This window comes from Glycomyces mayteni, from assembly GCF_042428885.1.
GTDB lineage: Bacteria > Actinomycetota > Actinomycetes > Mycobacteriales > Micromonosporaceae > Glycomyces > Glycomyces mayteni.
Genome location: NZ_JBHMBP010000003.1, coordinates 169,544 through 225,351 on the forward strand (window position 1 = coordinate 169,544; position 55,808 = coordinate 225,351).

General features: G+C 72.6%; 51 protein-coding genes (2 of these 51 running past the window's edge). 17 read left to right on the plus strand and 34 right to left on the minus strand.

Features of this window, described 5'->3' with window-relative positions; genetic code table 11:
- Both ACFFXY_RS13335 and ACFFXY_RS13340 read right to left on the minus strand, forming a co-directional pair.
- A protein-coding gene (locus ACFFXY_RS13335) for an MFS transporter (RefSeq protein WP_382351055.1) crosses the window boundary here: on the minus strand, nt 1-871 show its 5' portion. The gene continues 401 nt to the left of window position 1, outside the view; only the first 871 of its 1,272 coding nucleotides appear in the window; its start codon is at nt 869-871; its stop codon lies off the left edge, out of view.
- Nucleotides 872-946: 75 nt separating this feature from the next.
- Complete coding sequence (locus tag ACFFXY_RS13340; protein WP_382351057.1) at nt 947-2,257, minus strand: aminotransferase class I/II-fold pyridoxal phosphate-dependent enzyme; 1,311 nt, start codon at nt 2,255-2,257, stop codon at nt 947-949.
- 49 nt (nt 2,258-2,306) lie between these two features.
- On the opposite strand from ACFFXY_RS13340, the gene ACFFXY_RS13345 reads away from it, so the two are divergent.
- Nucleotides 2,307-2,924 (plus strand): pyridoxamine 5'-phosphate oxidase family protein, encoded by a 618-nt coding sequence (locus tag ACFFXY_RS13345; RefSeq protein WP_382351060.1) that lies wholly within the window; start codon nt 2,307-2,309, stop codon nt 2,922-2,924.
- Between the two features lie 164 nt (nt 2,925-3,088).
- Here ACFFXY_RS13345 and ACFFXY_RS13350 read toward each other — a convergent pair whose 3' ends face one another.
- From ACFFXY_RS13350 to ACFFXY_RS13370, 5 genes are all read right to left on the minus strand, one after another.
- Nucleotides 3,089-3,958, minus strand: coding sequence for a ThuA domain-containing protein (locus ACFFXY_RS13350; RefSeq protein ID WP_382351062.1), 870 nt, complete (start codon nt 3,956-3,958; stop codon nt 3,089-3,091).
- A gap of 67 nt (nt 3,959-4,025) precedes the next feature.
- Nucleotides 4,026-4,919, minus strand: coding sequence for a M23 family metallopeptidase (locus ACFFXY_RS13355; protein ID WP_382351065.1), 894 nt, complete (start codon nt 4,917-4,919; stop codon nt 4,026-4,028).
- A gap of 117 nt (nt 4,920-5,036) precedes the next feature.
- A complete protein-coding gene (locus ACFFXY_RS13360) occupies nt 5,037-5,834 on the minus strand; it encodes an ABC transporter permease (protein ID WP_382351068.1) in 798 nt (265 codons plus the stop codon).
- 9 nt (nt 5,835-5,843) lie between these two features.
- Nucleotides 5,844-6,671 carry an ABC transporter permease gene (locus ACFFXY_RS13365; RefSeq protein ID WP_382351071.1) on the minus strand — a complete coding sequence of 276 codons (828 nt, stop codon included), beginning with the start codon at nt 6,669-6,671 and terminating at the stop codon, nt 5,844-5,846.
- Nucleotides 6,668-7,621 carry an ABC transporter ATP-binding protein gene (locus ACFFXY_RS13370; protein ID WP_382351074.1) on the minus strand — a complete coding sequence of 318 codons (954 nt, stop codon included), beginning with the start codon at nt 7,619-7,621 and terminating at the stop codon, nt 6,668-6,670. The genes ACFFXY_RS13365 and ACFFXY_RS13370 overlap by 4 nt, the downstream gene beginning before the upstream one ends.
- A 228-nt stretch (nt 7,622-7,849) precedes the next feature.
- Between ACFFXY_RS13370 and ACFFXY_RS13375 the strand changes: the two genes are divergently transcribed.
- Nucleotides 7,850-8,899 carry a fatty acid desaturase family protein gene (locus ACFFXY_RS13375; protein WP_382351077.1) on the plus strand — a complete coding sequence of 350 codons (1,050 nt, stop codon included), beginning with the start codon at nt 7,850-7,852 and terminating at the stop codon, nt 8,897-8,899.
- Nucleotides 8,900-8,950: 51 nt separating this feature from the next.
- Here ACFFXY_RS13375 and dnaG read toward each other — a convergent pair whose 3' ends face one another.
- Complete coding sequence (dnaG, locus tag ACFFXY_RS13380) at nt 8,951-10,816, minus strand: DNA primase (protein WP_382351080.1); 1,866 nt, start codon at nt 10,814-10,816, stop codon at nt 8,951-8,953.
- A 342-nt stretch (nt 10,817-11,158) separates the two neighbouring features.
- Between dnaG and ACFFXY_RS13385 the strand changes: the two genes are divergently transcribed.
- Together ACFFXY_RS13385 and dusB are read left to right on the plus strand one after the other, a co-directional pair.
- Nucleotides 11,159-13,786 carry a hypothetical protein gene (locus ACFFXY_RS13385; protein ID WP_382351082.1) on the plus strand — a complete coding sequence of 876 codons (2,628 nt, stop codon included), beginning with the start codon at nt 11,159-11,161 and terminating at the stop codon, nt 13,784-13,786.
- Between the two features lie 180 nt (nt 13,787-13,966).
- Nucleotides 13,967-15,130, plus strand: coding sequence for a tRNA dihydrouridine synthase DusB (gene dusB, locus ACFFXY_RS13390; protein ID WP_382351084.1), 1,164 nt, complete (start codon nt 13,967-13,969; stop codon nt 15,128-15,130).
- A gap of 94 nt (nt 15,131-15,224) precedes the next feature.
- On the opposite strand, the gene ACFFXY_RS13395 is transcribed toward dusB, so the two are convergent.
- The gene (locus tag ACFFXY_RS13395) at nt 15,225-15,476 is read right to left on the minus strand and encodes a type B 50S ribosomal protein L31 (RefSeq protein ID WP_106361994.1); all 252 of its coding nucleotides are present in this window, start codon (nt 15,474-15,476) and stop codon (nt 15,225-15,227) included.
- Nucleotides 15,473-16,777, minus strand: coding sequence for a CobW family GTP-binding protein (locus ACFFXY_RS13400; RefSeq protein WP_382351087.1), 1,305 nt, complete (start codon nt 16,775-16,777; stop codon nt 15,473-15,475). The genes ACFFXY_RS13395 and ACFFXY_RS13400 overlap by 4 nt, the downstream gene beginning before the upstream one ends.
- Nucleotides 16,778-16,840: 63 nt before the next feature.
- On the opposite strand from ACFFXY_RS13400, the gene rpmB reads away from it, so the two are divergent.
- The 3 genes from rpmB (at nt 16,841) to ACFFXY_RS13415 (ending at nt 17,780) form a co-directional block, all read left to right on the plus strand.
- Complete coding sequence (gene rpmB / locus ACFFXY_RS13405) at nt 16,841-17,077, plus strand: 50S ribosomal protein L28 (RefSeq protein ID WP_382351090.1); 237 nt, start codon at nt 16,841-16,843, stop codon at nt 17,075-17,077.
- Nucleotide 17,078: 1 nt separating this feature from the next.
- Nucleotides 17,079-17,384: a 30S ribosomal protein S14 gene (gene rpsN, locus ACFFXY_RS13410; protein WP_382351093.1), complete on the plus strand. Its 306-nt coding sequence runs from the start codon at nt 17,079-17,081 to the stop codon at nt 17,382-17,384.
- 189 nt (nt 17,385-17,573) lie between these two features.
- The gene (locus tag ACFFXY_RS13415; protein ID WP_382351096.1) at nt 17,574-17,780 is read left to right on the plus strand and encodes a hypothetical protein; all 207 of its coding nucleotides are present in this window, start codon (nt 17,574-17,576) and stop codon (nt 17,778-17,780) included.
- Nucleotides 17,781-17,835: 55 nt separating this feature from the next.
- Here ACFFXY_RS13415 and ACFFXY_RS13420 read toward each other — a convergent pair whose 3' ends face one another.
- Complete coding sequence (locus tag ACFFXY_RS13420; RefSeq protein ID WP_382351099.1) at nt 17,836-19,002, minus strand: hypothetical protein; 1,167 nt, start codon at nt 19,000-19,002, stop codon at nt 17,836-17,838.
- A gap of 60 nt (nt 19,003-19,062) precedes the next feature.
- On the opposite strand from ACFFXY_RS13420, the gene ACFFXY_RS13425 reads away from it, so the two are divergent.
- The gene (locus tag ACFFXY_RS13425; RefSeq protein ID WP_382351102.1) at nt 19,063-19,959 is read left to right on the plus strand and encodes a hypothetical protein; all 897 of its coding nucleotides are present in this window, start codon (nt 19,063-19,065) and stop codon (nt 19,957-19,959) included.
- On the opposite strand, the gene ACFFXY_RS13430 is transcribed toward ACFFXY_RS13425, so the two are convergent.
- From ACFFXY_RS13430 to ACFFXY_RS13440, 3 genes are all read right to left on the minus strand, one after another.
- Nucleotides 19,956-21,332, minus strand: coding sequence for a glycine--tRNA ligase (locus ACFFXY_RS13430; protein ID WP_382351105.1), 1,377 nt, complete (start codon nt 21,330-21,332; stop codon nt 19,956-19,958). The two genes, ACFFXY_RS13425 and ACFFXY_RS13430, sit on opposite strands and share 4 nt — an antisense overlap.
- A 196-nt stretch (nt 21,333-21,528) precedes the next feature.
- Nucleotides 21,529-24,420 carry a tetratricopeptide repeat protein gene (locus ACFFXY_RS13435; RefSeq protein WP_382351108.1) on the minus strand — a complete coding sequence of 964 codons (2,892 nt, stop codon included), beginning with the start codon at nt 24,418-24,420 and terminating at the stop codon, nt 21,529-21,531.
- Nucleotides 24,421-24,454: 34 nt separating this feature from the next.
- Complete coding sequence (locus ACFFXY_RS13440) at nt 24,455-26,326, minus strand: HSP90 family protein (protein ID WP_382351111.1); 1,872 nt, start codon at nt 26,324-26,326, stop codon at nt 24,455-24,457.
- A 142-nt stretch (nt 26,327-26,468) separates the two neighbouring features.
- Between ACFFXY_RS13440 and ACFFXY_RS13445 the strand changes: the two genes are divergently transcribed.
- Nucleotides 26,469-27,710 (plus strand): hypothetical protein, encoded by a 1,242-nt coding sequence (locus tag ACFFXY_RS13445; RefSeq protein ID WP_382351114.1) that lies wholly within the window; start codon nt 26,469-26,471, stop codon nt 27,708-27,710.
- Nucleotides 27,711-27,719: 9 nt separating this feature from the next.
- Here ACFFXY_RS13445 and ACFFXY_RS13450 read toward each other — a convergent pair whose 3' ends face one another.
- The 9 genes from ACFFXY_RS13450 to ACFFXY_RS13490 all read right to left on the minus strand — a co-directional run bounded on the left by ACFFXY_RS13450 (nt 27,720) and on the right by ACFFXY_RS13490 (nt 34,441).
- Nucleotides 27,720-28,727, minus strand: a complete 1,008-nt coding sequence (locus ACFFXY_RS13450; RefSeq protein WP_382351116.1) for a hypothetical protein — start codon at nt 28,725-28,727, stop codon at nt 27,720-27,722.
- Complete coding sequence (locus tag ACFFXY_RS13455; RefSeq protein WP_382351119.1) at nt 28,724-29,095, minus strand: antibiotic biosynthesis monooxygenase; 372 nt, start codon at nt 29,093-29,095, stop codon at nt 28,724-28,726. Before ACFFXY_RS13455 ends, ACFFXY_RS13450 begins: the two co-directional genes overlap by 4 nt.
- A gap of 10 nt (nt 29,096-29,105) precedes the next feature.
- Nucleotides 29,106-29,504, minus strand: a complete 399-nt coding sequence (locus ACFFXY_RS13460) for a Fur family transcriptional regulator (protein ID WP_359953489.1) — start codon at nt 29,502-29,504, stop codon at nt 29,106-29,108.
- A 23-nt stretch (nt 29,505-29,527) separates the two neighbouring features.
- Nucleotides 29,528-29,848 carry an ArsR/SmtB family transcription factor gene (locus ACFFXY_RS13465; protein ID WP_382351121.1) on the minus strand — a complete coding sequence of 107 codons (321 nt, stop codon included), beginning with the start codon at nt 29,846-29,848 and terminating at the stop codon, nt 29,528-29,530.
- A gap of 53 nt (nt 29,849-29,901) precedes the next feature.
- Entirely contained in the window at nt 29,902-30,756 is an 855-nt protein-coding gene (locus ACFFXY_RS13470; protein ID WP_382352000.1) for a metal ABC transporter permease, read from the minus strand.
- A gap of 26 nt (nt 30,757-30,782) precedes the next feature.
- On the minus strand, nt 30,783-31,556 hold the full coding sequence (locus ACFFXY_RS13475) for a metal ABC transporter ATP-binding protein (protein WP_382351124.1): 774 nt from the start codon (nt 31,554-31,556) through the stop codon (nt 30,783-30,785).
- A gap of 15 nt (nt 31,557-31,571) precedes the next feature.
- Entirely contained in the window at nt 31,572-32,558 is a 987-nt protein-coding gene (locus ACFFXY_RS13480) for a metal ABC transporter solute-binding protein, Zn/Mn family (protein WP_382351127.1), read from the minus strand.
- 150 nt (nt 32,559-32,708) lie between these two features.
- Nucleotides 32,709-33,422 (minus strand): TIGR03943 family putative permease subunit, encoded by a 714-nt coding sequence (locus tag ACFFXY_RS13485; protein ID WP_382351130.1) that lies wholly within the window; start codon nt 33,420-33,422, stop codon nt 32,709-32,711.
- Nucleotides 33,419-34,441: a permease gene (locus ACFFXY_RS13490; protein WP_382351133.1), complete on the minus strand. Its 1,023-nt coding sequence runs from the start codon at nt 34,439-34,441 to the stop codon at nt 33,419-33,421. Before ACFFXY_RS13490 ends, ACFFXY_RS13485 begins: the two co-directional genes overlap by 4 nt.
- Nucleotides 34,442-34,515: 74 nt before the next feature.
- On the opposite strand from ACFFXY_RS13490, the gene ACFFXY_RS13495 reads away from it, so the two are divergent.
- Nucleotides 34,516-35,367, plus strand: a complete 852-nt coding sequence (locus tag ACFFXY_RS13495) for an ion transporter (protein ID WP_382351136.1) — start codon at nt 34,516-34,518, stop codon at nt 35,365-35,367.
- On the opposite strand, the gene ACFFXY_RS13500 is transcribed toward ACFFXY_RS13495, so the two are convergent.
- Together ACFFXY_RS13500 and recO are read right to left on the minus strand one after the other, a co-directional pair.
- On the minus strand, nt 35,360-36,148 hold the full coding sequence (locus ACFFXY_RS13500; protein WP_382351139.1) for an isoprenyl transferase: 789 nt from the start codon (nt 36,146-36,148) through the stop codon (nt 35,360-35,362). The genes ACFFXY_RS13495 and ACFFXY_RS13500 overlap by 8 nt on opposite strands.
- 281 nt (nt 36,149-36,429) lie before the next feature.
- A complete protein-coding gene (recO, locus tag ACFFXY_RS13505) occupies nt 36,430-37,185 on the minus strand; it encodes a DNA repair protein RecO (RefSeq protein ID WP_382351142.1) in 756 nt (251 codons plus the stop codon).
- Nucleotides 37,186-37,267: 82 nt separating this feature from the next.
- On the opposite strand from recO, the gene ACFFXY_RS13510 reads away from it, so the two are divergent.
- Entirely contained in the window at nt 37,268-37,909 is a 642-nt protein-coding gene (locus ACFFXY_RS13510; protein ID WP_382351145.1) for an MOSC domain-containing protein, read from the plus strand.
- On the opposite strand, the gene ACFFXY_RS13515 is transcribed toward ACFFXY_RS13510, so the two are convergent.
- From ACFFXY_RS13515 to ACFFXY_RS13525, 3 genes are all read right to left on the minus strand, one after another.
- On the minus strand, nt 37,906-38,367 hold the full coding sequence (locus ACFFXY_RS13515) for a PH domain-containing protein (RefSeq protein ID WP_382351148.1): 462 nt from the start codon (nt 38,365-38,367) through the stop codon (nt 37,906-37,908). The two genes, ACFFXY_RS13510 and ACFFXY_RS13515, sit on opposite strands and share 4 nt — an antisense overlap.
- A 71-nt stretch (nt 38,368-38,438) precedes the next feature.
- A complete protein-coding gene (locus ACFFXY_RS13520; protein WP_382351151.1) occupies nt 38,439-39,116 on the minus strand; it encodes an endonuclease V in 678 nt (225 codons plus the stop codon).
- Nucleotides 39,117-39,393: 277 nt separating this feature from the next.
- Nucleotides 39,394-39,723 carry a hypothetical protein gene (locus ACFFXY_RS13525; protein WP_382351154.1) on the minus strand — a complete coding sequence of 110 codons (330 nt, stop codon included), beginning with the start codon at nt 39,721-39,723 and terminating at the stop codon, nt 39,394-39,396.
- A gap of 168 nt (nt 39,724-39,891) precedes the next feature.
- Here ACFFXY_RS13525 and ACFFXY_RS13530 point away from each other — a divergent pair, with 168 nt between their 5' ends.
- On the plus strand, nt 39,892-40,974 hold the full coding sequence (locus tag ACFFXY_RS13530; RefSeq protein WP_382351157.1) for an NAD-dependent epimerase/dehydratase family protein: 1,083 nt from the start codon (nt 39,892-39,894) through the stop codon (nt 40,972-40,974).
- Nucleotides 40,975-41,049: 75 nt separating this feature from the next.
- Here the strand turns inward: ACFFXY_RS13530 and ACFFXY_RS13535 are convergent, their stop codons facing one another.
- The 5 genes from ACFFXY_RS13535 to ACFFXY_RS13555 form a co-directional block, all read right to left on the minus strand.
- Nucleotides 41,050-41,799, minus strand: a complete 750-nt coding sequence (locus ACFFXY_RS13535) for a hypothetical protein (protein ID WP_382351160.1) — start codon at nt 41,797-41,799, stop codon at nt 41,050-41,052.
- A 78-nt stretch (nt 41,800-41,877) separates the two neighbouring features.
- Nucleotides 41,878-43,026, minus strand: a complete 1,149-nt coding sequence (locus ACFFXY_RS13540) for a uroporphyrinogen-III synthase (RefSeq protein ID WP_382351163.1) — start codon at nt 43,024-43,026, stop codon at nt 41,878-41,880.
- Nucleotides 43,026-43,367: a nitrite reductase small subunit NirD gene (nirD, locus tag ACFFXY_RS13545; protein ID WP_382351166.1), complete on the minus strand. Its 342-nt coding sequence runs from the start codon at nt 43,365-43,367 to the stop codon at nt 43,026-43,028. Before nirD ends, ACFFXY_RS13540 begins: the two co-directional genes overlap by 1 nt.
- Before the next feature lie 5 nt (nt 43,368-43,372).
- Nucleotides 43,373-45,856: a nitrite reductase large subunit NirB gene (gene nirB, locus ACFFXY_RS13550; RefSeq protein ID WP_382351169.1), complete on the minus strand. Its 2,484-nt coding sequence runs from the start codon at nt 45,854-45,856 to the stop codon at nt 43,373-43,375.
- Nucleotides 45,853-47,274, minus strand: a complete 1,422-nt coding sequence (locus tag ACFFXY_RS13555) for an FAD-dependent oxidoreductase (RefSeq protein WP_382351172.1) — start codon at nt 47,272-47,274, stop codon at nt 45,853-45,855. Before ACFFXY_RS13555 ends, nirB begins: the two co-directional genes overlap by 4 nt.
- Before the next feature lie 294 nt (nt 47,275-47,568).
- Between ACFFXY_RS13555 and ACFFXY_RS13560 the strand changes: the two genes are divergently transcribed.
- The 5 genes from ACFFXY_RS13560 (at nt 47,569) to ispH (ending at nt 54,850) form a co-directional block, all read left to right on the plus strand.
- On the plus strand, nt 47,569-50,271 hold the full coding sequence (locus ACFFXY_RS13560; protein WP_382351175.1) for a terpene synthase family protein: 2,703 nt from the start codon (nt 47,569-47,571) through the stop codon (nt 50,269-50,271).
- 247 nt (nt 50,272-50,518) lie between these two features.
- Nucleotides 50,519-51,313 carry a bestrophin-like domain gene (locus ACFFXY_RS13565; RefSeq protein ID WP_382351178.1) on the plus strand — a complete coding sequence of 265 codons (795 nt, stop codon included), beginning with the start codon at nt 50,519-50,521 and terminating at the stop codon, nt 51,311-51,313.
- 96 nt (nt 51,314-51,409) lie between these two features.
- Complete coding sequence (locus ACFFXY_RS13570) at nt 51,410-52,831, plus strand: family 2B encapsulin nanocompartment shell protein (RefSeq protein WP_382351181.1); 1,422 nt, start codon at nt 51,410-51,412, stop codon at nt 52,829-52,831.
- A gap of 73 nt (nt 52,832-52,904) precedes the next feature.
- Nucleotides 52,905-53,918: a polyprenyl synthetase family protein gene (locus ACFFXY_RS13575; protein ID WP_382351184.1), complete on the plus strand. Its 1,014-nt coding sequence runs from the start codon at nt 52,905-52,907 to the stop codon at nt 53,916-53,918.
- Complete coding sequence (gene ispH / locus ACFFXY_RS13580) at nt 53,915-54,850, plus strand: 4-hydroxy-3-methylbut-2-enyl diphosphate reductase (protein WP_382351186.1); 936 nt, start codon at nt 53,915-53,917, stop codon at nt 54,848-54,850. Before ACFFXY_RS13575 ends, ispH begins: the two co-directional genes overlap by 4 nt.
- Nucleotides 54,851-54,921: 71 nt before the next feature.
- Here the strand turns inward: ispH and ACFFXY_RS13585 are convergent, their stop codons facing one another.
- On the minus strand, nt 54,922-55,808 hold the 3' portion of the coding sequence (locus ACFFXY_RS13585; RefSeq protein ID WP_382351189.1) for an alpha/beta hydrolase family protein. The gene runs 220 nt beyond the window's last position; only the last 887 of its 1,107 coding nucleotides appear in the window; its start codon lies off the right edge, out of view; the stop codon is at nt 54,922-54,924.

The window sequence follows — 55,808 nt, forward strand, 5'->3', positions numbered from 1 at the left end:
CGACCGGCGCGAGGGCGTACATGCCGCCGATGTGGAGGCCGAGGATCACGCCGACGACGGTGAGGGCCTGGTCGGGGTCGGCCATGCCGTGCCTGATGTGCAGGGCCGTCATCGCCATGACGCCGACCATGACGAAGTGTCCGAGGGCCGCGGCGACGACGCCGGTGCGCACGGCCGGGTTGGCCTTCGCGGTGCGGTACCCGTCGGCGATGGAGCGGCGCGGCGCGTCGGTCTCGCCGCTGATCCGGCGGGCGGTGAGCAGCGGGTCGGGGCGCAGGAACACGCCGATGACGGCGGCCGTGACGACGCACAGGACGCCGATCGCGGCCATCGAGCCGACGTACTCGGGGCCGCCGAACCAGTCGGCCCAGGCGCGCTCGGCGAGCCCGGCGACCGAGGGGCCGACGACGGAGCCGAGCGTGGTGGCCCACACGACGATCGCCAGGTGGGAGCCGCGGCGCGCTTCGGGCGCGAGATCGGCTGCGGCGTAGCGGGACTGGAGTCCGGCGAACGAGGCCGAGCCGAGCAGGAAGTAGCCGAGGACGGCGACCACGGCGTTGTCGAGGTGGATCGCCGTGATGATGACCAGGGTGCCGAGGACGGCGCACGCGTAGCCGAAGGCGAGGCCGCCGCGGCGGCCGTACCGCTCGGTGATGCGCACGGCGGGGACCACGACGAGCGCGGAGCCGCCGACGAAGAGGCTCTGCGCGAGGCCCGCGTACGTCGAGGAGTCCGTCATGTCCTCGATGAGGAGGGCGCCGACGGCGATGCCGATGCCCACGGCGAGGCCGCCGAGCACCTGCGTGGCGAAGAGGGTCCGCAGGACCCGCTTCTGGATCTGGGTCGTGTCCGGCTGTGCAGTAGCGGTCACGGGGTGTCCTTTCTGGAGTTGTCGGCCGGATCGGGTGGTTCGGCCGTGCCGGGCCTGAGGAGGGCCCGGACCCGGTCAGACCGGTGGTGCGGCCGGACCGGAGGCGTAGGCGATCGCGTCGGCGACCGCGGGGGCGGCGTCGGGTTCGAGGCGGGCCGTGCTCACCCGGATGCCCTGGTCGCCGTGGAAGGAGAAGCCGCGGCCGGGGGCGACGGCGTACCCGGCGTCGCGCAGGGAGACGACCGCGGCCGTCTCGTCGGCGACGGGCACCCACAGGTTGAGGCCGGAGGTCCCCCACGTCGCGATCCCGCGGGCGGCCAGGGCCTCCCGCAGCGCGGTCTGGCGCTCGACGTAGGTGCGCCCGGCCCGGCGGATCGTCTCGGCGACGCCGTCGTCGGTCCACGCGGCGATCACGAAGTGCTGGAGGAGCCGCGAGACCCAGCCGTGGCCGAGGGCCATGCGGCCCTGGACGCGGGCCTTGGTGTCGGCGTCGGCGGCGACGAGGGCGGTGCGCAGGTCGGGGCCGTAGGGCTTGGAGACCGAGCGGACGAACATCCACCGGTCGGCGGCGTCGGCGACGAAGTGCAGCGGCGTCTGCGACAGCTCGGCCCAGTGGTCGTCCTCGATGACGAAGACGCCCCGGTGGCGGGCGATCACGTCGCGGAGCTGCTGCGCGCGTTCGGCGGAGACCGTTGCGCCCGTGGGGTTCTGGCCCCGCGAGGTGAGGATGAACGCGCGGGCGCCTGAGGCGAGCGCCGTGTCGAGCTGGCCGGGGAGCGGGCCCTCGCCGTCGATGGCGATCGGCGCGACCTGGTACCCGGCGGCCAGGAGGAGGTCGCGGCCGCTGGCCCAGGTGGGCTCCTCGATCGCGATGGTGTCGCCGGGTTCGAGGCGGGCGGCGAGGCCGCGCTCGAACGCGTCGAGCGCGCCGGAGGCGACGGTGAGCTCGCCGCGGACGCCGTCGGCGGCGAAGCGGTCGCGGGCGAGGTCGAGCAGGTCGGGGCAGGGGCCGCCGTCCCGGTAGTTGCCGCCGCTGATCTCGACCTTCCCGCGCAGGAGGCTCAGGTCGGGCAGGAGCGCGGGGTCGGGCTCGCCGGAGACGAGGTCGCGGACCCCGGCGGGGACGGTGAGCGTGCCGACGGGCGTGAACGCGGACCGCTGGCGCACGAAGGTGCCCGCGCGGCCGCCGGTCTCGACCACGCCGCGCTCGCGCAGCCGCCGGTAGGCGGAGGCGACGGTGCCGGGCGCGACGCCGAGGTCGGCGGCGAGTTTGCGGACGGGGGGCAGGGTGCGGCCGGGCGCGAGCTCGCCGGAGCGCACGCCGGCCTCGACGCTGGCGGCGATCTCGGTTGCCGCGGCACCGGTGATCTGATACTGTACCGACATAACTCAAGTATTGTATCAGTACAGAAAATCCAGATGGGAGCCCCCCTCGATGTCCACCCTCGAATGCCCCTCCACCGGCCGGTTCGAGCAGACGGAGCGCACGACGCCGAAGCGCTCGCGCGAGCGGGTCACCTACGAGCGGGCCGAGTCCTACCGGGTCCTCGACGAGGCGCTGTTCTGCGACCTCGCGTTCGTCGGCCCCGACGGCGCGCCCCGCATCCTCCCGACGTTCCATGTGCGCGTGGGCGACACGCTCTACGTCCACGGCTCCACCGGCGGGAGCATGGGTCTGGGCGCGCGCGGACCGTTCCCGGTCACGGTGAGCGCCACCGTGGTCGACGGGCTCGTGTTCTCCAAGTCCTGGTTCCACCACTCGATGAACTACCGGAGCGTGGTCGTGCACGCCGAGGCCCGGCTCGTGGAGGACGGGGATGAGCGATGGAACACGTTCAAGGCCCTCATCGACCGGTTCGCGGAGGGGCGCTCCGAGCGGTCGCGCGAGGCCAGCGAGAAGGAGAACGCGATGTCCGCCCTGCTCGCGATCCCGCTCGAAGAGGTCTCGATCAAGCAGCGCTCGGGCGGGCCGAAGGAGGAGCCCGAGGACGAGGACCTGCCCTTCGAGAACGGCGTCGCGAATGTGCGAACCCTGGTGACCGGGCGGTTGTAGACTCCGATCCGCGCGGTGCCGGACGCGGCTCGGCCCCCTGGGCCGTATGGGCGCTCCGGGGGTGATGAGCGGGTCGTGGGAACTTCTTGCTCCGAGCGGTCCGGCACCGTGCGCGAGACGAGAGAAGGGCGGGCCTTAGGGCCCGCCCTTTCCGCTTGCGGTGCTCAAGTGCCGGCGCTCTGGGCGGCTTCGGCCTCTTCCTCGCGCCGGGTCTCGTCCTTGTCCAGGCGCCACACGGCGATCGAGCCGCCGCCGGCGACCGCGACGACGAAGAACGCGAACGTCCAGGTGTAGGGCCATTCGGGGGCCGCGTCGTCGGAGTTCTGGAGGAGCACGCCCTCTTCGCCTGCGGCCCACCAGATGGCCTGGCGGATGAGCTGGAGGAAGTCGCGGTCGCCCCAGGTCTTGCCCTCGCCGCCCGGGGAGGCGTAGAACGCGCGGTGGTCCTCGGAGCTCCAGGCGACCGGGTCGCCCGAGCCGAGCTGCGCGAGGATCGTCGAGTCCGGTTGCACCGGTTCGGGATCGAAGAAGTACCAGCGCTCGTTGAGGGTGAGGTCCTCGTCCAGGCCGTCGGTGATCGGCGAGCCCGAGTTGAAGGAGACGTCCTGGTCGGTGGCGGGCTCCTGCGGCGGCGTGAGCGCCGTGGCGCCGATGAGCTCGCCGTAGAAGTTCCAGTCCGGTTCGCTGAGCGCGGCCGCGTTCGTGGCGACGAACCCGCCCCCGCGCGTGATGAACGACTGGAGCGACGCCTCCTGCGACTGGTCGAGGATGTCCGCGCCGGTGTTGACGAACACGACCACGTCGACCTCGCCGAGGTCCTCCAGGTCGGCGGGCTCCCCCTCGGTGAGGGTGAAGTTCCAGCGCCGCGCCTCCATCTGGAGGCGCTCCACGGCGTAGTCGGCCACGTCCCGGGCCTCGGCGCCGGTCGTCAGCACCAGGACCTGCGGGCCGGACGCGGCGAAGGCCGCGGAAGGGGCGAAGGCGGGCGCGCAGGCCATCACGACGACGATGCACAGTCGCAGGAGGGTTCTCACGCGCCCACCCTATCGGCGAAGCTTGCGAGCCGATCAATTGGCACGGTGGGCTTCGCTCTGCGGCGGGTCAGCCGCAATGGCTCCAGCCGCTCGTCCAGGTGGTCGAGCCGACCGAGCCGCCCCATTTGACGCAGGTGTTGGGGGCGGACTTCTTGACGGGGCCGGCGTAGTAGGAGAAGTTGCCGGAGTCCTTCGTGGTCGTGCCTCCCTCGGCCTGGAGGGTCGCGGAGACCGCGGAGGCGGTGCCGACGCTGGTGTACTTCAGGGTCACGACGCAGTTGTAGCCGTTGGAGCTGTTGTACATCAGGAAGATGGCGCCGACCGAGCCGAGGGCGTGCTGGTTGATCTGGGAGTAGCCGGAGCCGCAGACCTCGCCCGGGGTGTACGGGTTGCCGCCGCCGGAGCAGCCGTTGGAGGAGGTGACGGCCTTCTTGGAGCCCAAGGGGACCGAGACGCCCTCGACGACGGGGCTGACGACGCTGCCGCTGGCGTTGCGCTGCTCGTAGTGGAGGTGGGGGGCGGTGGAGCCGCCGGTGGAGCCGACGGTGCCGATGATGGTGCCCTGGGAGACGGACATGGAGGAGCCGGGGGACTTCACCTGGGTGGCGAGGTGGGCGTAGCGGGTCTGGGTGCCGTCGGAGTGGACGACCTTGACCCACCGGCCGTAGCTGGTGCTGCCCTCGTTGTAGAAGTAGGCGGTGCCCGCGGCGGTGGCCCGGACGGTCTCGCCGTTGATGGCGTCGGACCCGTAGGTCTGCCAGTCGATGGAGTTGCTCGGGTTGTGCCCGCCCGACCAGTTGTTCGCGTAGAACGTCTTGTTGCAGTTGAACGGGCTCTTGTGGGAGACGGCCTGCGCCGTGAAGTCGTCGGCGTTCGAGACCAGGGTCGGCGCGAAGGAGGCGGCGACCGCGGTGAGGAGCGCCGCGACGAGGAGTGCGATTCGTCGGTTTCGGTGTCTCATAAGGGGAACGTACCGAAGATTTCCTTCGTTGTGAAGATCACATCTGAAGAAAACTTTCTTACAAACAGGTCAGCCGCGCCCCCGCGGACGGGGGCGCGGCCTGCTGCTTGACCACTGCTACTTATACAGAGCCCGTGCAAGTCGGCGCTGCGCGATCCACATGCCGCCCACCGCGAGGGCGAGCAGGTACCCGATGTGCACCAGCATCATCGGGCCGAGCTGGCCGAGGCTGATGCCGCGGACGAGCTCGATGCCGTGGTAGAGCGGCATGACGTAGACGATCGGCTGGGCGAACGCGGGGTACGCCTCGACGGGCGTGAACGTGCCGCCGAACAGGAACATCGCGAAGACGACGGCGTTCATCCAGTCGAAGTCGGTCCAGTCGCGGAAGAGCGTGGCGAGCGTGAGGCCGATCCCGGCGAACGCCAGCGCGATGAACACGCACGCGGGGATCGCCAGGAGGGCCCACCAGGAGTCGAGGAGTCCGAAGAGCCCCATGACGACCACGAACGCGCCGATGTAGGTGAAGCCGCGGATGAGGGCCCACCAGACCTCGCCGAGGGCGACGTCCCAGGGGCGCAGCGGGGTGTTGAGGATGCCGTCGTAGACCTTCATCCACTTGAACTTGGCGAACACGTTGATGGAGGTCTCGGCGAGGACGCCCATCATGGCGGCGTTCGCGAGGATCGCGGGCGCCACGTAGGCGGTGTAGGAGACGGTGGTGCCGTTGGGGAGCGTGATGTCCCCGACGAGGGCGCCGACGCCGAATCCGAAGGCGAACAGGAACAGCAGCGACTCGACGGCGCCGGAGAGGATGAGGATCCAGGCGCGGCGCATGGCGACCCAGTTGCGGTTGAGCAGGGCCCCGGAGTTGCGGAGGCCGGCGCGGGCGGCGCCGTAGGCGATGACGGACACGCGGACTCCCTAGAAGTTGAGGCGTCGCTCGATGACGCGGCGGGCGGCGAACCACCCGGTCACGGCGAGCAGCGCGAGGTAGGCGATGTGGGCGTAGGGGGGCAGCGCGGGCGCGACGTCGGCGGTGGCGGCGCGGGCGAGCTCGGTGCCGTGCCACAGGGGCGAGATCCACACGAGCGGCTGGAGGAAGCCCGGCATCTGGTCGGCGGGGAAGAAGACCCCGGAGAACAGGGAGATGGGCATGACGGCGAACCGGAAGATCATGTTGAGGTTCGAGTCGTTCTTGAGCGTGGAGGCCCAGGCGTGCATCCAGGGGGCCATCGCGGCGGAGACGAGGGCGGCGGCGATGACGGCGAACGCGGCCCACCAGGAGGCGTAGACGCCGAAGAACGCGAGGACGACCGCGACGATGGTGCAGTTGGTGAAGGGGCGGAACAGGACCGCGTACGCGAGGTGGCCGTTGAGGATGTCGACGGGGCGCAGCGGGGTGGCCCGCTGGGCGAGGTAGCCGCCGCCCCAGTCGGCGTAGCCGCCGAAGACGGGGAAGACCATGTCGTTGCCGAGCATCATGACGGCGACGGAGCAGATGAGGCCGGGGGCGATGAACGCGGCGTAGTCGAGGCCGCCGAGGGACGACGGGTCGATGTAGGCGCCGACGCCGATGCCGATGGACACCATGTAGAGGACCGGCAGGAGCACGGAGGTGAAGACCGTGCCGTGCCAGACGTGCTTGAAGAGCGCGAGCTGGAGGGTGAAGGCGCGCCAGGCGCCGGTGAGGGCGGTGGGGGCCTCGCGGTCGGCGGCGGTCGCGGGTTCGGTGGTGGTCGCGGTGGTCACGCCTCGTCCTCCACGAGGGCGCGGCCGGTGAGGCGCAGGAAGACGTCTTCGAGGGTGGCGCGGCGGGCGAGGACCGAGGACGGGTGGATGTCGCGGGCTTCGAGGGCGGCGCTGGTGTCGTCGGCGTCGTCGGTGTAGACGAGGATCTTGTCGGGGAGGGGCTCGATCTGGGCGCCGACGCCGTCGAGGGTGTGGGCGAGGGCGGCGAGCTCGGCGGTGTGGGCGGTGCCGAAGCGCAGTTCGACGACCTCTTTGGTGACGTGGGTGTCGATGAGCTCGCGGGGGGAGCCGGAGGCGATGATGCGGCCCTCGTCCATGACGACGAGGCGGTCGCAGAGCTGCTCGGCCTCGTCCATGTAGTGGGTGGTGAGGAGGATGGAGACGCCGCGGTGCTTGAGCTGGAAGAGGCGCTCCCAGACGAGGTGGCGGGCCTGGGGGTCGAGGCCGGTGGTGGGCTCGTCGAGGATGACCAGTTCGGGGTCGTTGATGAGGGAGCGCGCGATGGCGAGGCGGCGCTGCATGCCGCCGGAGAGGTCGGAGACCTGGTCCTTGGCGCGGGCGGTGAGCTGCACGAAGTCGAGGAGTTCGGTGGCCTTGGCGCGGGCGGCCTTCTTCCTGATGCCGAAGTACCCGGCGTAGACGACGAGGTTCTCGAAGACGGTGAGCATGTCGTCGAGGGTGTTGTCCTGGGGGACGACGCCGAGGCGGGCGCGGATGGCGGGGCCTTCGGTGTGCGGGTCGCGGCCGAAGACCTCCAGGGTGCCGCCGGTGGGTTGCGAGACGCAGCCGATCATCCGCATGGTGGTGGACTTCCCGGCCCCGTTGGCGCCGAGGAAGCCGAACGCCTCCCCGCGGCGGATGGCGAAGTCGACGCCGCGCACGGCCTCGTGCTCGCCGTAGCTCTTCCGCAGGTCGGCGGCGCTGACCAGGATCTCGTTGTCATCAGGCATGCCTTCGAGCCTAGATCCCTCATGTGACATCGTTCCACTCCTTACTCTTCGTGTGGCCCCTTACGCGATCCGGAGCCGTCCCTTACGCTGCGCTGCCCCAAGCTGGGAGCCGGCTGGGAAAGGTAGGGCAAGCACTACCTTTTTTGACGGGTCAGCGGTAGCGACTTGCGGGCTCGGAACCGGAAGGCTTAAGGGGTCGAGCACAACCCCGACAGATCGGAAGCTTCCATGACGCTCACCGCCGAGGCCCCGCAGCGGACCGGCAGCGATTTCGCCCAGCTGTCCAAGCGCATCAGCGCGGCCGGGCTCATGAACCGCCGCCCCGCGTACTACGTCATCCGCTTCGCCCTCACGGGCGCGGTGTTCATCGGGGGCTGGGTCGCGTTCGCGCTCATCGGGAACACCTGGTGGCAGCTCCTGACGGGGGTGTTCCTCGCGATCGTGAGCGCGCAGGTCGCGTTCCTCGGCCACGACCTGGCGCACCGCCAGGTGGTGCGCAGCCGCTCGGCGTCGCAGAAGATCGGCTGGTTCACCGGGAACCTCGCCAACGGCATGGGCTACGGCTGGTGGAACGACAAGCACAACCGCCACCACGCGAACCCCAACCACGAGGAGCTCGACCCCGACGTGGCTCCGGGCCTGTTCGTGTGGTCGAAGCGCCAGGCGGGCTTCGCGCAGGGCATCGCGACCTGGTTCGGCAAGTACCAGGCGCAGCTGTTCTTCCCGGTCCTCACCCTGGAGGGCCTGAACCTGAACTGGTCGGGCATCAAGTCGGTCCTCAAGCCGGGCCTGAAGAACCGCGGCATGGAAGCCCTGTTCCTGGCCCTGCACTGGGCCGCGTACCTGACGATGGTCTTCATGTTCCTGTCCCCGGGCAAGGCCGTCGTGTTCATCCTGGTGCACAAGGCCGCGTGGGGCGTGTACATGGGCTCGGTCTTCGCGCCGAACCACAAGGGCATGCCGACGTTCGTGGGCGACACCGAGCTGGACTTCCTCCGCAAGCAGGTGCTGACCTCCCGGAACGTCAAGGGCGGCTGGTTCACCGACTTCGCGCTCGGCGGCCTGAACTACCAGATCGAGCACCACCTGTTCCCGGCGATGCCGTCGGTGCACCTGAAGTACGCGCAGCCGATCGTGGAGCAGTTCTGCAACGAGAAGGGCATCCCCTACCACGCGACGGGCCTGATCCAGTCGTGGAAGGAAGCCCTCGGCGAGCTCCACGCCCACGGCGAGCCGCTGCGCAACCCGCGTCCGCAGCCGGTCAAGGCCGCGCTCTAGCGCCTCTCTGAGTCTTCAAGGCCGCTCCCGGCGACGGGGGCGGCCTTTCGGCTACTCGAAGGCGTTCGCGGCCTGGTCGCGCAGGGACCGCACGTGCTGTTCGAGGCCCATGAGCTGCCCGAACAGGGTCATGTACTGGTCCTTGTCGGTGCTGGGGTTGATGCGCTGGAGGCGGCGCTTGAGGTCGGCGACCTCGGCTTCGACGACGGGCCGCTGGATGCGGGCGAGGATCGTGCGCACGTACAGCGCGTCCGGTTCGCCCGCGAGCCGCAGCTCCTCGACGGCGAGTTCGGAGACGAGGGCCCCGGCGGCGATCTCGGCGCACGCGGCCTGGACGGCGGCGACCCAGTTGGGTCCGGCCGTCGCGTGCGCGGCGCCCCCGGCGGCGGCGACGGCCTCGCGCACGGCCCGGTAGTTCGGGTCGGTGTAGGGCGCGGCGTCCACGGCGTCGAAGTAGGGCCCGGCGATCTGCGGCTGCTGCAACGCGACCTTGAGGACCTCGCGCTGGGCGCGCAGCTGCATCGAGTCGACGCGGGCCTCGCGCCGCGGCTGCGGCGGGGCCTCGGCGGGGGCCTGCCCGGCGGCGGCGCCCTGGACGGCGCGGCGCAGCTCGGCCTTCTCCTTGCCGAGGCGACCGGCGTACACGCCGAGGTACTCCTCGACGAGGCCGCGGTCCTTGACGCGCGCGAGCAGCGGCGCGATCGCACGGGTGGCGTGGAGGCGGCCCTCGGCGGTGTCGAGGTCGTGCTTGGCGATGGCGCGCTCGATCGCGAACTGCACGAGCGGCGTGTGCCGCTCGATGAGCTCGCGCACGGCGGTGTCGCCCGCGGACTGGCGCAGCTCGCACGGGTCCTGCCCGCCCGGGGTGACCGCGATGTACGTCTGCGAGACGAACCGCTGCTCCTCGTCGAAGGCCTTCAGGGCGGCCCGCTGGCCCGCCTCGTCGCCGTCGAACGTGAAGATGATCCGCCCGTCTGCGGACTCGGAGTCGAACAGGAACCGGCGCAGCACCCGGATGTGCTCGGCGCCGAACGCGGTGCCGCAGGTGGCGACGGCCATCGGCACGCCCGCGAGGTGGCAGGCCATGACGTCGGTGTACCCCTCGACGATCACGACCCGGCCGGTCTTCGCGATCTCCTTGCGCGCCAAGTCGATCCCGTAGAGCACCTGCGACTTCTTGTACAGGGGCGTCTCGGGCGTGTTCAGGTACTTCGGGCCCTGGTCGTCGTCGAAGAGCTTGCGCGCCCCGAAGCCGATCACCGCGCTGGACGAGTCGCGGATCGGCCACACGAGGCGGCGGCGGAACCGGTCGATGAGGCTGCCGCTGCGAGAGGGCTTCGCCAGGCCCGCCTGGGTCAGCTCCTCGGCGGTGAAGCCCTTGGCGCGCAGGTGCTTCGCGAGCGCGTCCCACGCGTCGGGCGCGTACCCGCAGCCGAAGGTGGCCGCCGCGTCCCGGTCGAAGCCGCGCGCGGACAGGAACTGCCGCGCCGTCATCGCCTCGGGCGACAGGAGCTTCCCGGTGTAGAACTCGGCGGCGGCGGTGTGCGCGTCGAGGAGCCGCTGCTTCATGCCGGGCGCGCCCGAGGGGCCGCGCTGCACGCGCCCGTCGACGTCCTCGTACGTGAGCTTCAGCCCGGCCTTGCCCGCGAGCCGCTCGACCGCCTCCACGAACGTGAGCCCGTCGAGCTCGGTGAGGAACGTGATGGCGTCGCCGCCCACGCCGCAGCCGAAGCAGTGGTACACGCCGCGCGCGGGGGTGACGTTGAAGCTCGGGGAGCGCTCGTCGTGGAAGGGGCACAGGCCCTTGAGGTTGCCGCCGCCCGCGTTGCGCAGGGTGACGCGCTCGCCGATGACCTCGGCGATGTCCACCCGCTCGCGCACGAGCTGGATGTCGGCGTCCCGGATTCGCCCCGCCACTGTTCACCTCTTTCGCTGCCTTCACCATTCTGCCCGGTGGGTCCGACACCGCGGCGGCGGACGCGGCGGTTGTGAGGCGGCCGGGCGACACGCCCGCGGCGAAGGTCACGTCCCCTTCGGGCATCCCCGAACCGCTTGTCGCCGAAGAACATCCAGGTGGAGGCCCCGCTGTACCATGTTCCTCGACAACATCTTTCCCGACCACGCCTCACGGTTGCGCGTCCCGATCAGCTAGAGTCGCCTATCATGCCGGACCCATCGCCCGAGCAGCCGCCCTCCTGGCCTCCCACCAGCGAACCCGCGGCCACACCCACGAATCCGCCCCGAATCACCGCGCGCGGGGTGGGTCACCTGCCTTCCGCAGCGCCGGAGGAAGAGGCGTCGTCCGATCCCCGTCCGCCCGCGGGCCCGAACCTGTTCGGCGACCCCGCGGCCCGCGACGACCTCGACCCCGAAGCGCGGCGGAACGAGTGGGCGGCCGACCTCGGCGGCGGCGAGCCGCCGCGCGTCGGCGAAGTCCGTGGGACGCTCTTCGAGACCCCGGGCGCGCCCGCGAGCGCGCCCCCGCAGCAGCAGGGCGACTGGGGCGAGTCCGCCGACTGGCCGCCCCGCTCGAACCAGGACTGGATCTCCCAGCAGGGCCACACGCCCCGCGGCCTCTCCGGCGGCGGCGCGGCGTGGCCCCCGCCGGGCGTCCCGGGCCAGGCCGGACCCGCCGACCCGGGCGCCGCCCCCGCGTCCGGGCCGGGCTTCAACGCGCTCGACCCGCAGCAGGGCGGGAGCCTGGAGTTCCCGGAGCTGCGCGCCGACCCGTACGAGGCCGACGTGTACGGCCAGACCCAGTACCGCGGCGACTCCGGCGGGCAGGACCTCTACCAGTCCGACCCGTACCAGGCCGACCGCCTCGCCGCGGAGGCCCAGGCCGCCCGCGAGGCGTACCAGGCCGAGCAGCAGCAGTACCAGGCCGACCCGTTCCCGGCCGCGCCCCAGGGCGCGTACCCCGAGCAGCCGCAGTACCAGGAGCAGGCCGCCTTCGGGCAGGCCCCGCAGGACGCCTACCAGGACCTGTCCCCGGCCCCGGGCGCGTTCGGCGAGCAGCAGCCCCAGGGCGCGTTCCCGGAGCAGGCGTTCGGCGACCAGCAGCAGTACGCGGAGCAGCAGCCCGCCGGGTTCCCCGAGGCCCCGCAGAGCGCCTACGGCGCCGAGCGGTTCCCCGCGGACGCCCCGCAGCCCTTCGGGGAGCAGGCCGCCGCCACCGAGACCGTCCCCGCCGAGGCCGTCCCCGCGCAGCGCCGCAGTGAGGAGACGGCCGCCGAGCCGGAGCCCTCGCAGGCCCCGCCGGTGCGCGCCGCGCCGCCGACGCACCGCGGCGTCCGCTACGCCATCTACGGCATCGGCGGTCTCATCACGCTCGGCCTCATCATCGGCATCGTCCTCATGCTGGGCGCGGCCCCGCCGAGCGAGCCGTCCAACCCCGGCGACGACTCCACCGACGGCGGCGCGAGCGAGAGCCCCGGCGCCGACGAGGCCCTGAGCGCCGAGCAGTACGCGCAGCTCGCCGGGGCCGCGGGCACCGCCGAGTGGTTCGCGTGGCGCTACGGCGAGGCCGGCGCCCCCTCGGGCGCCGAGGAAGTGGCCGCGACCGGCGGCGACGCCCTCGCCACCGCGCCGCTCCTGGGCGACGCGGACCGCAGCGTCCAGGGCCAGCTCGGATACCTCGCCGACGACGACGGGCTCAGCGGCGTCGACCACGTCACCGCCGTCGAGTCCACCGACGACCTCATCGGCCTCACGCCCCGCGCGGGCGGCCGGTTCTCCGAGGACGGCACGCCCGAACTCGAACTCCAGGAGGGCTCGACCGCCGAGTGCGTCGCCGGGCTCGGCGTGGACCTCGGCCGCCCGGTCGCGCTCGCGCGGCCCGAGCAGAGCGGCGAGGTCAGCGCCCACTCGGTGATCGCGTTCTCGTCCGGGGTCATCGCGACCGCGGGCATCTCGGGGGCGCAGGGCGGCACGTGCCTGCTCCTGCCCGACGGGCAGGTCCCGACCGACGTCGCGCTCACCGACGGGAACGAGCTGGCGCTCGTGACCACCTGGAACCCGGCGTCGCAGACCGGCGCGCTCGTGGTGATCGCCATGGGCGACAAGAGCGGCTCGTACTCGTCGAGCTGGTCGGAGTCCTACCCCGGCCTGCCCAACCCCGGGCACTTCGCCTCGGCGCAGGTCCTCGGGACCGTCGCGCTGCCGTTCACCGCGCCGACCTCGGTCGACGCGTGGTCGGACTCGTCCGGCTCGCTCGCGCTGGAGCGCGGGACCGTGGAGGACGGGGCGCACCGCGACACGGTCGCGGGCTCGGGGTACGCGGTCGTGGGCGACCTGAGCGCGAGCCAGGTCGCGGTCGTGGACCTGACCTCGACGCTCCAGGGGATCGCGGCGCAGTACTACGACGGCACGGCGCTCGCGTTCGACGCCGCCGCGGGCGAGGCGCTGCCGTTCGACGGCGGCGTGGCCGACGTCGCCGCCGCGGAGGCCGGTCCGGCCGTCGCGACGAGCGACGGGAAGGTCCACGAACTGGACCGGGAGCTCGCCGAGACCGCGGCGACGGACGTCGGGGCGAACCCGACGTGCCTGGTCGTGGGCGCGCAGAGCGGCCAGTTCATCGCGACGAGCCGCGGCGCGGGGACGATCAGCTGGGTCGCGGGCGGCGAGGTCGCCAAGCAGCTCGCGGACTCGCGCCTGACCGACCCGCTGTGCGCTTCGGAGACGCCCGCGCTCGACGTGAAGAACTACGCCGGGACCGCCGCGGTGGTCCTGGTCTCGGACTTCGAGGGCAAGAAGCTCCACGCCTACCTCGACGGCCAGGCGACGATCCCCGGCGGCGCGGCCGTCGGCGGCGACGGCTTCAGCTACGCGGGGGCCTACGACGTCGCCGGGAAGCCGTGGGCCGCCTCGGTCACGGTCGACCTGGAGTAGCGCCCGTTAAAAGCTTAAGGCCGTATACCGTCCCCAGCCCCCACCCTCCCAGAGGGGACCGTGGCCGCCAGCTTTGCTCGCGGGTCCGACAAGAATCGGGCCCGCGAGCGGTTTTGTCCCCCGAAAGAGGTCACGTCGCCGGGCATTGGCGCTCGCGCCGGGCGCTGGGATAATCGAGCGGTGACGAATCAGCTCTCGCTCGCGGGCAAGACCGTGTCCCCGCCCGTGGTCCTCGCCCCGATGGCCGGGATCACGAACCTGCCGTTCCGCAAGCTCTGCCGCGAGCAGGGCGCGGGGATCTACGTGTGCGAGATGATCACGACGGTGGCGCTCACCGAGCGCAACCCGAAGACGATGCGGCTCATCGAGTTCGACCCCGACGAGGAGACGCGCAGCCTCCAGCTCTACGGCGTGGACCCCGAGGGGGTGCGCAAGGCCGTGCGGATGGTCGTGGAGGAGGACCTCGCCGACCACGTGGACCTGAACTTCGGCTGCCCCGTCCCGAAGGTGACCCGCCGCGGCGGCGGGTCGGCGCTGCCGTGGAAGCGGCGGCTGTTCGAGGAGATCGTGACCGCCGCCGTGGACACCGCCGCGGAGCGGGGCATCCCCGTGACCGTGAAGATGCGCAAGGGCATCGACGACGACCACCTCACCTACCGGGAGGCGGGCCTGATCGCGCAGGACGCCGGGGTCGCGTGGGTGGCGCTGCACGGGCGCACCGCGGCCGAGCGGTACTCCGGGACCGCCGACTGGGACGCCATCGCCGACCTCAAGGAGCTCCTGGACGTCCCGGTGCTCGGCAACGGCGACGTCTGGGAGGCCGACGACGCGGTGCGCATGGCCGCCCAGACGGGCTGCGACGGCGTCGTGGTCGGCCGGGGGTGCCTGGGGCGGCCCTGGCTCTTCGGGGACCTGGAGGCGGCGTTCAGCGGGCGGCGGACGCGCCTCATGCCGTCCCTCGGGGAGGTCGCGAAGGTCATGCTGCGGCACGCGCAGCTCCTCGTGGAGTGGATCGCGGGCGCCGAGTCGTACGAGGCGCGGCGCAACATCGACGCGGAGGAGCACGGCTGCCGCGAGTTCCGCAAGCACGTCGCCTGGTACCTCAAGGGGTTCCCGGTCGGCGGCGAGCTGCGCCGCTCGCTCGCGATGGTCTCCACCTTGAACGAGCTGGAGGACCTGCTCGGGAAGCTCGACGCGGACGCGCCGTTCCCCGAGTCCACGATCGGCAAGCCGCGCGGGCGCACCAACTCCCCCGGCAAGGTCTCGCTGCCCGACGGGTGGCTCGACGACCGCGACGACCGGACGGTCCCCGTCGGGGCCGAGATCGACTCCTCCGGCGGCTGATCCGGATCGTGCATCCTATTTCCTATAGGATATAGGGTTCAGATACGACAGCAGGGCCTCCCGGTGCCGGGAGGCCCTGCTGCGGTCGCTGCCGCTACTTGCCCTTCTGGCCGTAGCGCTTGTAGAACTTGGCGACGCGGCCCTCGTCGTCCAGGACGCGGCTCTTGCCGGTCCAGAACGGGTGCGAGGCCGAGGAGATCTGGACGTCGATCACCGGGTAGGTCCGGCCGTCCTCCCACTCGACGGTCTCGGCCGAGGTGGCCGTGGACCGCGTGAGGAAGGCGAAGTCGGCGCCGCGGTCGCGGAAGACCACGTAGTCGTAGTTCGGGTGTATGCCTTGCTTCATTCCTCAATCCCTTCCTTGCCTTCGAGACAACCCTCGAACGGGTCCGCGTATTCCCGCCATGCGTCCGGTCCGGCGGCGGCCTCCTCGTCGGTGAGGAGGCACGCGTCGAGGACGGCGGCCAGCTCGTCGGCCGCGAAGTGCAGGCCGACGAACGCGAGCTGGATCTCCCGGTCGCCGTAGTCGGCGTCCCAGTGCAGGTCGGCGTTGACGCGGCGCTCGGGGCTCGACTCGTCCCACTCCGCGTCGGGGGTGGCCGCGAGCCAGCGCCCGAGGCCGCCCATGGAGACGCCGCCGCCGCTCGACTCCCACGCCGCGATCGCGTCGGGCTGGGACGCGAGCCACAGGTGGCCGCGGCCGCGGAGCGTGGTGCCCGCGATCTGCGGGAGGGCCGCGTGGAAGCGGGCGGGGTGGAACGGGCGGCGGGCCCGGTAGAGGACGGCGACGACGCCGCAGTCCGGTTCGGGCTCATGGCATCCGACGGCGTAGCCCTCCAGGCCGCGGCCGTAGGGCTCGGGGCCGTCGGGGTCGAAGCGGCCGCTGCGGCGCAGGCGGGCGGACAGCGCCGCCGCGTGCGCGGCGGACTCGGGGCCGGGGGCGGCGGGCTCGTCGTGGTCGGCGGCGAGGTGGCGGGCCCAGGGGTTGAGCCGCCGGAGGAGGACGGCGAGGCGGGTGTGCTCGTAGGTGTTGAAGGCGCTGTCGGCGGCGGTGCCGGGGGCCCAGAGGAGGACGGTGTCGGCGTACTCGATCTGGCGGGCGGCGGTGTCGGCGACGGTGCGGGCGTCGTCGGCGGCGGCGTGGAGGCCGCGGTCGGCGAGGTCCTGGTCGGAGTCGAGGGTGTCGAGGAGGGTCGCGGGGTCGCAGACGGCGACGACGGAGTCGATGCGGACGGCGTCGGCGACGGGCCTGCCGTCGATCTCGCACCAGGCGCACGCGGCGGTGACCGTGTCGGGCTCCATGGACGGCGGCAGGACCAGGGCGATGTCGGAGCCGGGCCGGTCGCGGGCGAGGCGCACGAGCGCCGGGAGGAGGTCGTCGCGGACGGTGCAGGAGAGGCACCCGTGGGCGAGGACGGTGCGCTCGTCCTCGACGGTCCCGCGGCCGTCGCGCACGGTGCGGCGGACGGCCCCGTCGGCGGCGAGCGCGGTGAGGTCGTAGCCGACGACGAGGAGGGTCGGGTCGGCGCGGGCGAGCAGGTCGGCGGCGGCCTCGACGGCGTCCGGGGCGAAGCCGGTGAGGAGGGTCAGGGCCGGGCGCAGGTCGGCGCGGGTGCCGGCGGGTCCGGGTTGTGCGAGCTGGGACATGGGACCTCCGATCTAACTGAAAACGATTGTCATTATAGTAGTGGTGATCGAGAGGAGTGCACCGTGTCCAGAACTTGCGACGTGACCGGGGCCGGGCCGGGCTTCGGCAACAACGTGCCGTGGTCCAAGCACAAGACCCGGCGCCGCTGGGACGTGAACTTGCAGACGAAGCGGTACTACCTGCCCAGTGAGGGGCGGTGGGTGCGGCTGCGCCTGTCCGCCAAGGGGATCAAGATCGTCGACCGCGACGGCGTCGAGGCCGTCGTGCAGCGCATGAGGAATGCGGGAAGGAAGGTCTGAGATGGCGAAGAAGAGCGCGATCGCGCGGCAGCGGCGGCGCGAGGTCCTGGTGGACCGGCACCGGGAGCGGCGGGCGGAGCTGAAGCGCCTGGTCGCGGCCCCGGGGACGCCGCCGCAGGAGCGGGCGGCGGCGGTGCGGGCGCTTCAGCGGCTCCCGCGGGACTCCTCGCCGGTGCGGCTGCGGAGCCGCGACGCCGTGGACGGGCGGCCGCGTGGCGTATACCGCAGGTTCCAACTGTCGCGTGTCCGACTCAGGGCGATGGCGCACCGCGGAGAATTGCCCGGAATACGGAAATCGTCCTGGTAGGAGCCTCACCTGAACGGTTGATAAGGCGACCCTGACCTGCACCCCCGGCGATCCATTGGCATGAAACCGTTATGTGCCCGTCGCCGGGGGGCGCTAACCTGGGCGGTGCGAGTGCGCTGTGAAACTGCTCTCAAGCCCGGAACCATGCGAGCCGTTTCTGCGTTTGACTCGGATAGAGACAAAGGAGCGATGAACGCAATGGTCCAGCAATTGGAGACCGCCCCGGCCGAGGCGCCCGAACCCGTCGAACTCTCGCACGAGGTCGAAGCCGCCGTACCGGCCAGCCCCGCGTCCCTCTGGGCGTCGGAGAGCCGCGGCCACTACTCCATCACCCACACCGACCGCGCCGCGGCGCCCGCGTGGGTCGACTGCGACTGCGTCATCCACAGCGACTGACGTTCCGGACCACTGAGCTGCGCGGCCCCGTGCCGCACGGTCGCCGCGCCGCGCCTCAGTCCACTTCCACGAGCGAACTGCACCGTTCGAGCGTCGTGCCGTCGGGCCGGTGGATCGCCGCCCCGCCCTGGAAGTCCAGGTCCGCGTAGAGGCCGTCGGCCCACACCGGGCAGCTCGCCACCGCGTCCCGGGCCCTCCCGTCCTCGGTGACCACGACCGGGATGCGCGCCTCGCCGGGCACGGTCGTCACCAGGACGAAGCCCTGGAGCAGCTCGTACCCCCACCACTGCGCCCGGACCTCCGGGTAGGCGGTGATCTCCCAGGCCGCCCCGGGCGCGGGCGCGACGGCGCGGGACGCGTCGTCGGGGAACGCGAACGGGCAGTCCACCGGGTCGGGGTCGATCGCGCACCGGTCGAGGTGCGCGCGCAGAGCCTCCTCGATGAGCGCCTCCCCCTCGGGCGAGACCGTCGGCCACGGGATCGGCAGCCACTCGTCCGCGTACTCGGCGCCGAGCGGGATGAACCGGTTCCCGAGCGTCAGCAGGACCCCCTCGGTCTCCAGCTCCATCGTGGACGGCAGTTCGGGGTAGAACTCGTAGATCCCCGGCAGCAGCACGATGTTCGTGATCCCCATGGCCTCGTCCACGGGGACGGTGACGCCGTTGACGTCGAGGTGGTCGAAGGCCGGGTACGCCTCGGAGCCGCTGAGCGCGTTCTCGATGCGGACCTCGCCGTCCTCGATGCCCACGAAGTACCGGAACCCGATGCGGGTCCCGTCGAACGCCTCGATCTCGGCGTACACCTGCGACACGTACCGGCCCTCGCGGGCGCTCGCCGCGCTCGCGACCTGCCCGACCTCGACGATGCTCCAGCGGGTGTCGAGCGCCTCGTCCACGAGGAAGTCGCCGGTGGCGTGCGGCTGGTCGGTGAAGGCCAGGGCCCCTTCGATGTCGCCCGCCTGCGCGGCCTCCAGGAACCCGGTGACGACGCCCTCGGCGTCGCGATTGCCGAACGGCGCCCACTTGGCGACGGCGACCGCGCCCGCCGCGACGAGCAGCAGGACCGCGGCGAGGGCCATGGCGGCGTTGGGGAAGCGGAAGCGGCGCTTCGGCGCGTCCTCAGTGGACGGCGGCTCGGGGGCCTCCTCGGCGGTCGCGTCGACCGCGCCGAGGTCGATCGCGTGCTCGTCGCCCCAGCGGTCGGGTGTCGCCGCTCCGGACACTCTGGCTCCTCGACTGCTACCGTGGTCCACAAAGTGTAGCGTTCTCACTCGGGACCCCCGATGCCCAAGACCAGGTGGATCAGCGCCCCCGCACGGGGGCTGCGGCGGCTCGCGGCGCGCGTCGTCCACCGCACCGCGCCCATGCCGCGCCTGCCGTTCGCGGTCGCCCTCGCGGCCTGCGCGGCGGCCCTGGCGGTGTCGCTCGAATGGCAGCCGCTCCCCGACGACGGCGTCGCCGACGTCTCCGAACTGGGCACCGCGCCCGCGCTCGCCCCCGACTTCACCTCGGGGCCGCAGGTCGAGTTCGAGATCCTCGAATACGGGTTCAGCCCCGTGGTCGACGAGCTGGGCACGCCGCGGGTGATCCTCGGCGCGGTCCTGCGCAACCCCTACGACACGGCGATGGTCACGCCCGGCTCGCTCGACGTGTGGGCCCTCGCCGCCGACGGCACCGAGGACGACCTGGAGAGCTTCTACCCCAACCCGATCCCCGCCGACACCACCGTGCAGCTCGGGTTCGTGCTCTCCGCGGCCCTGTTCGACACCCCCGTGGAGCGCCTCCGCGTGACCTCGCGCGAGCCGTCGTTCCTCGCCCCCGAGCCCGCGGACCTCACCCCCGAGCAGCGCGACTGGGTGTTCGTCGAGCCCCTCCCGGAGCTGTCGGTGCTCGCCGTGGACCCGCTGCTCAGCCCCGACGGCTACCGCGTCCACTACTCCGTGACGAGCGCCGTCGAGCAGGAGATCCGGATCTCGATCATGTTCCGCGACGAGGAGGGGACGCTGATCGGCGGCCTCCCCGCCGGGCAGGACCCGTTCTCGTTCGACCTCGGCTCCGCGGGCTGGCGCACCGTCGCCGCGGGCGAGTCGGTGCAGGAGCTGGACCTGCACGCCTCCTGGATACCCGAAGGGGCCGACCTCGACAGGATCGAGATCGGCCCCCGGAGGTTCGGCGGCTAGAGCCGTTCGAGGAGGTAGCGCTCGACCTGGTCGAGGGCCACGCGCTCCTGCTTCATCGAGTCGCGGTCGCGGATCGTCACGGCCTGGTCTTCGAGCGTGTCGAAGTCCACGGTGATGCAGTACGGCGTGCCGATCTCGTCGGCGCGGCGGTAGCGGCGGCCGATCGCGCCGGCGTCGTCGAAGTCGACGTTCCAGTGGCGGCGCAGGCGCGCGGCCAGGTCCTTCGCCTTCGGCGACAGGTCCTCGTTGCGGCTCAGCGGCAGCACCGCGGCCTTGACGGGGGCCAGGCGCGGGTCGAACCGCAGGACCGTGCGCTTGTCGACGCCGCCCTTGGTGTTCGGGGCCTCGTCCACGTCGTACGCCTCCAGCAGGAACGCCAGCACCGAGCGGGTCAGGCCCGCCGCGGGCTCGATGACGTACGGCGTCCACCGCTCGCCCTTGGCCTGGTCGAAGTACGACAGGTCCGCGCCCGAGTGCTTCGAGTGCGTCGACAGGTCGAAGTCGGTGCGGTTCGCGATGCCCTCAAGCTCGCCGAACTCGCTGCCCGCGAAGTTGAAGCGGTACTCGATGTCGACGGTGCGCTTCGAGTAGTGCGACAGCTTGTCCTGCGGGTGCTCGAAGCGTCGCAGGTTCGCCTCGGACAGGCCGAGGTCCACATACCACTTCCAGCGCTCGTTCAGCCAGTACTCGTGCCACTCCTCGTCCGTGCCCGGCTCGACGAAGAACTCCATCTCCATCTGCTCGAACTCGCGGGTGCGGAAGATGAAGTTGCCCGGCGTGATCTCGTTGCGGAAGCTCTTGCCGGTCTGCGCGATGCCGAACGGCGGCTTGCGGCGCGAGGCCGTCATCACGTTCGTGAAGTTCACGAAGATGCCCTGCGCGGTCTCCGGACGCAGGTAGTGCGTGTTCTCGGAGTCCTCGACGGCGCCCAGGAACGTCTTCATCATGCCGTTGAACATGCGCGGCTCGGTGAAGGAGCCGCGGGCCCCGCAGTGCGGGCACGCGAGGTCGGCGAGGCCGTTCTCGGGCTCGGCGCCGTCGTGCTTCTCCTGGTACGCCTCCACGAGGTGGTCGGCGCGGAAGCGCTTGTGGCACGACTGGCACTCGGTGAGCGGGTCGGTGAACTCCTCCAGGTGGCCGCTGGCGACCCACACCTGCGGGTTGAGGACCACGGCGGAGTCGAGGCCGACGACGTCGTCGCGCTCCCGGACCATCGCGTTCCACCACTCGCGGCGGATGTTCTCCTTCAGCTCCACACCGAGCGGGCCGTAGTCCCAAGCAGAGCGGGTGCCTCCGTAGATCTCCGAACTGGGGAAGACGAAGCCGCGGCGTTTGGACAGGCTGATGAGCGCTTCGGTGCGGTCCTGGGACACGATGATTCCTCTCGATCCGGCTGGCGGTCGGTGAGACTGCGGATAGGTTCCGCGAACAGACTGTTCGCTTTTCGGCGGATGTTCAACCCAGTTTCGACCAGGTGCAGAACACTCGGGCACACCGCGTGTGCGCCCATGCCGCCAGTGCGCAAGCGTACCTCGCGCGGGCGGCCCCGCCGCCGTCAGGCCCGCCGCGTCAAACCGCGCCGCCGCCGCCGCGCAGATCCGCGAGGTGCTGCACGAACCCCTCCCGCGCCTCCGCGTGCTCCGGGGACGCCAGCCAGCCGAGGGCCTCCTCCCCCGTCTCCACCGCGCCCGCCGCGTCCCCCAGCTCCGACAGCAGCCACATCGTCTGGTGCGCCGTCAACGACGCCCGCTCCAGCAGCAGCGGCCCGTCCCGGAACACGGCGAGCGCCCGCCGCTGGAGGTCGAGCACCGGCTCCGCCTCGTCGCGCCGCAGCCCCGGCTCCCCCGCCTGCGACTCCAGGAACTGGAACGTCAGCTGCGCGTGCTGCCGGTAGGTCTCCCCCAGCTCGAAGCGGGCCGCCTCGCGGACCTCCTCGGGCAGGCCCCGGTCGGCGCGCTGCGCGATCAGGCCCGCGGCGATGTGCGCCATCGACTGGAGGCCCTCGCCGAACGCGGCGTCCCCGGAGATGGTGCGCAGCAGCCACACCCGGGCGCGGCTCACCCGCGCCCACGACGTGAGGTCCCCGATCTCCTCGGCGGCCTCGGCGGCGCGCGTGTACACCTCCAGGGCGTGGTCGTGCTCGCCGAGCTTCTCCAGCAGCTCCCCGGTGAGGAACAGCGTGTCCGCGTACAACGGGGCCCTGCCGAGCTCGGGGCGGGTCTCCATGAGGGCGAGCGCGGCGAGGCCGTGCTCGACGCCGCGGCGCGTGTCGTCCTGCTTGTCGTACGCCTCGGCGAGGTTGAAGCGGATGTTGCAGGCCCGCCACGCCTCCGCGTCGGGCAGGTCGTCGAGGGCCGCTTCGAGGATCGGGACGGCCTCGGCGCGCCGGTCCAGCTCCACGAGCGCCGTGCCCATGAGGTGGCGGGCCACGGCCCCGGGGACGGCCATGCCGACCGCGTCGCAGTGCACGGACGCGGCGAGGGCGTGCTCGTAGGTGCCCTCGTGGTCGCCCTGGCGCATCCGGAACTCCGCGGCCTGGAGGTGCAGCTTCGCGGCGATGGTGCGGCTCGGCTCGTCGCCGAGGGCGGTGAGGCCGTCGCGGGTGACCGCGTACGCCGCCTCGAAGTCCCCGGCGAGGCCGATCTGGTCGGCGAGGTCGGCGCTGGCGCGGGCCACGGCCCATCCGGCGTCGGCGGCGCGGGCGACGTCGCGTTCGGCGGTGAGCAGCCACGTCTTGGCGTCGGTGTCGTCGGTGAGGCGGGCGCGCAGGTCGAGGAGGTCGCAGCGGCGGATGAGCGCGTAGCGGCGGTCGGGCAGGTCGGCGAGCTCGGCGTCGAGGGCCTCGGCGCGGGCGTCCAGGTCGGGCGCGGGGTCGCCGGTGAGGTACTCGGCGCGCATGGCGAGGACCTGGCTGGTGTGCAGGCTGCGGTCGTCGATGCGGTGCTCGCCGCGCAGCCGCAGGGCCGTGGCGGCGACCTGCGCGGCCCCGGCCCTCACCTCGTCGGGGGCGGTCTCGGCGCGGTGGATGAGCAGGAACGCCTCCGCGACGAGCGCGCGGCCCGGCTGGCCCGCGGTGCCGAACAGGGCCACGGCGCGGCGCAGGCCCGACTCCACGGCCTCGGGGTCGTCGGCGCGCGCGGACTCGGCGTGCGCGATCTCGGCGCGGTGCTCGGCGATCAGCTCGATGCCGAGCCGGTCGGCGATCGCGCCGACCTTGAGCCAGGCCTTCCACGTGTCCGGGGAGCACGCGTCGTACGCGGCGTAGGCGGCGTCGATGGCCGCGTCGAGCGCGGGGCCCTCGACCGGCTCGTCCGCGGGCAGCTCCACGCGGGCCTCGACCGCACGGGGCTCCTTGAGGCCCAGGTGGACCGGTTCGTCGTAGGGCGTGGACTCCACGACGCACGCGGACATGCGGGAGTGGTGGTCGCTGCCGTTGCGGGCGTCGAAGCGCGCGCAGATCGCCTGCCGCTCGGCCTCGGCCCAGTCGTGCAGCCCGGAGGCGGTCCACTCGCGCCCGCCCGGGCCCGGCACGGCCGCGTCCGCGAACCCGAGGGCCGCGAGGCGGCGGCAGGTGAGCACGGCGACCTCAAGGAGCCGCTGGCGCTCGCGCACCCCCAGGTCGAGGTCGAAGAAGCGGGCGTGGTCGGCGAGGATCTCCACGGCCCGGTGCTCGTTCCCGGTGAGCGCGCAGAACTCGATGTGCAGCGCGATCATCGGGACCATGTCCTCCTTGCCGCGGCACATCTGGTAGCCGCGCAGGTGGTTCGCGCGGGCCTCGGCCGGTCGGCCCAGCTCCACGAGCGGCAGCAGCGACAGGGCCAGCCCGTAGTGCGGCTCGTGGGCGCACGAGTGCTCGCCCGCCAGGACCGGCTCCAGCATCTCCATGGCCGCGTCCGCGGAGTCCTCCTCCGCGTAGAACACGATCGTCGCGAGGGTCGTGAACTGGCATGCGGTGCAGTCGGACATGTCGTCCTCCTCGGCCTCGCCGAGGGCCTCGATGGCGCGCGCGACCCGGTCGTAGTCGCCGGTGTGGAACGCCAGCTGCATCTCGTAGGCCGCGGGCGCGTGCATCGAGTACCCGGCCTCGGCGTAGCGGCGGCGCATCTCCTGGAGCCAGTGCTCGATCGATTCGAGCGGCACGTCGGGCTGCTCGATCATCGAGTCGACGATCCACTTGAACGTCCAGTACAGCGAGCGCGTCAAGTAGGCGTCGAAGTGCTCGGGGCGGGTGTCGAAGGAGCGCAGGAGCCGCGCGAACGGGACGAGCAGGCGCGTGGAGTCGCGGGAGAACTCGTACGCGTCGACCAGGCCGTTGAGCGCGTAGTTGACCAGCTCGGGGTCGCCGACCGCGTCCGCGGCCTCGACGGCCCGCTCCAGTGCCGCGACCTTCGCCTCGCCGGCCTCCTCGAAGCGGGCCTCGTTGAGCAGACGCCAGATCGCGTCGGGGTCGGGAGTGGCCATCGCGGGTCCTCGGTCTTTCTCGGCGGGGGTTCGTCTAATCCTTTGTAACGTGTTCCAGCAGATTCATGAAGGAGCGGTTGAGGAGCGCGGTGTCGGCGCTGCGCAGCGGCCGGTGGCTCATGAGCAGGGCCTGCCCGTACAGCGACTCGACGGCGGTCCCGGCCAGGTCGGCGTCGGCGATGCCGCTGACGCGCCGCACGGTGGGGTTGCGGTGGTTGAGGACGAGCTGCGCACGCGGGGCGTGCTGCTTGATGGAGGCGAGGATGCCGCCCCACAGGTCGTCGGCCTGCGCCTCGGCCTCGGCGCGCTGGCGCTCGCGGCGGGCCTCGCGGTCGTCGAGGAGCAGCGCGGGCACCGAGACGGGGTTGAACTCGCGGACGACGACGTCCACGTCGACCGCGTCGAGGCGGGCGCGCGCGGCGGCGAGGAACGACTGGAGGGCCAGCTCCTCGCGGGCGGGGACCGGGTCGAGGCTCGCGGAGATGACGCCGGGCTGGAGGTGCTCGATCTTGACGTCGGGGTCGAGGCGCGGCAGGGCCTGCACGAGCTCGGCGTCGTACGTGTAGCCGCCGTTGACGACGCCGATGCCCTGGGCGGCGGCGATCTGGGCGACCTGCCGGAACTCGTCCACGGTGGAAGCGAGGTAGACCGGCTGGTGGGCGCGGGCGAACTCGGGGAGGCCGGTGCGCCCGGCGGTGGTCTCGAACCGCAGCCACGGGAGCATCGCGGCGAGCAGCTCCTCGTCGTGGCGGGCGAGGGCCTTGACGCCGAGCTCGTGGACGGCGAGGAACGCCTCCAGGCGGGTCGGGTCCTCGGCGGCGAGGCGGGAGATCCACTCGCGGATCTGCGCGCCGATCGCGTCGCGGGCGACGGCGAGGGCCTCGTCGTCGTAGAGGGACTCGCGGGAGGCGGTGGGCCGCAAGGAGTCCGTGTCGACCACGCAGCGCACGAAGAACGCCCACTCGGGGACCAGGTTGTCGGCGGTCTCGGTGAGCAGCATGCGCTTGAGGTGCACGCGGTGCGCGGGCCGGGCCGAGGGGGACGCGGCGTGCGGGAGCACGAACGCGACGCCCTTGAGACCGGACAGGGGCACGTCGAGGTCGATGACGTCGAGGGGCGGGAAGCCCATGACGTTCTCGCAGTAGCGGTTGAGGGCGAGCCGCCGCGCGGTCGCGTTGGGGTGCCGCCGCTCCCACAGCGGCGGCGTGTCGGTGATCCGCTCGGGCGCGCCGCCGCCGAACACGGTGACCTCGACCGGCAGCAGGGAGCCGTACTCGCGGGCGAGCTGGACGACGCGGTGCGGCTGGAGCCAGTCCTCGCCGGGGCGGGCGGTCAGCTCCACGGTGGTGCCGGGCTCGGGGTGCTCGGCGTCGGGGACCTCGGTGACGGTGTAGGAGCCGTCGTCGCGCGCGGACCAGCGGACCACGGGCGCGGCGGGGTCCTTCGCGGACTTGGAGGTCACGGTGATGACCGACGCGACGGTGAAGCACGCGAGGAGGCCGATCCCGAACTGCCCCAGGAAGTCCCGGCGCGCGCCCTCGATCTCCTCGTCCCGCTTGGACGAGCCGCCGATCGTGGCGAGGAGCTTGTGGACCTCCGCGACCGTCAGGCCCACACCGGGATCGGTGACGAGCAGCCGCGTCCCCTCGGCGGTGATCCGCACCGGGGCGCCCTCGGCGGCGAAGCCGGGGTCGATCTGGCGGCGCGCGGTGACGGCGTCCACCGCGTTCTGGAGGAGCTCGCGCACGTACACCTTCGGCGAGGAGTACAGGTGGTGCGAGAGCAGGTCCACCAGTCCGCGCAGGTCCACTTGGAACGTATGGGAAGTGGGCGTTGTCTCAGACACGGCGCGTCCTGCTCTGATCGGAGGTCGTTCAGCGTCAGTCAGACTAGCAAACCGCCGCATCCCCGGGACGCGTGAAAACCCCGCTCCGAGCGGACGCCTCCGCTGGTCCGCTTCCGGTAAGGTGACCGCTACCGAACACCCGGCCGCGCCGTCGGCCGCGTGCCGCCGACCGCGCCCCACGACCCGCGAGGAACCCGCCCCGATGACCTTCCCGCCCCCGCCGCCCGACCGGATGCACCTCCAGTACCAGCCCGCCCCCGCGCCGCCGCAGCAGCAGGCGGGCCCGGGCGGCGCGTACGGGCCGGTGCACCACAACCCGGACCAGCCGGTCCCCGGGCAGCTCCCGCCGCCCGCGATGACGATGGCCAAGCCCGGGACGATCACCGGCGTCCAGGTCATCCTGTGGATCTTCACGGCCCTCGCCGGGATCGGCGACATCGGCTCGGCGATCGGCCTGGTCAACTACTTCAACCCGTTCAGCCTCATCGGGCTCGCATTCGCCGTGTACTCGACGGTCCAGGCGCTCGCCTCCGGCATCCACATCACCCGCGGCAAGCGCTGGGCGTGGATCTGGTCGCTCGTCTCGGCGATCCTCGGCCTCGCCATCAGCGCCGTCGCGATCGTCTTCGGGATCGTCTACATCGAGACCGGGTGGGTCTCGCTCCTCGTCGGCATCGCCCTCGGCGGCCTGTACGGGACGCTCCTGGGCCTCCTGTGCTCCAAGTCCGCGCGGCAGTGGATCCTCATGCACCGCATCCAGCGGGGCGAGGTGCGGCTCCCGGGCGCGCCGGGCGGGTTCGCGCAGGGCGCGGCCCCGGAGCGGCCCGCGACGCGGCCGGGCGCGGCGACGTTCGCGGCGATCCTCGCGGGCCTGGTCGTCGCCCTCGCCGCGTGGACCGCGTTCGGCACGATCCGGACCCTGGTCGCGCTCCACAACGGCGGCTTCGGCGTCGAGTACATGGCGATGGGGTACGGGACCGGGCTCACCATGGTCACCGCCGCGACGGCGGTCCTGACCGTCGCCTTCGGGATCGTCGCGGCGCTCGGCGTCCTGCGCGGTTCGTTCGGCGCGCGCGTGTTCACCGTCGTGTGGACCTCGGTCCTGGTCCTGCCGTGGGGGCTCATCGCCGTCGCGCAGACCATGGACTACGTCAGGTACAGCGAGTACACGCTCCCGCCGGACAAGGCGAACTGGACCGTGACCCTGGTCCGCCAGGACCTCGTCGCGCTGCTCGTCATCGCCCTGTTCATCGCGGTGCTCACGCCCGCCGTGCGGTCCTGGACGCCCGGGAAGGGCGGGACGGCCCTGATCGTGGTCGTGCCGCAGGCGCAGTACGGGACGCAGCCGCAGGGCCAGTACGGGCCGCCGCAGCAGTACCCGCCGCAAGGGCCGGGAGCCCAACCGCCGCAGCCGTACTCGCCGCAGCCCCCGTACAGCGGCTAGGCGCGCGCCTCAGCCTTCGACGTCGTACCAGCCGCAGACGCTGGTGCCGATGGTCTGCGCGGTCTGCTCGACGGGGACGACGAGCGCGATCTGCGAGCCGTCCGCGAGGCGCACCCGCACGTCGAGGTCGTTGTAGCCCAGCGGCTGGACCTCGGCGGTGGCCGCGTCCCAGGACTCCCATTCGGCGATGTAGTCCTCGGCGGGGCGGTCGCGCATCTCGGCGCAGAGCATCGCGTACGCGCCGTCCCAGTCCTCGTCGGCGAGCTCGGCGACGAAGTCCCCGGCCGTGGCCTCGATCTGGTCGGTCACGGAGTTCGTGAAGGTCGCGAACGCCATGAACAGGGCGATGGCGACCGCGGTCACGAGCGCGGTGCCGCCGCCGATGCCCAGGACCAGCTTGAGCGCGAAGCGACCGCCGTTGCGCTCGGTGGGCGGGGCCGCGAACGGCACCGGGACGCCCGTGGGGGGCGGCGGCGCGGAGGAGACCACGGGGGGCGTGGGCTCGACGGCCGCGGTGGTCGGCGGGAGCGCGAGCGTGTCGGCGGTCCCCAGGTCGGCGCCCGCCTCGGGGTTGAGGGCGGCGTCGATGCCGCTCTCAAGCGCCACCGGCGGGACGGCCCCGGCCGGTTCGGGGACGGACGGCTCGGGCTCGAACGGGATCGGGGCGGCCCCGGGCTCGGGGGCGACCTGCGCGGGCGCGGCCGGTTCGGCGACGGCCTCGACGGAGGTGTGCGGCTCGATCTCGATCGGCCCGGTGTCATGGGTCGCGGGCGCCTCGGGCTCGGGGGCGGGCTCGCGGTCGGGGACCGGTTCCAGCGGCGGCTCGACGTGCTCGACCAGCTCGGGCTCCGGCGCGGGGTCCTGCACCTGCTCGGGGACCGGGACGTGCTCCGACGCGGGGACGGGCTCGGGGGCCGGTCCGGGGTCCGGGACGTGCTCGGGGGCCGGTGCGGCGGGGACGGCTCCAGGGTCGGGCGGCGCGGCCCCGTCGGGGCGCGCGGCGTCGCGGTCGCTCATCGGGCGGCCTCCCGGCGGGCGGCCTCGGGGTCGGCCTCGCGGTCGGAGTCGGTGCGGTAGGGCGTCCCGCCCGGCGCGCACTCGGCGAGGACCTCGAAGCCCGACGCCTCGGGCAGGGCCCGCGACAGGAGCGGCGTGGCCATCTTGACCTGGAAGTTCGAGAGCGAGCGGCGGTAGGAGCCGACGTCGTCCCACTCGGTCCACAGCATCCAGACCTCGTCGGCGGCGTCGAAGTCGTCGAGCGCGCGGCCGAGCCCCCCGCGCGCGTAGCCGCCGCAGGAGGCGAGCGCCGCGAGGGCGTCCTCGGCGTCGCGCGAGAAGCTCTCCGTCTCGCCTTCGGTTACGGCGAAACGATATACAACCAGCACGGTGCCCACCCTACTGTCCGGCCGCGGTACGCGAGCAGTCGGCGCAGAGGCCGTGGAGTTCGAGCGTGTGCCCGACGTCGGTGAAGCCGTGCTCGGCCGCGACCTTGTTGGCCCAGCGCTCCACGGTCGGCCCGGCGACCTCCGCGGTCTTGCCGCACGAGCGGCAGACCAGGTGGTGGTGGTGCTCCTCGGCGGCGCACAGCCGGTACAGGTGGTCGCCGCCGGGCAGGCGCATGACGTCGACGATGTCGGCCTCGGCGAACGCCTGGAGGGTGCGGTAGACCGTGGTCAGGCCGATCTTGGACCCGGCGTCGCGGAGGATCGCGTGGAGGTCCTGGGCGCTGCGGAAGGCGTCGTCGTGTTCGAGCAGGTCGAGGATCGCGGTCCGCTGCTTCGTGGACCTGGCCATGTTCTCGGCCGGGGGCTTGGCGGTCACTGGTGCTCCTCCCTGGCGTGGTTGACGGCGTCGGTGACGATGTGCGCGATGTGGTCGTCGATGAGCGAGTACGAGATCTCCCGGCCCGACCTGGTGCCGCGCACGATGCCCGCGCCGCGCAGGACCCGCAGGTGCTGCGAGACGAGCGGCTGCGTGACGCCGAGGGTCTCGACGATCTGGTGCACGTACTTGGGGCCCGCGGCCAGCTCCATGACGATCGCGATCCGCAGCGGCGCCGCGAGCGCGCGCAGCAGCTCCCCCGCCGACTCGTAGTCGGCGGGCGTGGATTCTTCGGCTAGCTCGGTCTCGGTCCGCACTCCGCAAAAATATCGCGTCGCCGGCCCCGGTGAGGTCCCAGGTGCCGCGGCGGTCATGCTTTCGCGGGCAGTTCGACTTCGAGCGGCTCGCCTTCGGGGGGCAGATGGCGGCGGCGGGTCTGGCGGACGCGCCGGGTCAGGGCCGCGAGGACGGCGGTGGCGACGAACACGGCGACACCGATGAGCACGATGGTCGCGCCCGGCGGCACGTCCTGGGCGGCCGAGGTGAGGACGCCCGCGCCGGAGATGAGGAACCCGGCGGCCATCGACGCGAACATGGTGGTCTTGAACGAGCGCGTGAACTGCTGGACGGTGACCACGGGGATCACCAGGAGCGCGCTCACCAGGAGGATGCCGACCGCGCGCATCGACACCGAGACGGTCACGGCGGTGGTGATCAGGAGCAGCAGGTTGAGCGCGGCCACGGGCAGGCCCGAGACGCGCGCGTACTGCTCGTCGGCGCAGATCGCGGTGAGCCAGGGCCGCAGCACCAGCATGAGGGCGGCGACGGCCGCGCCGCCGACGACGATCGTCCACACCTCGGACCACCCGGCGGTGAGCAGCGACCCGAACAGGTACTGCTGGAGGTTCGCGACGCCCTTGTCGGAGGCGATGCCGGTGAGATAGACGCCGCCCGCGAGGCCGCCGTAGAACAGCATCGCGAGGGCCACGTCCCCGGAGGTCTTGGACTTGGCGCGCAGCAGCTCCATGACGACGGCGGCGGCGACGGTGACCGCGAGCGTCGTCCACACGGGCGCGGCGCCGGTGAGGAACCCGACTGCGACGCCGGTGAGGGCGACGTGGCCGAGGCCGTCGCCGATGAGCGCGAGGCGCTTCTGGACGAGGAACACGCCGACGGTGGGCGCGCAGAGGCCGACGACGAGCGCGCTGAGCAGGGCGCGCTGCATGAACTCGTACTGGAAGTACTCGAAGATCACTTGCCGCCCCAGAGGTCGTCGGTGCCGTCGGGGCCGTTGTGGCCGTTGGCGTGCGGGTGGAGGTGCTCATGGGCGGGGTCGGCGTGCTCGCCGACCGGGCGCGGGGGCGCGCCGTCGTGGACGACCTTCCCGTCGGCGAGGACCACGGCGCGGTCGAGGCGGTCGGTGAGCGGGCCGAGTTCGTGGGTGACGAGCAGGACCGCGCACCCGGCGTCGATCCGGTCGGCGACGACGGCGGCGAGCGCGGTCTGCGTCTCGGCGTCCACGCCCACGGTGGGCTCGTCCATGATGAGCAGGTCGGGGTCGGTGGCGAGGGCGCGGGCGATGAGGACGCGCTGCTGCTGGCCGCCGGAGAGCGTGTCCACGGAGCAGTGGGCGTGGTCGGCGAGGCCGACTTCGGCGAGGGAGCGGGCGACGGCGTCGCGGTCGGCGCGGCGCGCGGGCATCCCGAGGAGGCGGTGGGCGAGGCGGCCCTGGGAGACGACCTCGGCGGCGGTGGAGGGGACGCCGGAGGCCGCGCCGGTGCGCTGGGGAACGTAGCCGATGCGCTTCCAGTCGCGGAAGCGCTTCTGCGGGGTGCCGAACAGCTCGATCGCGCCTCCCGCGAGGGGCACGAGCCCGGCGACGGCCTTGATGAGCGTGGACTTCCCGGAGCCGTTGGCGCCCATGAGGGCCACGGCCTCTCCGGGGGCGACGGCGAGGTCGGCGCCGCGCACGACGGCGCGGCCGCCGTAGGAGACGGTCGCGCCGCGGACGGTGAGGACGGGCATCTGGGTAATGCTGCCTTACGCCGCGCCGAGGGCGGTCTGCAACGCGGCCAGGTTCTCCCGCATCACAGTGAAGTAGTCGTCCCCGGCGTCGGCCTGGTCGTCGGTGAGCCCTTCGAGGGGGTTGAGGACGGCGGTGGTCGCGCCGGACTCGGCGGCGAGGGTGTCGGCGATGTCGGGGGACACGAGGGTCTCGAAGAAGATCGTCGTGACCCCGTTCTCCTCGACGTAGTGGGCGACGTCGGCCATGCGCTGCGAGTCGGGCTCCTGGTCGGGGCTGAGGCCGGAGATGGCGACCTGGGTGAGGCCGTAGCGGTCGGCGAGGTAGCCGAACGCGGCGTGGGAGGTGACGATGGCGTCGCTGGTGCGGGCGGCGAGGCCGTCGGTGAACTCGGCGTCGAGGTCGGCGAGGTCTGCGGTGAACTGCTCCGCGGCGGCGGTGTAGTCGGCGGCGTTGGCCTCGTCGATCCCGGCGAGGCCGTCGGCGACGGCGGTGCCGATCTGGGCGAAGCGGGTCGGGTCGAGCCACACGTGCGGGTCGGTGCCTTCGAGCCCCTCGTGGTCGTGGTCCTCGCCCTCCTCCTCGGCGTGGTCCTCGTCCTCGGCGTGGTCGTGGTCGTCCTCGGCGAGGGCCTGGGTGGCGTCGTAGCCGATGGTGTCGACGGCGGTGGACACGTCGAGGGCCTTGTCGGAGGCGTACTGCTCGATGGCGGCGTCGAGTTCGGGGATGAAGCCCTTGAGGTAGACGACGTAGTCGGCCTCTTCGATGGCGGCGATGTCGGAGGGGGCGAGTTCGAGGTCGTGGGGCTCCTGGCCGGCGGGGGTGAGGTTGGTGACCGCGACGTCGTCGCCGCCGACCTGCTCGGTGGCGTAGGCGAGGGGGTAGAACGCGGCGACGACGCTGGTGGTGCCGTCGTCGGAGCCGCCTTCCCCGCCGCACGCGGCGAGGGTGCCGGCGGCGGCGAGGCCGGCGATGGGGAGGATGAGCAAGCTGGATCGGCGCATGCTTGAACCCTGCTCCGTCATGACAATCATTGTCAACATCTAATATGAGCGGCGCGCCGCGGCCGGTCGGCCGCGAGCTGCGGGAACGCCTCACGTTCAGGGTCGCACGGCCGCGGCCGCATGACCCGGATCACGCGAAAGAGTGACGGGCTACTGGTACTCGTTGTCGGGGGCGGGGATGCCGGTGACCGACTCGACCTCGATGTACGGGACGAGCTCGCCGTTGATCTCGTCGCGGCCCTGCCTGGGGGTGTACTCCCCCACGACCTCGACCCACTGGTCCGGCTCCAGGCCGGCGGGCACGTCGCCCTCGAAGCCGATCTTCACGGGCCGGGCGTCGGCGGCGCAGCAGGAGACGACCATGCGCGCGAGCTGCGGCTCGTCACCCTCGTAGAGGATGAAGCCGCGCAACTGGATGCGGTGGCCCTCCAGGGTCTGGCCCTCGTCGAAGATCGCGCGCGCGGCGTAGTCGAGGAGGGTGAGCGGCACCGGGTCCACGTCGTCGGGCAGCGCCGGGTAGCTCGACCGGGACTCCTCGGCTCCCACGACGGTGCCCGTCCGCTCCGCCTCGTACGACCCGAGCGCGTCGGGGGCCACCAGCAGCATCCCGACCACCGGCGCGAGCAGCAGCCACGCCACCTTCGGCTCGCCGTGCCCGTGCCCGTGCCCGTCGTCGGCCTCCCCGCGGCCCTGCCACGCCTGGACGCCCGTGATCGCGGCGACCGCGATGAGCAGCACCCCGGCGGGCACGATGAGCCAGAACGCGTAGGGCTTGACGTAGTCGAGGTAGTCGCCGGTCCAGGCCAGGCGCAGCATCCCGCCGCCGACCAGGAGCAGGACGACCGCCTGCGCGTCGCGTCTCACAGCCAGACCACTCCCATCAGCGCGGCGGCGGCGAGCGCCGCGAGGAATGCCGCCGGGGCGAACCGGACCGCGAAGCGGCGGCCGAACGTCCCGGCCTGCATGGCCGCGAGCTTCACGTCGATGAACGGGCCCACGACCATGAACGCGAGCTTCGCGGTGGGCGAGAACTGGGTCAGGGACGCGGCCACGAACGCGTCCGACTCCGAGCAGATCGACACGAGCACCGCGAGGACCGCCAGCGCGAGGACGCCGAGGACGGGGCTGTCGGCGATGGGCGCGAGCCACGTCTCGGGGACGAGGGTGTTCAGGCTGGCGGCGATGGCGGCGCCGATGACGAGGTAGCCGCCGGCGTGGAGGAAGTCGTGGCGGATCGCGGCCCAGTACGCGGCCCATCTGCCGTCGTCGTGGTGGCGGTGCTCGGGCAGGCGCAGCCACTCGGTGCGGCCGAGCTTCGCCCACAGCCATCCGATGCCGATCGCGGCGGCCAGGGAGGCGCACACGCGCGCGGCGACCATCTCCGGGTTGCCGGGGAAGGCCACGAACGTGGAGACGACGACGATCGGGTTGATGGCCGGGGACGCGAGCATGAACGTGAACGCGGCGGCGGGGGCGACGCCGCGGCGCACGAGGGCCCCGGCGACGGGCACGGAGGCGCATTCGCAGGCGGGGAGGACGGCTCCGGCGACGCCCGCGACGGGGACGGCGAGCGCGGCTCGCTTGGGGACGGCCCGGTGGAAGAACCCGGCGGGCACGAACGCGCTGATGGCGGCGGAGAGGGCGACGCCGAGGACGAGGAAGGGGAACGCCTGGACGCAGACGGCGACGAATCTCGCGGCCCAGGCCTGGGCGGCGGGGGCGGCGAAGAGGTCGGTGAGGCCGGGCCTGGCGGTGAGGCCGAAGACGAGGAGCAGCCCGAGGGCCTCGATGGAGGTGAGCCCGCGGCGGGCGCGCGGGGGGCGCTCGGCGGCGGGGGCGTCGGTGTCGGCGAGGTCGGCGCTCACGGCCCCATTGTGCGGCATGGGGTGCGCCGAATGCGTCACCGGCCCGCTCACCTCCGCAGTCGGCGGGTGTACGGGCTTACTACTCTTGTGCGGTGCGCGTTCCCACCCTTGGTACCGACCCCAGCCGTATCCCCGCCGCCTGCAGGGCCCTGCTGGCGAGCCCTCGGTTCCAGACGGTGTCGATGGTGGTCATCCTCGTCAACGCGGCGGCGCTGGGCGCGATGACGTTCCCGCACTCGGCGGCGACCGCAGAGTTCCTGCACTGGGTCGACTACGTGTGCCTGGGGTTCTTCACGTTCGAGGTGCTGGCGGGGCTGGTGTCGTTCGGGCGGCGGCCGCTGCGGTTCTTCAAGGACGCCTGGAACGTCTTCGACTTCGTGATCGTGGTGGCGTCGTTCATGCCGGGTCTGCGCGAGAACGTGACGATCCTGCGGATGCTGCGGCTGGCGCGGATCGTGCGGATCTTCCGGTCGCTGCCGTCGCTGCGGATCATCCTGGTCGCGGCCGGGAAGGCGCTGCCGAAGTCGGCGGGCGTGTTCGCGCTGACGGGCGTGGTCATGTACCTGTGGGCGATGGTCGGGTGGATCGCGTTCAGCGCCTCCGACCCCGAGCACTTCGGCACCGTCGGGAAGACCCTGCTCAACCTGTTCCAGCTGGTGGCGTTCGACGACATGGGCAACGTCATGCGCAACAGCATGGAGCACAACATATGGACGCTGCCGTACTACCTGGTGTTCATCCTGTTCGGCGCGTTCGTGCTGGTGAACCTGCTCCTCGGCGTGGTGCTCGCGTCCATGGAGGAGGCGCAGCGCCTCGACGACCTGGACGAGCAGGTCTCGGCGGACACCGCGCTCATCCTGGAGCGGATCGACCGGCTCCAGACCACGGTCGACAAGCTCCAGGCCGACCAGGAGCGCGGCCGGGGCTTCACGCCGTTCAGCTAGCGGCGACCGGGTTGGGCTCGGCGCCGCCGAAGCGGCGGTCGCGGCGGGCGTAGATCTCGCACGCGCGCCACAGGTCGCGGCGGTCGAAGTCGGGCCACAGGACGTCCATGTAGACGAGCTCGGCGTACGCGGACTGCCAGGGCAGGAAGTTCGAGGTGCGCTGCTCGCCGGAGGGGCGCAGGAACAGGTCCACGTCGGGCAGGTCCGGGTTGTACAGGTAGCGGGCGAAGGTCTTCTCGGTGACGCGCTCGGGGTTGAGGCGCCCGGCCTTGACGTCGCGGGCGAGGGCCGCGGCGGCGTCGGCGATCTCGGCGCGGCCGCCGTAGTTCACGCAGAACTGGAGCGTGATCTTGTCGTTGTCCTTCGACATCTCCTCGGCCACTTCGAGTTCCTTGATGACGCTCTTCCACAGTTTCGGGCGGCGCCCGGCCCAGCGGATGCGCACGCCCATGGCGTGGAGCTCGTCGCGGCGGCGGTGGATGACGTCCCGGTTGAAGCCCATGAGCCACCGCACCTCGTCGGGGCTGCGCCGCCAGTTCTCGGTCGAGAACGCGTACGCGGAGAGGGTGCCCACGCCCATCTCGATCGCGCCCTCGATCGTGTCGAACAGCGACGCCTCGCCCATCGTGTGGCCCTCGGTGCGCTTGAGCCCGCGCTCCTTGGCCCACCGGCCGTTCCCGTCCATCACGAGCGCCACGTGCCTCGGCACCAGGTCGCGCGGCAGCTCGGGCGGCACCGCGCCCGACGGGTGCGGCTTCGGCGGCTCGTACGTGCGGCTCACTGGACCTCCAACTCGGCGGGGAGACCGCCTGCGCGGCGGCGCCCGGCGGGGCCTCGATCGTAGTCCCGCCCCGAGCGCTCCTCGCCCCGGCCGCCCCCGACCGACGGCCCGACCGCCGTCGTCGCGACCGCTGTCGCAGTCACGGCCGCAGCCGCCTCGACTGCCGCCGCGACCGCAGTCGCGGCCGCCGCTGTCGGACCCACCGGGCACGCTTGAAAGCGGGGGCGCCAGCGAACCCGCGAATCCCTCGCGTTCGCCCGCGGCGTGCGCGAGCGCGCCCCTCAGAGACCGCCGCGGCCGTGGGGGACGTACTTGAGGGTGCGCAGGGGCCGCTCGGAGTGCCATTGGAAGTGGGCGGCGATGAGGCCCGCGGCCTCGCTGCGCTGGCGGGGGTCGGCGGCGACGGCGTTGCCCCAGTCGCCGGACTCCAAGGCGCGCATGAGCTCCAGGGACGAGGGCGCGGGGACGGAGGCGCCGCCGGGGCGGCAGTCGCCGCAGACGGCGCCGCCCGCGGCGACGGCGAACGCGCGGTGGCGGCCGTCGGCGCCGCACACGGCGCACTGGTCGAGCGAGGGCGCCCAGCCCGCGGACTTCATGCCGCGCAGCAGGTACGAGTCCATGACGAGCACCGGCGGCAGCTCGGTCTCGGCGAGCGCGCGGAAGGCGCCGAGGGTCAGCTGGAACACGTCGAGGTCGGGCTGGTGGTCCTCGGGGACGAGCCGCTCGGCGGCCTCGGCGATGACGCACGCGGCGGTGTACGCGGCCCAGTCGGAGCTGATCGCGCCGCCCGAGAGGTGCAGGCCGACGGCCTGGGTGACGGTGTGGAGCTCGGCGCGGCCCTCGATGAGCTGGAGGTCGACGTGGCTGAAGGGGGCGAGGCGGGCCCCGAACTTCGAGGAGGTGCGGCGCAGGCCCTTGGCCATGGCGCGGTAGCGGCCGCGGGTGCGGCCCAGGAGCGACACGATCGCGTCGGCCTCGCCGAGTTTGAAGGTGCGCAGGACCACCGCGTCGTCGCGGAACAGCTTCCGAGTGCTCACCCCCACGCCGCAAGCCTAGCGGGGGGCTCCGACACCGCAAATGCGGTTGAGGCGCACGCCGCCCGGGGATACGCTCCGGCGCGTGAAGATCCTCTCGGTGAACGTCGGCCGCCCGCGGGCGAACCCGTGGAAGGGCCTCGCGGCCACGTACATCGACAAGCGGCCCGTGGACGGCCCCGTCCGGGTGACCTCGCCGGGGCCGAAGGGCGACGGCTCGGTGGGGCTCGCAGGCGACCGCGTCGGCGACGTGGCGAACCACGGCGGGACCGACCAGGCCGTGTACGTGTTCGGGAGCGAGGACTACGCGCATTTCGGGGCCCTGGTGGGCCGCGAGTTCGGGCCGGGCGCGTTCGGGGAGAACCTGACGACGAGCGGCTACGACGTGAACGCGGCGCTCATCGGCGAGCGGTGGGCCGGGCCCGGCGGGCTGGTGCTCCAGGTGACCGGGGCGCGCATCCCGTGCGGCACGTTCCGCGGGTGGATCGACGAGCGCGGCTGGCTGAAGACGTTCGCGCGCGAGGCCCGGCCGGGCCCGTACCTGCGGGTGGTCGAGCCGGGCCACGTCGAGGCCGGGGCCGAGCTCGACGTGGTGCACCGGCCCGGCCACGGGGTGACGGCCGCGATGTTCTTCCGCGCCGCCATGGGCGAGCGGGACCTGATCGAGGAGGTCGCGTCGGTCCCGGACCTCGCGCCGGGCGACGCCGCGTGGCTGCGGGGGCGTTAGGCCGCGACGGCCGCCGCGGGCTCGGCGGGCTTCTTGAAGTAGGCGTTCGCACTGGGGCTGAACATGACGATGGTCGCGGTGAGCACGGCCGCGACGTGCAGCATGCGGGCGACGAAGATCCCCATCATGAGCCGGCCGTCGCCGCCGAACGCTTCGAGGAACGGGGCGCCGTCCATGAGCTGCTGCGCGGGTTCGACGACGAGCGAGGCGAGGCCGATCACGGACAGGAGCCCGGCGAGCGCCCAGCGGGCCCAGCGGCGGCCCGTCGCGAAGACGACGATGAGGGCCATGACGGCGAGGTAGATCAGGCCGCGGACGGCGACGGCGGTCCAGACGCCCGAGTCGAGCCCGGTGTCCTGGGCGGTCTGGCTGACGACGAAGACGGCTTCGATGACGCCGGCGACGACCGCGGTCGTCCACAGCAGGGCGGCGTTCGTGACGGACTGGGGTTTCTCCATGCCCTCAACGCTAGGGGGAAAGCCCACCGGCGGCGATCCTGCGGGCGGGCCGGTCGGGGGTGGGGTGGGCCCTACCTCGTCTCGGCGAGTCGCTTGCGGCCCAACTGGTCCGCGGCTCGGATGGGTTCGGGGAGGCGGTAGCGGGGCGCGAGTTCGAGGACGAGGTCGCGGGCCGAGGCGAGGGTGCGGCGGTGGCCCACGGACACGAACACGGGCTTGACGCCGTCGCGGGTGCGCAGCGCGCACCCGACGGTCTCCTCCCCCGCGTCGATCGGCGACCAGTCGCCGCGGGCCGGGCCCGGGTCGGCGACGGGCAGGTGCGGCGGGTTCTTCGCGACGCCGATCGCGGGCGCGTCGAGCACGACGCCGAGGTGGCAGGCGAGGCCGAAGCGGCGCGGGTGGGTGAGGCCGTAGCCGTCGCACACGTACAGGTCGGGGGCGACGGTGAGCGCTTCGATCGCTTTGAGCAGCAACGGGAGTTCGCGGAAGGCGAGGAGGCCGGGCACGTACGGGAAGTCGGAGGCGCCCTGCACGACGGCCTCGTCGAGGACGGCGAGGTCGCCGCGGCGCAGGACGACCGCGGTGGCGACGGCGGTGTCCGAGGCGGTGTCGTAGGCGATGTCAAGGCCCGCAACGGTGTCGATGGGCCGGTCGTCGTCGGCGACGACCACGCACCCGGCGAGCTCGGTCTGCATGGCGACCGCCTCGGCCTCGTCCCGAGGCATCCGCACGTGTGCTGCTATTTCCATCCCTAACCCCCACCCACCCGGGGACCGTAGGGGCGAGCCTCCCCCGGGGGTACGACAAGAACCGGCGCTCCGAGCGATCTTGTCACCCGAAGCAGTGACACCGCCCCCGGGGTCGGGCCGGGGCCCGCGGAGTGGACGCGACCGGCGCGAACGCGAAGGATGCGCGGGTTCGCAGTCGCCCCCGCTTGCAAGCGTGCCCGAGGGGACCGACAGCGGCGGGCGGTCCGAGGACGCGGCACGGCCCAAGAGCGGCAGGCGGTCCGAGGGCACGGGCCGGTCAGCCTTCGCCTCCGACGTCGAAGTCGAGGTCGAAGGGGAAGTCGGCGTCGGTGAAGTCGTCGGGCCCGGGCGCGTCAGGCGTGTCCGGGGAGTCGGCGGCGGCGGTTTCGAAGGTGCCGTCGCCTTCGGCCTCGTAGAAGTACTCGTCGGGGCCGTCGGCGGCGAAGAGGTCCTCGGCGCCCGTGTCCGTGCCGGGCGCGGACTCCAGGTCTGCGAAGAAGTCGTCGCCGAAGCCGCCGGCGGCGGCGCCGGCGTCCGCGCCGCCCGCCGTGCCGAAATCCGCGCCGAAATCCGCGTCGTCGGCCGCGGCGTCCCAATCGTCGGTCATGGCGCCCTCCCCGGGTCTCTTCCCAGCATATTGAGCCCGCGCGCGCCCCGCCGCAAGACCGCCGCGATGCCATCCTGAAACCCCGGCCGCCCCGCCCGCTGCTGTGAGCGGATGCGCCGTGGGCGAACGCCCTTGCCCGCCGGCCGGTCGGCCGCCATGCTCAAGGGCATGAGCACGCAACCGAAGCGGGTCCTCGTCCTCGGCGGGACCGTCTACCTCTCGCACAAGATCGCCGCGCTCGCACTCGAACGCGGCCACCGGGTCACCGTCGCCTCCCGCGGCGCCAGCGGGGAACCCCCCGAGGGTGCCGAGTTCGTCGCGATCGACCGCAGCGTCGAAGGCGGCGTGGACGCCCTGCGCGGCAGGGAGTTCGACGCGGTCTTCGACGTGGCGCGCATCCCCGCGCACGTCGGGCCGGTCCTCGACGCCCTCGCCGACGGCGCCGGGCACTGGTCGTTCATCTCCTCGATCTCGGCCTACGCCGAGCACGCCACGGTCACGGACGAGCTGTACGAGCCCGCCCCCGACGACTCCACCGACCCGTCCGTGGAGGTCTACGGCGCCAGCAAGGTCGCCATCGAGAACATGGTGCGCGACCGCCTCGGCGACCGCGCGCTCGTCACCCGCCCCGGCCTCATCGTCGGCGCCGGGGACCCGGTCGACCGGCTCGGCTACTGGCCGCTGCGCTTCAGCGAGGGCGGCGAGATCCTCGCCCCCGGGCCGCGGGAGCGCCCGGTCCAGTGGATCGACGTCGAGGACTACGCGACCTGGCTCCTGGACGCCGCCGACGCGGGGCTCACCGGCACGTTCGACGCCATCGGCGACCACATCGGCATGGAGGCGTTCTTCGACGGCATCGCCGACGCCCTCATCGAGCAGGGCGTCCTCAAGGAGCGCCCCGACCTCACGTGGGTCTCGCAGGAGTTCATCCTCGAACAGGAGGTGACCGCCTGGGCCGGACACGAATCGCTCGGCTTCTGGGCGCCCTCGCCCGACTACGACGGGCACGGCAGCCGCCCCTCCGCCCCGGCCGTCGCGGCCGGGCTGCGGCTCTCGACGCTCGCCACCACCATCGAGCGGTGGTGGAACACCAACTCGGCCGCGCCCACCCTGCGCGCGGGCCTGAGCCGCAGGCGCGAAGGCGAACTGCTCGCGGCCTGGCACGGGACGGAGGCCGACGCCGAGGCCCTGGAGCGGTACGACCGGGAGCGGTCGTTCAAGGTCCCGCCCCCCACCGCGCCCCCCGGTTAACCCTGCGGGGCAACGGAACGCGGAACGGCCCCGCCCGGAGGCGGGGCCGTTCCCGATGTGTCTGTCGTTGCGCCGCTAGACGGTCGGCGGCCCGGGCGGCTGCTGGCCGTACGGGGGCTGGCCGGGCTGACCGGGCTGGCCGGGCTGGCCGGGCTGGCCGGGCTGGCCGGGCTGGCCGGGCTGCTGGCCGTAGGGCGGCTGGCCCTGGTACGGGCCCGCGCCCAGGTCCTCCTTGCGGAAGAACTCGTTCGAGGCCGGGATCGCGAGGAGGATGACCACGAGGAGCGAGCCGACGATGAACATGAGGATCGTGATCCAGTCGAGGGCGTTCACCCACGCCGGCGTCGCGTTCTCCACCGCCGTCGTCATCTCGTCCTGGTACTCGGTGCCGTTGACGTTGTAGGTGGTCTCGCCGACCTTGCCGATGAGCCCGAACAGGCCGCAGCACAGCAGCGCGATGCCCGAGAGCACCCACGACAGGATGCGACCGGCCCGGTTGCCCTTGCCGTTGAGGATGCCCAGGATCACGTAGAACACCGCGAACAGCAGGTAGACGCCCGCGACGGCCGCGAACGTGACCGTCATGATCGTGGAGACGTCGTCGGCGGTAATGCCCGCGTCGGAGAGGGAGGGGTCGTTGAGGACCTCGTCGCTGACGACGTCCTTGACCGCCGACATGACCGAGAACATCGCGATCCCGGTGACGACGAGGAGCGCCGCCGTCAGGTACTGGATCCACACCACGGCCGTGACCGACCCCGGCCTGGTCTTCGGTCCCTGCGGCAGCGGCTGCTGCGGGTACTGGGGCGCTGGCGGGTACGCCATGGCGTCCTCCGATTCAGATTGCAGGCGGTAACTCGGGCTCCCTCATCGTACAAAGGGATGCCCTTCCCCGCACACCCCTCACACTTCGAGGTTCAGGCGGTACCCGCGCTTGATCACCGTCTCCACACAGGACCGCAGGCGCACGGCGTCGCGCAGCCGCGTCACCGCCATCTCGACCGCGTGGCCGTCGGCGCCCCGCGGCAGGTGCCCCAGCAGCTCCGCTCTGGACAGGACCTTCCCGTTGGCGGAGGCCAGCGCCCGGATGACCGCCATCGGGGCGGGCGGGAGCTGGAACGGCTGGTCGTCGAGGAGGACCATGTGGCCGCGCAGCTCGATGCGGTGGCCGGTGGCGAGCTGGAGCCGCCGGGAGCGCTTGGGGAGCGCGGAGGCGACGGTGCGCACGAGCGAGCCGAGGCGGGCGCGCTGCGGCTGGACCATGTCGACCCCCAAGCGGGACAGGGGGGAGGCGGTGACGGGGCCGACCGCGACGGGGAGGACGCCGTTGTCCTCGGCGGGGGCGCGGAACGCCTCCAGCATGTCGGCGGCCTGGTCGCCCGCGATGCGCAGGAGCGCGTTCGCGGCGGGCGCGGAGGTGAAGGTGACGGCGTCGATGCGGCGGGCGCAGATGGCGTCGACGAGGCGCTGGACGGGGGTGATGTCGGTGGGGAGGGTCCAGCGGTAGACGGGGACGGGGACGGCGGCGCCGCCTCCGGCGCGGACGGTGCGGATGAAGTCCTCGGCGGGGTCGCCGTGGAGCTGGATCGCGACCCGCTGGCCCGAGACGCCGCGTTCGCGGAGGTACTCCACGACCTCGTCGCCGGTCTCGGAGGGCGCGGTCCACTCCTCGGTGAGCCCGGCGGCGCGGACGGCGCCGAGGGCTTTGGGGCCGCGGCAGAGGATGCGGGCGCGGGCGAGGACGTCGAGCAGGTCCTCGCCCATGCCCCATCCTTCGGCGGCCTCCAGCCAGCCGCGGAAGCCGATGCCGGTGGTGGCGACGACGAGGTCGGGGGCCTCGCGGATGAGTTCGACGGTGGCCGCGCGGAGGGCCTCGTCGTCGGGGAGCGGGACGATCCGCAGCGTCGGGGCGACGATCGTGCGGGCGCCGCGGCGCTCCAGCAGGGTCGCGAGCTCGTCGGCGCGGCGCTGCGCGGTGACGGCCACGGTGTAGCCGGTCAGGGGCGCGAGCGTCGTCTCGGCCTCGCGGACGGGGGCTCCGGCGGCGGCCATCAGGCGGCGACTTCCGCTTCGGTGCGGGCGCCCACGCGGATCTCGCCGTCGCGAACTTCCACGGCGTAGACCTCCAGGGCGACGGCGGGGTCGTCGAGGCAGGCGCCGGTGGTGAGGGAGAACGCCTGCTTGAGGAGGGGGCTGACGACGACGGGTTCGCCGCCGCGGTCGCCCACGAGCCCGCGGGAGAGGACGTTGGCGCCGGTGAACGGGTCGCGGTTGGCGACGGCGTGGAGGCTGTCGTCGAGGAGGCGGAACAGGGCGACCTGGGCGCCGTCGGCGAGGAGTGCGGCGACGCCGCGCCCGGGGACGAGCCGGTCGAATGCGCAGATGGGTTCCACGTGGATCACTTCCCTTGGGACGAGCGGATGGCGGGCGTGCCGAGCAGGACGGGCCGGGAGCGCTCGGTGCTCCCGGCGGGGAACTTCTGGCCGCGGACCTCTTCGAACTCGATGGTGGGGTCGGGGGTCTCGGGGGCGTTGACGAAGGAGACGAACCGCTGGAGCTTCTCGGGGTCGTCGATGACGCCCTTCCACTCGTCGGCGTAGTGCTCGACGTGCTTGGCCATCATGGCGTCGAGGTCGGCGCAGATGCCGAGCCGGTCGTCGACGATGACGCCGCGGAGGTAGCCGAGGCCGCCGTCGAGGGCCTCGACCCATTTGGAGGTGCGCTGGAGCCGGTCGGCGGTGGAGATGTAGAACATGAGGAACCGGTCGATGGTGCGGACCAGGGTCTCGGTGTCCACGTCGGACAGGAGGAGGTCGGCGTGGCGGGGCGTGAAGCCGCCGTTGCCGCCGACGTAGAGGTTCCAGCCGTGCTCGGTGGCGATGACGCCGAAGTCCTTGCTGCGGGCCTCGGCGCATTCGCGGGCGCAGCCGGAGACGGCGGATTTGAGCTTGTGGGGGCTGCGCAGGCCCCGGTAGCGCAGTTCGAGGTCGATGGCCATCTTGACGGAGTCCTGGACGCCGTAGCGGCACCAGTCGGTGCCGACGCAGGACTTGACGGTGCGCAGGGCCTTGCCGTAGGCGTGGCCGGACTCGAAGCCGGCGTCCACGAGCTTGCGCCAGATCTTGGGGAGGTCTTCGACGCGGGCGCCGAACATGTCGATGCGCTGGCCGCCGGTGATCTTGGTGTAGAGGTCGAACTCCTTGGCGACCTCGCCGATGACGATGAGCTTGTCGGGGGTGATCTCGCCGCCGGGGATGCGCGGGACGACGGAGTAGGTGCCGTTGCGCTGCATGTTGGCGAGGAAGTGGTCGTTGGTGTCCTGGAGGGCGGCCTGCTCGCCGTCGAGGATGTGGCCGTTGGACAGTGAGGCGAGGATGGAGGCAACGGCGGGTTTGCACAGGTCGCAGCCGGAGCCGGCGCCGTGGCGGGCGATGAGCTCGGAGAAGGTGGTGATGCCGGTGACCTTGACGATGTCGAACAGTTCGGCGCGCGACTGCGCGAAGTGCTCGCACACGGCCTTGGAGACCTCGACGCCGCCTTCGGCGAGGAGCTGCTTGAGCATGGGGACGCATGAGCCGCAGGAGGTCCCGGCCTTGGTGCAGGACTTGAGGTCGGCGACGTCGTGGCAGCCTTCGCGGATGGCGCCCATGATCTCGCCCTTGGTGACGGCGTTGCAGGAGCAGACCTGCGCGCCGTCGGGGAGGGAGCCTTGGACCTCGCCGCCGCCGAGGAGGTCGGCGAGGGTGCCGGGGACCTTCCCGCCGACGCTGGCGCGCAGCAGCGGGTAGGGCTCGGCGTCGCCGACGAGCATGCCTCCCAGGAGCGTCTGGGCGTCGTCGGAGAGGACGAGTTTCGCGTAGGTGCCGTTCGCGGGGTCGAGGTAGGTGGTGGCGAGGGGCCCGTCGAAGGCCCCGAACTGGGCGACGTCGACGCCGAGGAGCTTGAGCTTGGTGGACATGTCGGCGCCGGGGAACGTGGCCTCGCCGCCCGCGAGGCGGTCGGCGACGGTCTCGGCCATCGCGTACCCGGGGGCGACGAGCCCGTAGCAGACGCCTTCCATGGCGGCCACTTCGCCGATCGCGTACACGTCGGGGTCGGAGGTGGCGCAGGAGGCGTCGGTGACGATGCCGCCGCGCTCGCCGACCTCGATGCCGCAGTCGCGGGCGAGCTGGTCGCGGGGGCGCACGCCCGCGGCGAAGACGATGAGGTCGGTGTCGTAGGCGACGCCCTCGCGGTTGGTGTCCATGCGCAGGCGCCCCGCGAACGAAGAGATCCTCGTGCCGCCGGTGCCGCAGTCGACGCCGATGCCGAGCCGCTCGATGTGCTGCTTGAGGACGCCGCCGCCGGCCTCGTCGAGCTGGCGGGCCATGAGCCAGGGCGCGAACTCCACGATCTGCACGTCGAGGCCGAGGAGCTTGAGGGCGTTGGCCGCTTCGAGGCCGAGGAGCCCGCCGCCGATGACGGTGCCGTGGCGGCGGCCCTCGGCGTGGGCCTTGATCCCTTCGAGGTCCTCGATGGTGCGGTACACGAACACGCCGGGCAGGTCGGCGCCCTCGACGGGCGGGACGAACGCGTACGAGCCGGTCGCGAACACGAGCTTGTCGTACGGGTACTCGCCTGCGGCGGAGCGGACCACCTTGGACTCGCGGTCCACTTCGGTCGCGGCCTCGCCGAGGCGGACCTCCACGCCGTCGAGGTCCGAGGCGAGCGAGAGCTCCTCGGCGCTGACGCCGTCGAAGAACGCCGAGAGGCGGACCCGGTCGTAGGCGGGGCGGGGCTCCTCGCACAGGACCGTGACGTCCCATGACGGGTCGCGCTGGGCGACCGCCTCCAGGAACCGGCGGCCGACCATGCCGTCGCCGATGACAACGAGTTTGCTCATGCTGACACCTCATCGAGTTGTTCCGCGGCCCGTCCGAGGCCAGCGACGGTGCCGGCCAGCCACTTGCAGAGTCCGGCGACGTCCTCGGCGCAGGTACCGCAGCCGGTGGACGCCTGGGTCGCGTCGGACAGGGCCTGGGGCGTGCGCGCGCCGCCTGCGAACGCGGCGCGCAGCTCGCCCTTGGTGACGTTGTTGCAGCGGCAGACCACGACCTCGTCGGGCATGGACGCCGGGGTTTCGGGGGCCACCGACACGGATTCGCCGGGGCGGCCCATGAGGAGGGTGCGGCGGTCGTGCGGCACCGGGTCGCCGGTGTCGAACAACTGGACCACCTGGCCCACCATCGGGTTGTCGCCGAGCATGACCGCGCCCGCGAGGCGGCCCTCGGCGTCGATCACCAGGCGCGCGTACGTGCCGCGGCGCGGGTCGGCGAAGGAGACGACCTCGTCGCCGTCCACCTCGCCCATCGCGGCCAGGTCGATCCCGGCGGCCTTGAGGCGGGTGACGAGGCGCGAGCCCTCGTAGGCGGCGTCGGGGTTGACGCCGGAGAGGAGGTCGGTGACGACGTCGGCCTGCTCCCACGCGGGCCCGACGAGCCCGTACGTGCCGCCGCGGTGCTCGGCGCAGTCGCCGACCGCGAACACGTCGGGGTGGGAGGTGCGGCACCGGTCGTCGATGACGACGCCGCGGCCGGTCTCCAGGCCCATCGCCCGCGCCAGGTCCACATTGGGCTTGATGCCGCAGGAGACGACCATGAGCTGGCCGGTGACGGTGCGCCCGTCGGCGAGCACGAGCGTGAGCCCGTCGTCGCCGTGGACGATCCGCACGGTGCGCGCGTCGGTCACCGAGGCGACCCCGAGCTCGGCGTACGCGTCCGCGAGGACCCGCGCGCCGAGGGAGTCGAGCTGGCGGTCCATGAGGTGGCCGCCGGAGTGGACGACGGTGACGTCCATGCCGCGCCCGGCCAGGCCCCGCGCGGCCTCCAGGCCGAGGAGCCCGCCTCCGAGGACGACGGCGCTGGCGCGGTTCGCGGCCTCGTCGAGGATGGACCGGGCGTCCTCGACGGTGCGCAGGACGTAGGCCCCGGTGGGGAGGGGGTCGAGACCGGGGACCGGAGGGACGAACGCCTCGGCGCCCGTGGCGAGCACGAGCTTGTCGAAGGGGGTCCCGTCGACGGTCTTCGCGTCGAGGTCCACGGATTCGACGGCCTCCCCGAGGCGCAGCTCGACGTGGTCGGGCGGCACGGGCAGGGCGATCTCGGCCTCGGTCTGCTTGCCCGCGATCATGCTGGAGAGCAGGATGCGGTTGTACGCGGCCGACGGCTCGGCGCCGAAGACGGTGACGTCGACGCCGCGGCGGCCGAGCTCGCGGGCGATGCGGGCCCCGGCCATGCCGTAGCCGACGATGGCGACCTTCACGCGCTGGACCTCCAGGTGCTGGGCTGACTGCGGACTCGGCCCGGGGGCGTGCACCCCCTGGGGCCGGGCCGTCGGAGCGACGGCGCTGTCAGCCCCCGACTGGCGTCCAGGTTCGCCCGGGGCTGTTTCGCGATCGGGCGGTCAATGTTTCGCGCGTGCTAAGTAGTGCGCACGCTTCGGCGCCTCGGTCTGGACGGTTCGTGCACGTCACCCGACAGGGTGTAGCGACGGCCTCACCGTTGCACCTACAGTGAAATCTGCCTTGCAGGACAGGTTTCACCCAAAGGGACACGTATGACAGAAAACCACCCGTTCGTGTTGCCGACGTTCTACCTCCCGTACCCCGCCCGGCTGAATCCGCACGTCGAGGGCGCCCGCGCCCACGCGCGGACCTGGGCCAAGGAGATGGGGATGCTCGACGCCCCCGCCGAAGGGGGCGGGGTGATCTGGGACGAGGCCGAGCTCGACCGCCACGACTACGGGCTGCTGTGCGCGTACACGCACCCCGACTGCGGCGCGCCCGCGCTCGACCTGGTCACCGACTGGTACGTGTGGGTGTTCTTCTTCGACGACCACTTCCTCGACGCGTTCAAGCGCACCCGCGACAAGGCCGGGGCGAAGGCGTACCTCGACCGCATCCCCCTGTTCATGCCCCTCGACCTGGGCCCGAGCCCGGAGCCGGAGAACCCGGTCGAGCTGGGGCTGCGGGACCTGTGGGACCGGACCGCGCCCTCGATGTCCATGGGCTGGCGCGAGCGCTTCCTCGTGTCCACGGTGAACCTCCTGTTCGAGTCGCTGTGGGAGCTCGACAACATCACCTCCGAGCGCGTGGCGAACCCGATCGAGTACATCGAGATGCGCCGCAAGGTCGGCGGCGCCCCGTGGTCGGCGGGGATCGTCGAGTACGCCGTGGGCGCGGAGGTCCCCGACCAGGTCGCGGACTCCCGGCCCCTGAAGGTCCTGCGCGACACCTTCTCCGACGCCGTCCACCTGCGCAACGACCTGTTCTCGTACGAACGGGAGGTCACCAGCGAGGGCGAGAACGCGAACGCGGTCCTCGTCTTCGAGCGGTTCCTGGGCCTGGACACGCAGCCCGCCGCCGAGCTCGTCAACGACGTGCTCACCTCGCGGCTCCACCAGTTCGAGAACACCGCGCTCACCGAGATCCCCGTCCTGTGCGCCTCCGAAGGGGTCACGCCGCCCGAGCAGGTCGCGATCGCCTTGTACGCCAAGGGACTCCAGGACTGGCAGGCCGGGGGCCACGAGTGGCACATGCGCTCCAGCAGGTATATGAACGACGCCGCCGACCGAGTCCTCAGCGGCCCCAACGGGATCGGCACGTCCCAGGCGCGCATCGCCGCCTCCGCGCTCAAGCAGCACACGCGGTCCCCGTTCAAACAGGTCGGGCCCACGGCGCTGCCCGCGTTCCACCAGCCGTTCGCGCTGCGGCTCAACCCGAACCTCGACGCGTCCCGCGAGCACGCCGTGGCGTGGGCCGCGGACATGGGGTTCCTCGCACCCGACCCGGCCCTGCCGGGCTCGGGGCTGTGGAACCGGCGCCAGTTCCTCGGCTTCGACTTCGCCCTGTGCTCGGCCGGGATCGACCCCGAGGGCACCGCGGAGGAGCTCGACGCCTCAGCCGACTGGCTCGCGTGGGGCACCTACGGCGACGACTACTACCCGGCCGCGTTCGGGCGCGGCCGCGACCTCAGCGCCGCCATCGCGCAGCACCGTCGGCTCCTGGCGTTCATGCCGGTGGACCTCGGCGCGGCCCCCGTCCCCGGCAACCCGCTGGAGCAAGGTCTCGACGACCTGTGGCGGCGCACCGCGCCCGCGTTCGACGAGCGCGGCCGCGGCGAGTTCCGCGCGGCCGTGGAGAAGATGCTCGAAGGCTGGCTGTGGGAGCTGCACTCCGAGGGGCAGAACCGCGTGCCCGACCCGGTCGACTACGTGGAGATGCGCCGCGACTCGTTCGGCTCGGACCTGACGATGTCCCTCGCGCGCCTGCGGGCCGGGCGCGAGGTGCCCGACGAGGTGTGGCGCTCGCGCCCCCTCCAGTGGATGGAGGCGTGCGCGATGGACGCGGTGTGCCTGCTCAACGACGTGTGCTCGTACCACAAGGAGGTCGAGTACGAGGGCCAGCTCGCCAACGGCGTCGTCGTCGTCGAGGAGTACCTCGGGGTCGGCCGCGACGAGGCCGTGCGCGTCGCCGCGGCGCTCGCCGACGCCCGCATCGAGCAGTTCCAGATGGTCGAGGCGAACGACCTGCCCGGCCTGGCCGCCGAGCACGGGCTCGACGCCGCCGCGCAGGCCGCGCTCGCGTCCTACGTGGAGGACCTGAAGAACTGGATCGCCGCGATCCACAAGTGGCACCTGGACGGCACCGACCGGTACGACGAGGCGGCCCTGCGCCGCCTCGGCGACGCCGCACCCGGCGCGACCTCGGCCCACGGGGTCGGCCGGTTCCTGGAGGCGGGCAGGCCCGAGGAGGCCCCGGTCCCGGCGCGGAGCCGGGTCCCGGGGCCGCCCTCGTGGCGCGACTACCTGCCCGCGCGGCCCGAGAACGCGGCCCCGGCGCCCATCGCGGCGACGAACGCGAGCATCGCGGCCGCCATGCGCTTCTTAAGGACCTCGGAGCCGTCGTCCTCCTCCGCGGGGACCGGGGCCGCCGCCTCCTCGACCGCGAGAGCGCCGGGCAGCGGACCGGGGTCCGGCGGCGGCGCCGGGGCCTCGGACTCGGGCGCGGCGCTCGCCGGGGGCTCCTCACTGGACGGCGCCGGCTGCGCCGGGGCCTCGGACTCGGAAGGGGACGGCGATGGACCGGGGGACGCGGACGGCGGCGGCTCGGACGGCGCTGCCGACGGCGTCGGGCTCGACGGCGGCTCGGCGGGGGTGGACGGCTCGGGTTCCTCCGTCTCGCAGTGCGGGTGCGGGGGATGCGGCGGGTGCGGGGGATGCGGTCCGGCGAAGGTCGGATACGGCGGGTACTCGGGGTAGGTCCAGCACGGGAACCCCGGGTACGTCGGATAGCCCGGGTACGTCGGGTGGTCCGGATGCCCGGCCTCGTCCGCTTCCGAAGGCGTCCAACCGTAGTCGAGGGCCAGCGCGACCCCGGAGAAGCCCATGAGCGCGACGGCCGCGATGACCAAGGCCACTAGGCGACGCACGTATCCCACCGCAATCTTCTGCGTTGTTCATCACTGTTCATGCCTTTTATTTTGCTTTACGAAGTTTGGTGAGGTCAATGCCCATCTGGCTCCAGGGACTCCTGTTCACCCTCATGGTGGTCGCCGCCGCTTGCGTGGTCATCGCGCTGCTCCAGCGGTTCGCGCCGCCGACCAACCGCGCCCACAACAACGAGCTCGGGACGACGATCTTCGAGCTGCTCACCGTGCTCTACGCGATCGTCCTCGCGTTCGTCCTCATCACCGCTTGGGAGAACAAGGAGGAGGCGGGGCAGGTGACGTACCGGGAGGCGAACGAGCTGGTCGACGTGTACTGGTCGGCGGCGGCGCTGGAGCCGGGGCAGCGGGACCTGGTGCGGGAGGCGGTGCGGGCCTACACCGACGAGGTGATCGAGGAGGAGTGGCCGGCGATGCGCGACCAGGAGCCGGTGTCGGCGGACGGGCTGATGCTGCTCGACGCGATGCGGGCGCCGGTGGCGGGTGCGCAGACCGACGACGACGTGGTGCAGGCGCGGCTGACGGACGCGGAGGACGGGGTCCTGGCGATCACCGAGTTCCGCACGGACCGGCTGCTCCAGGCGGAGCGGGGGCTGAGCGCGGCGATGTGGACGGTGCTGGTGCCGGGCGCGATCCTGGTGTTCGCGGTGATGCTGACGCTGGGGACGCCGACGCGGAAGTACCAGTACGTGCTGGTGGGGCTGATCTCGGGGATGGTGGCGCTCATGCTGTTCGCGACGTACCAGCTGGAGTACCCGTTCAGCCGCAGTGGGGCCAGTGATCCGGTGGCGTACCAGACTGCCGTGGAGCGCTTCGACTACATCGATGCGAACTATGCTCCTGATCAACTCTTTTGAGTGATTTATTGGGTTTTACCACCCAGTAGCCAATAAAATGCTATTCGAGCCTTAACCGCCTCGAAGCGAGACCTCGAACCGGAAGGACGTGTTCGCATGACCGACGCCGTCGTCAGCAACCCGGCAGTCCCCCAGCAGACCTCCAACGGACAGCACCCCCAGACCAGCCTCAGCACCGCCGCCGCCCGCAACCTCGCCACCACCACCAAGTCCGTGCCCCAGATGCAGGAGATCACCTCCCGGTGGCTCCTGCGGCTGCTCCCGTGGGTGCAGACCCAGGGCGGGGCCTACCGCGTCAACCGGCGCCTGACGCACGTCGTCGGCGACGGCCGCGTCGAGTTCACGACCGAGGGCGACGCCGTCCGGGTGATCCCCACCGAGCTCGGCGAGATCGCGCAGCTGCGCGGCATCGCCGACGAGGAGGTCCTCGCGGCGCTCGCCGACCGGTTCGAGCAGCGCGAGATCCGCTCGGGCGAGCACCTCGCGCAGCAGGGCGCGCCGGTCGACGGCCTGCACCTGATCGCGCACGGGCGCGTCGAGCAGTTCGGCGAGGGCAAGTTCGGCGACCGGTTCTCCCTCGGGGTCCTGGTCGACGGCGACCACTTCGGCGAGGAGCTGCTCACCGAGTCCGGGCCGGTGTGGGGCCACGACGTCATCGCGGCCACGCCGGTGACGGTGCTGACGCTGCCGACCGCGGCGGTCGCGGAGCTGGTGGAGCGCATCCCGTCGCTGGCGGCGCACCTGGAGCAGTACCGGGCGGGGCGCTCGGCGAAGCAGAACAAGCACGGCGAGTCGGCGATCGACATCGCCGCGGGCCACACCGGGGAGCCGGACCTGCCGACGACGTTCGTGGACTACGAGCTGGCGCCGCGCGAGTACGAGCTGTCGGTGGCGCAGACGGTCCTGCGCGTCCACACCCGCGTCGCCGACCTGTACAACCAGCCGATGAACCAGATGGAGCAGCAGCTGCGGCTCACCGTCCAGGCCCTGCGCGAGCAGCAGGAGGACCAGATGGTGAACAACCGCGAGTTCGGGCTCCTGCACAACGCGGCGCTGAGCCAGCGCATCCCGACCCGCTCGGGCCCGCCGACCCCCGACGACCTGGACGAGCTGATCTCGCGCCGCCGGGACACGCGGGTGATCCTGGCGCACCCGAAGGCCATCGCGGCGATCGGGCGCGAGTGCAGCAAGCGGGGCCTGTACCCGACGCCGACGGAGTACGACGGGCACCACATGCCGGCGTGGCGGGGCGTCCCGATCCTGCCGTGCAACAAGATCCCGATCACCGCGGCGGGCACGACCTCGATCATGGCGATGCGCCTGGGCGAGGCCGAGCAGGGCGTGGTGGGCCTGCACCAGACGGGCCTGCCGGACGAGTACGAGCCGGGGCTCTCGGTGCGGTTCATGGGCATCGACGAGAAGGCGGTCATGTCGTACCTGGTGAGCGCCTACTTCTCGGCGGCGGTGCTGGTGCCCGACGCGCTCGGCATCCTCGAACACGTCGAGATCGGACGCTAGTGAGCCCCGGGCGGCCGCGGAGCGCACCGCCGCGGCCGCCCGGGCCCGTACCCCGAGATTGGGAGGCCCCCGCATGACCGTCCTGACCGACCAGTACACCGCCGAGCGCGAGGCCGTCGACGCGGGCCTGCGGGCCGCCGCGGCCAGGCTCCCCGCCCCGGCCGCGCGCATCGCGGCCTACCACTTCGGATGGACCGACGAGGCCGGGAACCCGGTCGAGGCGAACTCCGGGAAGGCCCTGCGGCCGCTCCTGACGCTCCTGGCGGCGAAGACCGTCTCGGGCGACTGGCGGGCCGCCGTCCCGGCCGCCGTCGCGGTCGAGATGGTCCACAACTTCTCCCTCATCCACGACGACATCATCGACCGCGACGGCCTGCGGCGGCACCGCCCGACCGCGTGGAAGGTCTTCGGGGTCAACGACGCGATCCTGGTCGGCGACGCCCTGCACGCGCTCGCGTTCGAGGTGATCGCGGAGGCGGGCGGCGACCGGGCCCCGGCGGGCGCGGGGCTGCTCGCGCAGACCGTGCGGGCGCTCATCGAGGGGCAGCTCGCCGACACGCGGTTCGAGGACCGCGAGCACGTGGAGCTGGCCGAGTGCGTGGCGATGAGCGAGGCGAAGACGGCCTCGCTCATGGGCTGCGCGACGGCCCTGGGGGCCCTGTTCGGCGGCGGCACGCCGGAGCAGGTGGAGGCGCTGCGGGACTTCGGGTTCCGGCTCGGGCTGGCGTTCCAGCACGTGGACGACCTGCTGGGGATCTGGGGCGACCCGGCGGTCACCGGCAAGGCCGTCTACTCGGACCTGCGCAACCGCAAGAAGTCCCTGCCGGTGACGGCCGCGCTCGGGTCGGGGCACGCCGACGCGCCCGAGCTGGCGGCCCTGTATCGGGCCGGGGTCCCCCTGGACGAGGACGGGCTGCGGCGCGCGGCGGCGCTCGTCGAGTCGTGCGGGGGCCGCCTCGCAAGCCAGCGCGCGGCCGAGACGCTGACGGCGGCGGCGGCCGAGGGGCTGGCGGACCGGCGGCTGCACGGCGGGGCGGTCGCGGAGCTGACGAGCCTGGCCGCGAGCACCGTCGGCAGGGCGTGGTGACCACGCGCAAGGTCCTGCTGCCGTCGCCGCGGTCGTTCTGCGCGGGCGTGGAGCGGGCGATCGAGATCGTGGAGCGGCTGCTGGAGCGGCACGGCCCGCCGGTGTACGTGCGCAACCAGATCGTCCACAACGCGCAGGTCGTGGCGGGCCTGGAGGCCCGCGGGGCCGTGTTCGTGTCCGAGCTGGACGAGGTGCCCGCGGATGCGCTGGTGGTGTTCTCGGCGCACGGGGTGGCCCCGGCGGTGGAGGCCGAGGCGCGGCGGCGGGGCCTGGACGCGGTGGACGCGACGTGCCCGCTGGTCGCGAAGGTCCACGCGGAGGCGAAGCGGGCCGCGGACGCGGGCGACACGGTGGTGCTCATCGGGCACGAGGGCCACGAGGAGGTGGTCGGCACGATGGGGGTCGCGCCGGACCGGACGGTCCTGGTGGAGAGCGCCGCGGAGGTGGCGGCGCTGCGCGTCGCCGACGAGCGGCGGGTCACGTACCTGAGCCAGACGACCCTCGCGGTGACCGAGGTCGAGTCGATCGCGGCCGCGCTGCGGGACCGGTTCCCGCACATCAGGGGCCAGGGGGCCGAGGACATCTGCTACGCGACGAGCAACCGGCAGGCGGCGGTCGCGGCGGTCGTCGGGGAGGCGGACCTGGTGCTCGTGGTCGGGTCGGCGAACTCGTCGAACTCGAACCGGCTCGTGGAGCTGGCGCAGGCCGCCGGGGTGGCCGCGCACCTGGTGGAGACGGCCGCGGCGGTCGATCCGGCGTGGCTCGACGGGGCGGCGACGGTGGCGGTGACCGCGGGGGCCTCGGCGCCGCCGCGGCTCGTGGACGAGGTGGTGGCGATGATCGCGGCCCTCGGCCCGGTCGAGGTCGCCGAGCGTCAGGTCGCCGAGGAGACGCAGGAGTTCCTCCTCCCCCAGCGGCTCCGGGGGGCGTGAGGTCGGCCCGGCCGCGCGCGGTGAGCGGCCGGGCCTCCTGGTTTCCCTTGCGGGTCTTGCAGGTCGGGGCCCTACCTGTGGTGGAACTCGACCTCGGGGAACTCGGCGCTGGGACCGTCGAGGACCGGTTCGTCCTCGCAGCGCAGGTGCGCGTCGAGGAAGGCCGTGATGTAGGTCCGCGCGATGTCGCTGGAGCGGAAGCCGTCGGTGGCGTCCTCGTTGAGGCCGGCCTGCTCGGCGAGCGGGGCGAGGTCGGTCATGGCGCTGTGTCCGGTGCCGTCCACGGTGATCCACCGCTTCCAGTCGCGGAGCTTCCTCCAGGCCCGGTCCCAGGTGTCGTCCGCGCCGGGCTGCCCGTGGACCTCGGCGCCGACCATGAGGAACGGCTCGCGGACGGGCTTGGGGTCGAGCGCGAAGAAGGTGCCGTCGAGGTTGAACCCGGCGTCGAAGCGCTCGAAGTCGGCGAGGGCGCGGTGCGCGGAGGCGCCGCCGATCGAGTGGCCGCCGACGGCGATCCGGTCGAAGTCGATGCGGTCGGCGCCGTCCCAGGCGCCCGCTTCGAGCTCGGCGACGACGAAGTCGAGGTCCGCGGCCCGGTTGGGCACGAGGGTGTCCCCGTCGATGTCGTCCTCGCAGGTGATGCACTCGGTGGTGCGGTCGGGGAAGGAGATCGGGGCCTCGTAGTTGTGGCCGACCGCGGCCACGGCGTACCCCTGGCTGGCGAGCTCCTCAGCGAGGCCGGTGAGGGTGGCGCGCGGGAAGGAGAACCCGGGCGACAGGACCACCAGCGGCAGGGAGCCGTCGGCGGCGATCGGCTCGGCGCCGTCCACGGAGTTGGTCTCGACGCCGGCGAGGAGGTCGCCGGGGACGCCGAGCTGGGTGCCGAACAGCGCCGACTCCTCGGCGGTCATGTAGGGGGCGGTGGGGCCGTCGTCGTCGGTCGGGTACCAGAGGGTGA

What these genes read in the sequence shown, in the direction of transcription:
- ACFFXY_RS13490 (WP_382351133.1), bottom strand. Translation starts at nt 34,441, where the DNA reads ATGCCGCACAATGGGGCCGTGAGCGCCGACCTCGCCGACACCGACGCC.
- ACFFXY_RS13400 (WP_382351087.1), bottom strand. Translation starts at nt 16,777, where the DNA reads ATGTCCCAGCTCGCACAACCCGGACCCGCCGGCACCCGCGCCGACCTG.
- ACFFXY_RS13355 (WP_382351065.1), bottom strand. Translation starts at nt 4,919, where the DNA reads ATGAGACACCGAAACCGACGAATCGCACTCCTCGTCGCGGCGCTCCTC.
- ACFFXY_RS13345 (WP_382351060.1), top strand. Translation starts at nt 2,307, where the DNA reads ATGTCCACCCTCGAATGCCCCTCCACCGGCCGGTTCGAGCAGACGGAG.
- ACFFXY_RS13370 (WP_382351074.1), bottom strand. Translation starts at nt 7,621, where the DNA reads ATGCCTGATGACAACGAGATCCTGGTCAGCGCCGCCGACCTGCGGAAG.
- nirB (WP_382351169.1), bottom strand. Translation starts at nt 45,856, where the DNA reads ATGAGCAAACTCGTTGTCATCGGCGACGGCATGGTCGGCCGCCGGTTC.
- ACFFXY_RS13535 (WP_382351160.1), bottom strand. Translation starts at nt 41,799, where the DNA reads ATGGCGTACCCGCCAGCGCCCCAGTACCCGCAGCAGCCGCTGCCGCAG.
- ACFFXY_RS13435 (WP_382351108.1), bottom strand. Translation starts at nt 24,420, where the DNA reads ATGGCCACTCCCGACCCCGACGCGATCTGGCGTCTGCTCAACGAGGCC.
- ACFFXY_RS13425 (WP_382351102.1), top strand. Translation starts at nt 19,063, where the DNA reads ATGCCCAAGACCAGGTGGATCAGCGCCCCCGCACGGGGGCTGCGGCGG.
- ACFFXY_RS13475 (WP_382351124.1), bottom strand. Translation starts at nt 31,556, where the DNA reads ATGCCCGTCCTCACCGTCCGCGGCGCGACCGTCTCCTACGGCGGCCGC.
- ACFFXY_RS13525 (WP_382351154.1), bottom strand. Translation starts at nt 39,723, where the DNA reads ATGACCGACGATTGGGACGCCGCGGCCGACGACGCGGATTTCGGCGCG.
- ACFFXY_RS13570 (WP_382351181.1), top strand. Translation starts at nt 51,410, where the DNA reads ATGACCGACGCCGTCGTCAGCAACCCGGCAGTCCCCCAGCAGACCTCC.
- ACFFXY_RS13395 (WP_106361994.1), bottom strand. Translation starts at nt 15,476, where the DNA reads ATGAAGCAAGGCATACACCCGAACTACGACTACGTGGTCTTCCGCGAC.
- ACFFXY_RS13480 (WP_382351127.1), bottom strand. Translation starts at nt 32,558, where the DNA reads ATGCGCCGATCCAGCTTGCTCATCCTCCCCATCGCCGGCCTCGCCGCC.
- ACFFXY_RS13415 (WP_382351096.1), top strand. Translation starts at nt 17,574, where the DNA reads ATGAACGCAATGGTCCAGCAATTGGAGACCGCCCCGGCCGAGGCGCCC.
- ACFFXY_RS13450 (WP_382351116.1), bottom strand. Translation starts at nt 28,727, where the DNA reads ATGAGCGACCGCGACGCCGCGCGCCCCGACGGGGCCGCGCCGCCCGAC.
- ACFFXY_RS13460 (WP_359953489.1), bottom strand. Translation starts at nt 29,504, where the DNA reads ATGGCCAGGTCCACGAAGCAGCGGACCGCGATCCTCGACCTGCTCGAA.
- ACFFXY_RS13340 (WP_382351057.1), bottom strand. Translation starts at nt 2,257, where the DNA reads ATGTCGGTACAGTATCAGATCACCGGTGCCGCGGCAACCGAGATCGCC.
- ACFFXY_RS13470 (WP_382352000.1), bottom strand. Translation starts at nt 30,756, where the DNA reads ATGCAGCGCGCCCTGCTCAGCGCGCTCGTCGTCGGCCTCTGCGCGCCC.
- ACFFXY_RS13565 (WP_382351178.1), top strand. Translation starts at nt 50,519, where the DNA reads ATGCCCATCTGGCTCCAGGGACTCCTGTTCACCCTCATGGTGGTCGCC.
- ACFFXY_RS13530 (WP_382351157.1), top strand. Translation starts at nt 39,892, where the DNA reads ATGAGCACGCAACCGAAGCGGGTCCTCGTCCTCGGCGGGACCGTCTAC.
- ACFFXY_RS13440 (WP_382351111.1), bottom strand. Translation starts at nt 26,326, where the DNA reads ATGCGGCGGTTTGCTAGTCTGACTGACGCTGAACGACCTCCGATCAGA.
- ACFFXY_RS13375 (WP_382351077.1), top strand. Translation starts at nt 7,850, where the DNA reads ATGACGCTCACCGCCGAGGCCCCGCAGCGGACCGGCAGCGATTTCGCC.
- ACFFXY_RS13520 (WP_382351151.1), bottom strand. Translation starts at nt 39,116, where the DNA reads ATGGAAATAGCAGCACACGTGCGGATGCCTCGGGACGAGGCCGAGGCG.
- ACFFXY_RS13575 (WP_382351184.1), top strand. Translation starts at nt 52,905, where the DNA reads ATGACCGTCCTGACCGACCAGTACACCGCCGAGCGCGAGGCCGTCGAC.
- ACFFXY_RS13540 (WP_382351163.1), bottom strand. Translation starts at nt 43,026, where the DNA reads ATGGCCGCCGCCGGAGCCCCCGTCCGCGAGGCCGAGACGACGCTCGCG.
- ACFFXY_RS13515 (WP_382351148.1), bottom strand. Translation starts at nt 38,367, where the DNA reads ATGGAGAAACCCCAGTCCGTCACGAACGCCGCCCTGCTGTGGACGACC.
- ACFFXY_RS13560 (WP_382351175.1), top strand. Translation starts at nt 47,569, where the DNA reads ATGACAGAAAACCACCCGTTCGTGTTGCCGACGTTCTACCTCCCGTAC.
- ACFFXY_RS13445 (WP_382351114.1), top strand. Translation starts at nt 26,469, where the DNA reads ATGACCTTCCCGCCCCCGCCGCCCGACCGGATGCACCTCCAGTACCAG.
- rpsN (WP_382351093.1), top strand. Translation starts at nt 17,079, where the DNA reads ATGGCGAAGAAGAGCGCGATCGCGCGGCAGCGGCGGCGCGAGGTCCTG.